General features: G+C 64.4%; 47 protein-coding genes and 3 pseudogenes (2 of these 50 running past the window's edge). 20 read left to right on the top strand and 30 right to left on the bottom strand.

The annotated features are described in order from the left end of the window. On the top strand, nt 1–938 hold the 3' portion of the coding sequence (locus ACV7JO_RS01465; protein WP_470354568.1) for an NRAMP family divalent metal transporter. 307 nt of this gene lie to the left of the window's left edge; 938 of the gene's 1245 nt are visible here — the last part of the coding sequence; its start codon lies off the left edge, out of view; the stop codon is at nt 936–938. Here ACV7JO_RS01465 and ACV7JO_RS01470 read toward each other — a convergent pair. The 3 genes from ACV7JO_RS01470 to ACV7JO_RS01480 are packed head-to-tail and all read right to left on the bottom strand — an operon-like array spanning nt 935 to nt 4352. Beyond that, nucleotides 935–1822: a polysaccharide deacetylase family protein gene (locus ACV7JO_RS01470; RefSeq protein WP_470354569.1), complete on the bottom strand. Its 888-nt coding sequence runs from the start codon at nt 1820–1822 to the stop codon at nt 935–937. The two genes, ACV7JO_RS01465 and ACV7JO_RS01470, sit on opposite strands and share 4 nt — an antisense overlap. A 2-nt stretch (nt 1823–1824) precedes the next feature. Further along, the gene (locus tag ACV7JO_RS01475; RefSeq protein ID WP_470354570.1) at nt 1825–3138 is read right to left on the bottom strand and encodes a nucleotide sugar dehydrogenase; all 1314 of its coding nucleotides are present in this window, start codon (nt 3136–3138) and stop codon (nt 1825–1827) included. Between the two features lie 5 nt (nt 3139–3143). Continuing rightward, nucleotides 3144–4352 (bottom strand): glycosyltransferase family 4 protein, encoded by a 1209-nt coding sequence (locus ACV7JO_RS01480; protein WP_470354571.1) that lies wholly within the window; start codon nt 4350–4352, stop codon nt 3144–3146. A 99-nt stretch (nt 4353–4451) separates the two neighbouring features. Here ACV7JO_RS01480 and ACV7JO_RS01485 point away from each other — a divergent pair, with 99 nt between their 5' ends. Further along, nucleotides 4452–6011 (top strand): alkaline phosphatase family protein, encoded by a 1560-nt coding sequence (locus tag ACV7JO_RS01485; protein ID WP_470354572.1) that lies wholly within the window; start codon nt 4452–4454, stop codon nt 6009–6011. A 25-nt stretch (nt 6012–6036) separates the two neighbouring features. Here ACV7JO_RS01485 and aglM read toward each other — a convergent pair whose 3' ends face one another. From aglM to ACV7JO_RS01500, 3 genes are all read right to left on the bottom strand, one after another. Further along, nucleotides 6037–7338 (bottom strand): UDP-glucose 6-dehydrogenase AglM, encoded by a 1302-nt coding sequence (gene aglM, locus ACV7JO_RS01490; protein ID WP_470354573.1) that lies wholly within the window; start codon nt 7336–7338, stop codon nt 6037–6039. An 89-nt stretch (nt 7339–7427) separates the two neighbouring features. Further along, entirely contained in the window at nt 7428–10040 is a 2613-nt protein-coding gene (locus ACV7JO_RS01495) for a heavy metal translocating P-type ATPase (protein WP_470354574.1), read from the bottom strand. A 105-nt stretch (nt 10041–10145) separates the two neighbouring features. Next, nucleotides 10146–10745 (bottom strand): AsnC family transcriptional regulator, encoded by a 600-nt coding sequence (locus ACV7JO_RS01500; RefSeq protein ID WP_470354575.1) that lies wholly within the window; start codon nt 10743–10745, stop codon nt 10146–10148. A gap of 130 nt (nt 10746–10875) precedes the next feature. On the opposite strand from ACV7JO_RS01500, the gene ACV7JO_RS01505 reads away from it, so the two are divergent. After that, a complete protein-coding gene (locus ACV7JO_RS01505; RefSeq protein WP_470354576.1) occupies nt 10876–11073 on the top strand; it encodes a heavy-metal-associated domain-containing protein in 198 nt (65 codons plus the stop codon). 22 nt (nt 11074–11095) lie between these two features. Here the strand turns inward: ACV7JO_RS01505 and ACV7JO_RS01510 are convergent, their stop codons facing one another. The 3 genes from ACV7JO_RS01510 to ACV7JO_RS01520 all read right to left on the bottom strand — a co-directional run bounded on the left by ACV7JO_RS01510 (nt 11096) and on the right by ACV7JO_RS01520 (nt 12459). After that, nucleotides 11096–11473, bottom strand: a complete 378-nt coding sequence (locus ACV7JO_RS01510) for a DUF7968 family protein (RefSeq protein WP_470354577.1) — start codon at nt 11471–11473, stop codon at nt 11096–11098. Between the two features lie 72 nt (nt 11474–11545). Further along, a complete protein-coding gene (trxA, locus tag ACV7JO_RS01515) occupies nt 11546–11902 on the bottom strand; it encodes a thioredoxin (RefSeq protein WP_470354578.1) in 357 nt (118 codons plus the stop codon). Between the two features lie 152 nt (nt 11903–12054). Beyond that, nucleotides 12055–12459: a helix-turn-helix domain-containing protein gene (locus tag ACV7JO_RS01520; protein ID WP_470354579.1), complete on the bottom strand. Its 405-nt coding sequence runs from the start codon at nt 12457–12459 to the stop codon at nt 12055–12057. A gap of 373 nt (nt 12460–12832) precedes the next feature. Between ACV7JO_RS01520 and ACV7JO_RS01525 the strand changes: the two genes are divergently transcribed. Genes ACV7JO_RS01525 through ACV7JO_RS01540 form a run of 4 tightly spaced genes read left to right on the top strand, consistent with a single transcriptional unit; the run spans nt 12833 to nt 16366 of the window. Beyond that, nucleotides 12833–13831: an NAD-dependent epimerase/dehydratase family protein gene (locus ACV7JO_RS01525; protein ID WP_470354580.1), complete on the top strand. Its 999-nt coding sequence runs from the start codon at nt 12833–12835 to the stop codon at nt 13829–13831. Nucleotides 13832–13838: 7 nt separating this feature from the next. Next, nucleotides 13839–14726, top strand: coding sequence for a UbiA family prenyltransferase (locus ACV7JO_RS01530; RefSeq protein WP_470354581.1), 888 nt, complete (start codon nt 13839–13841; stop codon nt 14724–14726). A 6-nt stretch (nt 14727–14732) separates the two neighbouring features. Further along, nucleotides 14733–15413: a PHP-associated domain-containing protein gene (locus ACV7JO_RS01535; RefSeq protein ID WP_470354582.1), complete on the top strand. Its 681-nt coding sequence runs from the start codon at nt 14733–14735 to the stop codon at nt 15411–15413. Next, a complete protein-coding gene (locus ACV7JO_RS01540; RefSeq protein ID WP_470354583.1) occupies nt 15410–16366 on the top strand; it encodes a lysylphosphatidylglycerol synthase transmembrane domain-containing protein in 957 nt (318 codons plus the stop codon). The genes ACV7JO_RS01535 and ACV7JO_RS01540 overlap by 4 nt, the downstream gene beginning before the upstream one ends. 16 nt (nt 16367–16382) lie before the next feature. On the opposite strand, the gene ACV7JO_RS01545 is transcribed toward ACV7JO_RS01540, so the two are convergent. After that, on the bottom strand, nt 16383–17426 hold the full coding sequence (locus ACV7JO_RS01545; RefSeq protein WP_470354584.1) for an NAD-dependent epimerase/dehydratase family protein: 1044 nt from the start codon (nt 17424–17426) through the stop codon (nt 16383–16385). A gap of 174 nt (nt 17427–17600) precedes the next feature. On the opposite strand from ACV7JO_RS01545, the gene ACV7JO_RS01550 reads away from it, so the two are divergent. Further along, the gene (locus tag ACV7JO_RS01550) at nt 17601–19247 is read left to right on the top strand and encodes a hypothetical protein (RefSeq protein ID WP_470354585.1); all 1647 of its coding nucleotides are present in this window, start codon (nt 17601–17603) and stop codon (nt 19245–19247) included. A 40-nt stretch (nt 19248–19287) separates the two neighbouring features. Here the strand turns inward: ACV7JO_RS01550 and ACV7JO_RS01555 are convergent, their stop codons facing one another. After that, complete coding sequence (locus ACV7JO_RS01555; protein WP_470354586.1) at nt 19288–20496, bottom strand: hypothetical protein; 1209 nt, start codon at nt 20494–20496, stop codon at nt 19288–19290. Nucleotides 20497–20554: 58 nt separating this feature from the next. Here ACV7JO_RS01555 and ACV7JO_RS01560 point away from each other — a divergent pair, with 58 nt between their 5' ends. The 3 genes from ACV7JO_RS01560 to ACV7JO_RS01570 all read left to right on the top strand — a co-directional run bounded on the left by ACV7JO_RS01560 (nt 20555) and on the right by ACV7JO_RS01570 (nt 23513). Beyond that, nucleotides 20555–21673 (top strand): DegT/DnrJ/EryC1/StrS family aminotransferase, encoded by a 1119-nt coding sequence (locus ACV7JO_RS01560; RefSeq protein WP_470354587.1) that lies wholly within the window; start codon nt 20555–20557, stop codon nt 21671–21673. 141 nt (nt 21674–21814) lie between these two features. Beyond that, a complete protein-coding gene (locus ACV7JO_RS01565; protein ID WP_470354588.1) occupies nt 21815–22861 on the top strand; it encodes a GNAT family N-acetyltransferase in 1047 nt (348 codons plus the stop codon). Continuing rightward, nucleotides 22854–23513, top strand: coding sequence for a hypothetical protein (locus tag ACV7JO_RS01570; protein ID WP_470354589.1), 660 nt, complete (start codon nt 22854–22856; stop codon nt 23511–23513). Before ACV7JO_RS01565 ends, ACV7JO_RS01570 begins: the two co-directional genes overlap by 8 nt. Here the strand turns inward: ACV7JO_RS01570 and ACV7JO_RS01575 are convergent, their stop codons facing one another. Then, nucleotides 23514–24659 (bottom strand): glycosyltransferase family 4 protein, encoded by a 1146-nt coding sequence (locus ACV7JO_RS01575; RefSeq protein WP_470354590.1) that lies wholly within the window; start codon nt 24657–24659, stop codon nt 23514–23516. It abuts the gene before it with no gap. Nucleotides 24660–24770: 111 nt separating this feature from the next. Here ACV7JO_RS01575 and ACV7JO_RS01580 point away from each other — a divergent pair, with 111 nt between their 5' ends. Beyond that, nucleotides 24771–25934, top strand: a complete 1164-nt coding sequence (locus ACV7JO_RS01580; RefSeq protein WP_470354591.1) for a sulfatase-like hydrolase/transferase — start codon at nt 24771–24773, stop codon at nt 25932–25934. Here the strand turns inward: ACV7JO_RS01580 and ACV7JO_RS01585 are convergent. From ACV7JO_RS01585 to ACV7JO_RS01600, 4 genes are all read right to left on the bottom strand, one after another. Beyond that, a complete protein-coding gene (locus tag ACV7JO_RS01585; RefSeq protein ID WP_470354592.1) occupies nt 25925–26773 on the bottom strand; it encodes a polysaccharide deacetylase family protein in 849 nt (282 codons plus the stop codon). The genes ACV7JO_RS01580 and ACV7JO_RS01585 overlap by 10 nt on opposite strands. A gap of 1 nt (nt 26774) precedes the next feature. Continuing rightward, nucleotides 26775–28100 carry a glycosyltransferase family 2 protein gene (locus ACV7JO_RS01590; RefSeq protein ID WP_470354593.1) on the bottom strand — a complete coding sequence of 442 codons (1326 nt, stop codon included), beginning with the start codon at nt 28098–28100 and terminating at the stop codon, nt 26775–26777. Nucleotides 28101–28201: 101 nt separating this feature from the next. Further along, nucleotides 28202–29209 carry a DUF1616 domain-containing protein gene (locus tag ACV7JO_RS01595; RefSeq protein ID WP_470354594.1) on the bottom strand — a complete coding sequence of 336 codons (1008 nt, stop codon included), beginning with the start codon at nt 29207–29209 and terminating at the stop codon, nt 28202–28204. An 83-nt stretch (nt 29210–29292) separates the two neighbouring features. Then, nucleotides 29293–30648 (bottom strand): Gfo/Idh/MocA family protein, encoded by a 1356-nt coding sequence (locus ACV7JO_RS01600; protein WP_470354595.1) that lies wholly within the window; start codon nt 30646–30648, stop codon nt 29293–29295. Between the two features lie 139 nt (nt 30649–30787). On the opposite strand from ACV7JO_RS01600, the gene ACV7JO_RS01605 reads away from it, so the two are divergent. Together ACV7JO_RS01605 and ACV7JO_RS01610 are read left to right on the top strand one after the other, a co-directional pair. Then, complete coding sequence (locus ACV7JO_RS01605; RefSeq protein ID WP_470354596.1) at nt 30788–31687, top strand: glycosyltransferase family 2 protein; 900 nt, start codon at nt 30788–30790, stop codon at nt 31685–31687. A 174-nt stretch (nt 31688–31861) separates the two neighbouring features. Then, the gene (locus ACV7JO_RS01610) at nt 31862–32758 is read left to right on the top strand and encodes a hypothetical protein (RefSeq protein ID WP_470354597.1); all 897 of its coding nucleotides are present in this window, start codon (nt 31862–31864) and stop codon (nt 32756–32758) included. A 1-nt stretch (nt 32759) separates the two neighbouring features. Here the strand turns inward: ACV7JO_RS01610 and ACV7JO_RS01615 are convergent, their stop codons facing one another. Beyond that, nucleotides 32760–34067, bottom strand: coding sequence for a sulfatase-like hydrolase/transferase (locus ACV7JO_RS01615; RefSeq protein ID WP_470354598.1), 1308 nt, complete (start codon nt 34065–34067; stop codon nt 32760–32762). Nucleotides 34068–34248: 181 nt separating this feature from the next. Here ACV7JO_RS01615 and ACV7JO_RS01620 point away from each other — a divergent pair, with 181 nt between their 5' ends. Beyond that, nucleotides 34249–35502 (top strand): capsular polysaccharide export protein, LipB/KpsS family, encoded by a 1254-nt coding sequence (locus tag ACV7JO_RS01620; RefSeq protein WP_470354599.1) that lies wholly within the window; start codon nt 34249–34251, stop codon nt 35500–35502. Here the strand turns inward: ACV7JO_RS01620 and ACV7JO_RS01625 are convergent. From ACV7JO_RS01625 to kdsB, 6 genes are read right to left on the bottom strand one after another with little or no spacing between them, the layout of a single operon-like run. Continuing rightward, a complete protein-coding gene (locus ACV7JO_RS01625; protein WP_470354600.1) occupies nt 35489–36997 on the bottom strand; it encodes an oligosaccharide flippase family protein in 1509 nt (502 codons plus the stop codon). The genes ACV7JO_RS01620 and ACV7JO_RS01625 overlap by 14 nt on opposite strands. Nucleotides 36998–37033: 36 nt before the next feature. Next, entirely contained in the window at nt 37034–38152 is a 1119-nt protein-coding gene (locus ACV7JO_RS01630; protein ID WP_470354601.1) for a glycosyltransferase, read from the bottom strand. Nucleotides 38153–38167: 15 nt separating this feature from the next. Next, a complete protein-coding gene (locus tag ACV7JO_RS01635) occupies nt 38168–39127 on the bottom strand; it encodes a hypothetical protein (RefSeq protein ID WP_470354602.1) in 960 nt (319 codons plus the stop codon). A gap of 45 nt (nt 39128–39172) precedes the next feature. Further along, nucleotides 39173–40126 (bottom strand): KpsF/GutQ family sugar-phosphate isomerase, encoded by a 954-nt coding sequence (locus ACV7JO_RS01640; RefSeq protein ID WP_470354603.1) that lies wholly within the window; start codon nt 40124–40126, stop codon nt 39173–39175. Beyond that, entirely contained in the window at nt 40119–40940 is an 822-nt protein-coding gene (kdsA, locus tag ACV7JO_RS01645) for a 3-deoxy-8-phosphooctulonate synthase (protein ID WP_470354604.1), read from the bottom strand. Before kdsA ends, ACV7JO_RS01640 begins: the two co-directional genes overlap by 8 nt. After that, nucleotides 40937–42112: a 3-deoxy-manno-octulosonate cytidylyltransferase gene (gene kdsB, locus ACV7JO_RS01650; RefSeq protein WP_470354605.1), complete on the bottom strand. Its 1176-nt coding sequence runs from the start codon at nt 42110–42112 to the stop codon at nt 40937–40939. The genes kdsA and kdsB overlap by 4 nt, the downstream gene beginning before the upstream one ends. Before the next feature lie 100 nt (nt 42113–42212). On the opposite strand from kdsB, the gene ACV7JO_RS01655 reads away from it, so the two are divergent. After that, nucleotides 42213–45209: a LamG-like jellyroll fold domain-containing protein gene (locus ACV7JO_RS01655; RefSeq protein ID WP_470354606.1), complete on the top strand. Its 2997-nt coding sequence runs from the start codon at nt 42213–42215 to the stop codon at nt 45207–45209. Nucleotides 45210–45272: 63 nt separating this feature from the next. Here the strand turns inward: ACV7JO_RS01655 and ACV7JO_RS01660 are convergent. The 5 genes and pseudogenes from ACV7JO_RS01660 to ACV7JO_RS01680 form a co-directional block, all read right to left on the bottom strand. Next, nucleotides 45273–45950, bottom strand: a pseudogene (locus ACV7JO_RS01660) (IS6 family transposase). Nucleotides 45951–46012: 62 nt separating this feature from the next. Beyond that, complete coding sequence (locus ACV7JO_RS01665; protein WP_470354607.1) at nt 46013–47797, bottom strand: hypothetical protein; 1785 nt, start codon at nt 47795–47797, stop codon at nt 46013–46015. A gap of 266 nt (nt 47798–48063) precedes the next feature. Then, nucleotides 48064–48618: pseudogene (locus ACV7JO_RS01670) on the bottom strand (IS6 family transposase); the annotation flags it as partial. 168 nt (nt 48619–48786) lie between these two features. After that, complete coding sequence (locus tag ACV7JO_RS01675) at nt 48787–49956, bottom strand: ISH3 family transposase (RefSeq protein ID WP_470353625.1); 1170 nt, start codon at nt 49954–49956, stop codon at nt 48787–48789. 42 nt (nt 49957–49998) lie between these two features. Further along, nucleotides 49999–50142, bottom strand: a pseudogene (locus ACV7JO_RS01680) (IS6 family transposase); the annotation flags it as partial. Between the two features lie 101 nt (nt 50143–50243). On the opposite strand from ACV7JO_RS01680, the gene ACV7JO_RS01685 reads away from it, so the two are divergent. Then, entirely contained in the window at nt 50244–51878 is a 1635-nt protein-coding gene (locus tag ACV7JO_RS01685; RefSeq protein ID WP_470354608.1) for a hypothetical protein, read from the top strand. Between the two features lie 109 nt (nt 51879–51987). Here ACV7JO_RS01685 and ACV7JO_RS01690 read toward each other — a convergent pair whose 3' ends face one another. Both ACV7JO_RS01690 and ACV7JO_RS01695 read right to left on the bottom strand, forming a co-directional pair. Beyond that, nucleotides 51988–53115: a glycosyltransferase gene (locus ACV7JO_RS01690; RefSeq protein ID WP_470354609.1), complete on the bottom strand. Its 1128-nt coding sequence runs from the start codon at nt 53113–53115 to the stop codon at nt 51988–51990. 188 nt (nt 53116–53303) lie between these two features. Then, nucleotides 53304–55382: a hypothetical protein gene (locus tag ACV7JO_RS01695; protein WP_470354610.1), complete on the bottom strand. Its 2079-nt coding sequence runs from the start codon at nt 55380–55382 to the stop codon at nt 53304–53306. 93 nt (nt 55383–55475) lie between these two features. Between ACV7JO_RS01695 and ACV7JO_RS01700 the strand changes: the two genes are divergently transcribed. From ACV7JO_RS01700 to ACV7JO_RS01710, 3 genes are all read left to right on the top strand, one after another. Next, a complete protein-coding gene (locus ACV7JO_RS01700; protein ID WP_470354611.1) occupies nt 55476–56891 on the top strand; it encodes a DUF58 domain-containing protein in 1416 nt (471 codons plus the stop codon). 93 nt (nt 56892–56984) lie between these two features. Beyond that, the gene (locus ACV7JO_RS01705) at nt 56985–57362 is read left to right on the top strand and encodes a DUF8163 family membrane protein (RefSeq protein WP_470354612.1); all 378 of its coding nucleotides are present in this window, start codon (nt 56985–56987) and stop codon (nt 57360–57362) included. Next, on the top strand, nt 57355–57671 hold the 5' end (the start) of the coding sequence (locus tag ACV7JO_RS01710; RefSeq protein WP_470354613.1) for a DUF7982 domain-containing protein. It continues 619 nt past the right edge of the window; the window shows 317 of its 936 coding nt (coding positions 1–317); the start codon lies at nt 57355–57357; the stop codon falls past the right edge of the window. The genes ACV7JO_RS01705 and ACV7JO_RS01710 overlap by 8 nt, the downstream gene beginning before the upstream one ends.

Here is a 57671-nt window from a genome sequence, read left to right on the forward strand (position 1 = left end):
CGTTCATCATGCAGTTCTGGGCCGTCGCGAACTACGCCGTCGCGGGGGCGGCGTTGACGTGGCTGACGCCGCTACAGAACGTCTATATCGGTATCGTCGTCGCCGGCGGACTCGGAATATCGCTCGTCCAACTCCGTCTGTACGACCGTATCGAGGGGGCGATTACCGCACTCATCCTCGTGGTGTTCGGGTCCTACGTCGTGTTGCTCCTCGGCATCGACCTCTCCGTCGACGCCGTCGTCGCGGGATTCGTTCCGGCGCTTCGCTCCGATTTCGGCTACCTCACGATGATAATCGCGCTGTTGGGGACGACGGTGTACTACCCCAACTTCTTCATCCAGTCCAGCATCAAGCCAACCAAGCAGTGGGACGAACTCCGCCCCTACCGGAAGGACAACGCGTTCGGTATCTCGACGACTGTCACGCTCAGTATCGCGGTGATGATCGTGGCCGCGATGACGCTCTCGTCGGGCGAATTGAGCCTGTCAGCGCCCGGCGAACCGCTCGTCCAGTCGGTCGGTGTGTGGGGACTGGTCGTGTTCGTCTTCGCGGTGCTTCTCGCGTCGTTTACCAGCGCGACGGGGACCCTCTTCGGGGCCGGCTTCATCGTCCCGCAGGCCCTCGGCCGCAAGACCGTCTTCGGCGACCGACCGTTCCGGTTGACCGTCATCGCCCTCATCGCGCTGTCACTCTGTCTCGCCGTCCCCATTCTGCACTTCACTGCCTTCACGCCGGTTCGACTGGCACTCACGATGCCGGCGGTCAACGGTGTCGTCGGCCTCCCGCTGACCGCGCTGGCGCTCTATCGCGCCAACCAGCGGTACTTCGACCTCGGCCGCTACGAGACGGCCGCCTTCCGTCTGGTCGTCCTCCTGATGTTGGGGAGTTCGCTGCTGACGGCCCGGAGTCTCGCACAGACCGTCATCTCGTTCGTCTAACGGCCGTCGAAGGTGGCTCTCTCGGCCACCGCTCCCATCGGCAGCGTCAGTACGGACCCGGCCGCGCGCATCTCTGTGACGTACGCGAGGAACTCGTCCAGCGTCGACAGAAGGCGCTCGCCCTCCGCGAGCGTGAAATCGGACGGGTGGAGCACGACGTGAAAGACGCGGCCGCGAGCGACTGCGTGTCGAACGCCGGCGACGAGACCCCAGTATTTCACCCGCTCCGGAAGCCGCCGCAGGTACCACGCTCGGCCGTTGTAGTGCCGTAGCGCGACGCTCCCGGGAACGTTCACGAGTCCGTCCTCCCGGCGTGGGAGAAACGCCGTCGGTGACGGGTCACTGCCCAGTAACGGCGGCCGGCCGCGGAAACACTCGAACCCCTCCCGCGCCAGTACGTCGAGCGCGGCGACCGAGTTCTGGGGGAACACGAACGACGTTATCGGCTCGTAGTCGGCCGCGAGCGACCGGAACAGTCTGAGGTCGCGCGCTATCTCCTCCCGGTTCGCGTTCCGATACACCAAGTGGCTCCCCGAATGTGACGCTATCTCGTGGTCGAGCGGCGACGCCGCGACCGCTTCGACGAACGCCGGGTCGTGCCACCAGTCTCGCTCCCACGGAATCGCACTGTCGCCGACGGCGGGCTCACAGCCCGGTGGCGGCGTATCCCTGCCGTCCTCGTGGAACAGTTGGCCCACGAGCGCCCACGTCACGGGGATTCCGTGGCGGTCGAACAGATCGAGCAACCGCCTGACGGCGTCCTTAGTGCCGTCTATCTGCGCTTCGACGGCCGTGTAGTCGCCCGAGTGGACGTTTCCCCACCCCAGTTCGGTGTCCAGCGATATCGTGACGACGCCGGTGTCGAAAGGCGCTGCGCGTTCCATTGTCACCAACAGAGCGAGTCGTACTCGGCGGGCCGGCGCTCGCCGTCGGCGAGCAGGCCGACGGGGTCCAACACCGGGACCTCCGCCTCGGCCAGCGCCCCGTAGGCACTGTCGTCGTTCCCGACGACGACGTAGTCGGCCCGCGACACCAACTCCTCGAGCGATTCGACCATGGTCCCCGCCAAGGCGGGGAACGTCGTCTCGACGAACCGTTCGTTGGTTCCGACGAGCGCGTCCGGGTCGACGTTCGGGTCGTAGGCGACCACGTCGTAGCCCGCCTCGTTCAGCCACTGCAACAGGGACACTGAGGGACTGTTGCGGAGGTCGTCGGTCCCGGATTTGAACGAGAGGCCGGCAATCCCGACGGTGTCCGGGTCCGACGCAGCGACGTGGTCCACGGCCGTTCGGGCGTGACGTTCGTTCGAGGGAAGTATCGACTCGACGAGCGGCAGGTCCTCGTCGACGAACGCCGAGAGCGCCCGGGTGTCCTTGGGCAGGCAGGACCCGCCGAACGCGAACCCCGGCGTGAGGTACCTCTCGGAGACGTTGAGCTTCCGGTCGTGACAGAACACGTCCATCACGGTTCGGCCGTCGACACCGTGCGCCCGGCAGACGCGACCGATTTCGTTAGCGAACGCGACCTTGGCCGCGTGGAAGGCGTTGCTGGCGTACTTCAGCACCTCCGCGGCCGCCGGCTCGACCGGGAATATCCTGTTCGGCGTCACGTCCAGTGGCTCGTAGACGGCGAGCAGTTCCTCGCGGGCCCGCTCGTGTCGGCTCCCGAGGACGACGAACGGCGGGTCGTGGAAGTCCGCGATGGCCGACCCCTCGCGGATGAACTCCGGGTTGACGACGACGCCGAACTCCGCGCCGGGGGTCCGTCCGGACGCGTCGGCGACGATGTCGGTCACGCCCGCCGTCGTCCCGGGCGGGACGGTGCTCCGGAGGGCGACGGTGTGGTACCCGCTTGCGTCGGCGAGGTGGGTCCCCAGTTCCTCGGCGACGGCGTGGACGCTCCCGAGGTCGACCGTGCCGTCGTCGGCGACCGGCGTGCCCACGCAGACGATGGAGATGTCGGCGTCGGCGACGGCCGCACCGGTGTCGGTCGTCGCGTCGAGACGGCCGATTGCCACCCCCTCCTCGACGAGGTCGTCCAGCCCCGGTTCGGCGACCGGCGACCGGCCCCCGTCTATCGCCGCGACCTTCTCGGGCTTGACGTCGACGCCGGTCACGCGGTAGCCGTTGGTCGCCAGACACGCGGCGGTGACTGTCCCGACGTATCCCAGTCCGTGGACCGCGATGTGTGTCCCGGCCATCTCCCTCACACTTCCGGAGTCGGTGATTTAGCCGTTACGCTCGCCACGGCGTCGGTGAACCCCGCCACCATCCGGTCGACGTTCACGCGCTCGTCGACTATCTCCCGGGACCGCTTTCCCAGTTCCGCCCGCCGGTCGGCGTCCGAATCGAGGACGCGCCGCAGTCCGGCGTCCAAGGCCGCCACGTCGTCGTCGGCTATCAGGTAGCCGTTCTCCCCGTCGTCGAGTAGGTCGGCCTCGGTCCCGTCGAGCGGCGTCGAGACGACGGGCAGTCCGAACGTCATCGCTTGCTGGACCGCCAGCCCGCCGTGGCCCGGCATGGCGAACACGTCGGCGAGGACCATGTGTCGGGCGAGCTCCTCGTCGGGTATCCGGCCGGTGAAGTGGACGTGGGGCACGTCGGCGGCGTACTCGCGCAGGTCGTCGGTCAGCGGCCCGTTCCCGGCGACGACGAGCGTCGTCTCGTACCCGCTTGCGAGCAGTCGCGCCTGCGCGTCGACGAGGTTGTCGACGTGCTTCTCGGCGGTGTGCGTCCCGACGAAAAAGAGCACGTCGCGCTCGGCGGCGGCGTAGCGCTCCCGCAGGTCGGCGGTGGCGTCGGGGGTGTCGCGGAACCGCCGCTCGTAGGCCCGCATCGAACTCGTGTCGACGGAGTTGTACGCGACGAACGTGTCGGCCTCGCTGACGCCGTAGGACTGGAAGTACTCGGCCGCGGCGGTGCTGTAACAGACGCAGGCGTCGCCGGCCCGGTACAGCGGCCCGCGAACCGCGTCGGCGACCCGGCGGACGGCCGTTCCGACCGCTCCGCCCTCGCGCTTCTGGCCGAGGCTCTTGCCCCACCAGACGAGCTTCGCGTCTCCGAAGAGGCGGAGGTACACCGCGAGGACGAGGACCGTCAGCAGGCTCGGCGACGCCGAGCAGACGAAGGCGTCGAACTCGTCGTCGCTCGCCCGCGACAGCAGCGAGCGGAACCAGACGAGTCGGAGCCCGGCGGCCGTGACGGTCCGGGTCGGTAACTCGACGCGGTCGAAGGCTTCGTCGCCGTCGAAATCTGTACTCCCTCGTGCCCCCTCGGTGGGGTCGGAGCCGTGAAAGACCGTCAGGTCGACGCCGTCGGCCGCCGCCAGTCGCTCGAAGACGGGGACGCGATAGCCGGGCACGACCCGCTGAACCAGCGCGACACGACACGACCGCGAATCGGCGTCACCTGTCATCGGTCGCCGTTCGCCCCCGAGGCATATGTGTCTGTCTCGTGTGCCGACGCCGGCCCGACGGACGAAAGGGTTAGGGTCGTCGGTTGGTTCCATCCGACAATGACCGACGTGGTGGTCGTCGGCGTCGACGGCGCGGGGTTCCAGCTGCTGGACCGGTGGCTCGACGACGGGACGCTCCCGACGCTCGCGCGCTTCGCCGAGGCGGGGCAGTCGACGCGACTCCGTAGCTCGCTCCCGCCGGTGACGTGCCCGGCGTGGCGGTGTTACTCGACCGGCGTCAATCCCGGGAAACACGGCGTGTTTTGGTGGGAGAACGTCGACCGCGACGCGGAGTCGTTCACCGTCCCCACCGCCGAGGACTTCGCCGCGCCCGACGTGTGGGAGTATCTCGGTGCCGAGGGCTACCGCAGTGCCGTCGTCAACATGCCGACGACGTACCCGCCCGCGGACATCGACGGGTGGATGGTCAGCGGCGGCGGCGGCGTCGACGGCAACGAGTACACGAGTCCGCCCGACCTGCAGGCGGAACTCGAAGCCCGGTTCGACTACGGCGTGTTCATCGACGGCGCCTCGCGCAACATCGGTGACGACCCCGACCGCGTCGAGGCGGTCCTCGACCTCGTCGACATGCGCTTCGACGTGGCCGAGTACCTCCGCTCGGAGTACGACCCCGCGTTCATCTCGCTCACTGTCTTCTACAGCAACGTCTTCCACCACTTCTTCTGGGATGACGACGTGACCAAGCGGCTCTGGCAGCACGTCGACCGCCGCCTCGGCGAGTTCGTCGACGACGAGAACGTGGTCGTGATGAGCGACCACGGCTCGAACCCGATTCACCACGTGTTCAACGTCAATACGTGGCTCGAACGCGAGGGGTATCTCGTCACCACCGAGGGCGTGAGCGACGGCCTGTACCGGGCCGGTCTCACCCGCGACCGCCTGACCGCCATCGCCGAGCGCCTCGGCCTGAAGAACGCGCTGAAGCGGGCGCTCCCCCGGAGCCTCGTCGGCCGGTTCCCGAACGCCGACGGGACCGTCACCGAGGGGGCCAAAGCAGAGAAAGTAGACTGGACCGCATCGACGGCGATGGCGAGCGGACAGGGGCCGGTGTACGTCCTCGCCGAGGACCCGGCCGACCGCGAGCGGATACGGGACGAACTCGCCGAGAAACTCGCGGCCGTCCGGACGCCCGACGGGTCCCCCATCGCGCGGGATGTCCTGACGGGCGCGCAGGCGTACGACGGTCCCTTCGTCGCCGACGGCCCGGACCTCGTGGTCGACCAAGCCGACAACGTCCAACTCGGTGGCGCTGTCGGTGCCGACGCCGTCTTCGAGACGCCCGGCGACTGGGTCGCCGAGAACCACCGCGACGGCGTGTTGTTCGCTCACGGCCCCGACGTCTCCGTCGACGACGCGCTCCCGGACCACGCCGACATCTACGACATCGCGCCGACGCTGTTGCACTGGTTCGACGTGGCCGTCCCCGAGGCACTCGACGGGCGCGTGCTGACCGAACTGTTCGCAGACGGGACCGACCCCGCCTCCCGCTCCGTCGAGTACACCGACGACACGCTCGGGAAGGACCCGCTCAGAGACGCCGACAGCGACCAACGGGCGATGCGGGACCGACTACAGGACCTCGGCTACCTCTCGGAGTGACCCGGCCGCCGGCTCTCGCCCCGCCTCACCACGTCAGCCCCTCGTAGGTGATGCCCTCGCGGCGCTCGATTACCCGCCGCCCGTCGACGACGACGGGGTCGGCCATCGCGTCGAACGCGTCGTCCAGCGCCGCGAACTCGTCCCAGTCCGTGACGACCACGGCCCCGTGGGCCCCTTCGAGCGCCGCGGCCGCCGAGTCGGCGTACTCGATGTCGGGGTAGCGTTCGCGCATGTTCGCGGCGGCGACGGGGTCGTAGGCGACGATTTCGGCCCCTCGCTCCAGCAGGCCCTCGATGACCGGGACCGCCCGCGTGTTCCGGATGTCGTCGGTGCCGGGCTTGAACGCCAGCCCCAGCACCGCGATTCGCTTGCCGGCCGCGTCGGCGTGGTCGTCGAGCAGCGAGAGGAGACGCTCGGGTTGCTTCTCGTTCAGCCGTAGCGTCGCCGAGAGCATCTCGGGCTCGTACTCCCGTTCGCGGGCGGCCGCGACTATCGCCTTCGTGTCTTTCGGAAAACACGATCCGCCGAAGCCGACGCCGCTCCGGAGGAACCGCTCGCCGATGCGGTCGTCCAGCCCGATGGCCTCCGCGACCTCGTAGGCGTCGACGCCGAACGCCTTGCAGACGTTCCCGATGTCGTTGATGAGGCTGACCTTGCTCGCGAGGAAGGTGTTGTTGGCGTACTTTATCATCTCGGCCTCGGCGATGCCGGTCTCGACGACGGGTACGTCGCCGTCGTCGGCCGCCCGTAGCGGGGCGTAGAGGTCGTGGAGCAGGTCGAGCGCGCGGTCGTCGTCGGTGCCGAAGACCAGCTTGTCGGGCTGGAGGAAGTCCTCGACGGCGGTCCCCTCCCGTTGGAACTCCGGGTTCGAGGCGACGAGGAAGTCCGTGCCGCGGTCGAGCCCCGCGTCGGCGATGCGGGGGGCCAGTCGCTCTTCGGTCGTCGTCGGGACCACCGTCGACTTCGTGACAACCGGGTGTGCGCTGCCGCGGTCCCCCGCGGCGAGGGCTTCGCCGACCGACTCCGCGCCCGCTTCCATGTACTGGAGGTCGATGCTGCCGTCCGCGTCGGCGGGCGTCGGCAGCGCGAGCATCGTGAGGTCCGTCTCCGGGACCACGCCGTAGTCCGTCGTCGCCCGCAGTCGGTCGCCGCCGTGGTCGGCGACCAGTTCGTCGAGTCCCGGCTCGTGGACGGGTGCCTCGCCGGCGTTGACGCGCTCGACGATAGCCTCGTCGATGTCGATGGTCGTCACCTCGTGGCCGAGGTCGGCGAGACAGGCCGCGACCGTGGTCCCGACGTAGCCGCTGCCGACGATGGAGACGTGCATTGCCGTGGCGTTGGCGAGGACGGTTCTTGAACCGTTCGGGTTCCGGGACGAGTCCGCCACGCGGCGGACGAGGGGAGCACCCGGGTCAGTTACCGACCCCGTCCGAGCAGTTCGTAGTCGTGGTCGGGGGTGTACCGGCGGAACAGCAGGCTGTTCGACAGCACCGACACGCTGGAGAAGGCCATCGCGCCGGCCGCCAGCACCGGCTGGAGCAGTCCCAGCGAGGCCAAGGGAATCATCGCGGTGTTGTAGCCGAGCGCCCACACGAGGTTCTGCTGTATCTTCGCGAGCGTCGCGTCCGAGATGCGAATAGCCTTCACCACGTCTACCGGGTCGTCGCGCATCAGGGTCACGTCGGCCGCCTCGATGGCGACGTCGGTGCCGGAGCCGATGGCGGTCCCGACGTACGCCACCGCGAGCGCGGGCGCGTCGTTGACCCCGTCACCGACCATCATCGCCTTCCGGCCGCCGTCCTGAATCGCCTCGACCGCGTCGGACTTGTCTTCGGGGAGGACCCCGGCCCGGACGTTCTCGGGGTCGATGCCGACCTGCTCGGCGACGGCGCGAGCGGTGCGCTCGTTGTCGCCGGTTATCATCATCACGTCGACACCGCGGTCCCGAAGTTGGCTCACGGCGTCTCGTGCGCTCTCTTTGACCGTGTCGGCGTCGGCGACGACGCCCACGAGGTCGCCCCGGTAGGCGACGAGCATCGCCGTCTTCCCCTCTCCTTCGAGGCGCTCCATCGTCTCCGCCGCGGGCGAGGGGTCGACGCCGTTGTCCCGCAGGAGCTTCCGGTTTCCGACCAGCACCTCGCCGCCGTCGACGGTCGCCTCGACGCCGTGGCCGGGGACGTTCTCGAAGTCCTCGGGGTCGGTCACGTCGATTCCCCGGTCCTCCGCGCCCGCGACGATGGCGCGGGCCAGCGGGTGTTCGCTCCCGCTCTCGGCGACGGCCGCGAGCCGAAGCACGTCCGTCTCGTCGAGGTCGCCCCGGGCGGTCAGCTGGCCGCCGTCGGCAGCCGGGTCCCCGGCCCCGTCAGCGCGTCGCGTCGCCGCGTCGTCGAACACGACCACGTCGGTCAGTTCCATCTCGCCTTCGGTGAGCGTCCCGGTCTTGTCGAAGACGACCGTGTCCACGTCCTTCGCGCGTTCGAGGATATCCCCGCCCTTGAACAGGACGCCGTTTTGCGCGCCGATGGTCGTCCCGACCATCGTGGCGGCGGGCGTCGCCAGCCCCAGCGCGCAGGGACACGCGATGAGGACCGACGAGGCGAACACGACGACGGCGAACTCGAAGACCGAGACGGTGCCGCCGGCGACCGCGGGGCCGCCCGCGAGGAGCCCCCACAGCGGGAGCCAGCCGACGAAGCCGGCCAGCGCCTCGGGGAAGAGGAACCAGACGACGCCCCACAGCGCGGCGTTGGCGATGACCGCGGGCACGAAGTACGCCGAGATGCGGTCGGCGAGGTTCTGGATGTCGGGCTGGCGCGACTGTGCCTCCTTGACGGTCTGGACGATCTGTTGGAGCGCCGTGTCCTCGCCGACCTTCGTCGCCTCGACGACGAGGACGCCGTTCTCGTTGATGGTCGAGCCGACCACCTCGTCGCCCTCGCGCTTCTCGACGGGGACGGACTCGCCGGTCACCATCGACTCGTCGACCGCCGACTGACCGTCGACGACGACGCCGTCGGTCGGAATCCGCTCGCCGGGCCGGACCTTCATCCGGTCGCCGACCGCGACATCTTCGAGCGGGATTTCCGCCTCGTTCCCCTCGTCGTCGACGACGGTCGCCGTCTCGGCTTCCATCTCCAGCAGCTTCCGGAGCGCCTCGCCGGCTTGGCCCTTCGAGCGGGCTTCGAGGTAGTTCCCCAGCGTGATGAACACGAGGATGAGCGCCGCCGTGTCGAAGTAGAGGCCGCCGGCGATAGCGCCCAGTAACACCGCCACGGAGTAGACGTACGCGGTGGTCGACCCGAGCGCGATGAGCACGTCCATGTTGGCGCGGCCGTTCCTGACGAGCGCCGTGTATGAGTTCCTGTAGAACGGCCGGCCCAGCACCAACTGGACGGGCGTCGCCAGTAGGAACTCGACCCAGCCGAACTCGACGCCAAACACCGTCTCCGGGAGGACGCCGCCCCCGAGCAGGAGCTTCTCGACGAGGAAAAGCAACAGCGGGGCCGACAGCGCCGCGCCGAACAGCGTCAGCCGCAACTGCCGGCCGACCTCCTCCCGTCGGGCGGCCTCACGAGTGTCACCGCCCGCTCCGTCCTCGCTGGCATCGTCCTCGCGGACGGGCGAGTAGCCAGCCGCTTCGATGGCGTCGTAGCAGTCCGCGAGGCTCGCCTCCGCCGGGTTGTACGTGACCTGTGCCTCGTCGGTGGCGAAGTTCACGTCCGCCGTGACGACGCCGGGGACCCCTTCGAGTGCGTCCTGTACCGTCTCCGAGCAGTTCGCACACGACATGTCGGTGATGGCGACCGTCGCCGAGTCGGTCACGGGCGAGTAGCCGGCGTCCTCGATGGCGTCGTAGACGTCCCCCAGCGAGACCGCGGCGGGGTCGTACGTCACCGACCCCTCGTCGGTGGCGAAGTTGATGTTCGCCTCCGAGACGCCGTCCAGCGAGCCGACCGCGTCGGCGATGGTCTGTGAGCAGTTAGCACAGCTCATGCCTCGGATGTCGATGTGGCTCTGCCGTTGACTCATTGACTAGTCGTACGGTCCCCTCGTTCAACCGCTTTCCCCTTTCGTCTGTTCAGTACGAGTGGCTCGTGACTTTCGATTGCAAAGCGATGCCGCGACGCCTTCGGGTCAGTCCGCGCCCTCCTGTAGCTGTTCGTACTTCTCCTCGAAGCGCGCCTCGCACGACGGGCAACAGAACTGGTACAGGTCCCCGTCGATGCGGGCCGCCGTGCCCTCGCTGTCGACCGTGTTCCCACACTGGGCGCAGGTGAGCGCGAACTCCGTGCCGCCGAAGTCGGGCGACCAGTCCGCGCCCGCCAGCAGCGTCACCTCGAAATCGGCGACCACGCCCTCGTCGAGGGTGTCGTCGAGCCAACTCGCAACGTCGTTGTCCGGGACTCTGGCGAAGACGACGAGGTCGGCCTCGGCCGTGGTGAACACGTGCTCGACCGCGCTCTCGTCGAGGAGGCGCTCCGTGACCGACGGGCCCTCGGGCCCGCTCGCGGCGACTTCCAGCGTTAGCAACACCGGAATGCCCGTCCGGAGCTGCGAGCGGTCCACGTCGAGCGTGAAGCGGTTGATGACGCCCGTCTCCTGTAGCCTCTCGACCCGGTCCGAGACGGCCGGTGCCGAGAGGCCGACGGCCTCCGCGATGTCGCTGTAGGGCCGTCGCGCGTCCGCCAGCAGTAGCTGTAGGATTTCGAGGTCGGTCTCGTCGAGGTCGCGCATGGTCGACCAACTCTCCCGGTCGACTAAAGCGCCACGGCGACGCGAGCTTCGAATCCAAAGCCCAGCGCTCTCCGCACCGAACGATTTGAGGGACAACCCGAATAAGCGAGGGAGCCGTACGTCCCCCCGTATGTCGACGACCATCACCGTCGAGGGAATGACCTGCGGCCACTGTGAGCAGACAGTCGAGGAAGCGCTGCGGGACGTGTCGGGCGTGAGCGACGCGACCGCCGACCGGGAGACCGAGCGGGCGAGCGTCGACGGGGACGCCGACGCCGGGGCCCTCGTCGAGGCCGTCGAGGACGCCGGCTACACCGCACGGGCCTGAACACGCCGGTCGCCCGCCGCCGTCAGTCAGTGCGCATCCCGTCTTCGACGACCGTTCTCCGCGCGACCACCTCGAAGCGCGTCTCGGACCCGATAGCCGTGCCGCCGTGGACTTCCTCGACCCGGAGGAGGACGTCCTCGGGGCTGGCACAGCCACAGTTGACGAACTCCGCCCACTCGTCGCCGACGGCGACGGGGCCGGCGTGGGCCCACCGGAGGTACCGCCGGTACGTACGTTCGGTCATGCTCTCCTGCAACCAGTCGCTGTCGGCGACCCACCAGTCGCCGGCTTCGTCGGGGTCCGTCTCCGGCGACCGGAACGAGACCACGACCCGGTCGGCTTGGTCCTCGACCGTCGACGGGTCGGTCGTGTTGACTTCGCGCTCTCCGGACGCGCCCATCGGTCACCGGCCTCCGTCGGGCGCTGTCAGCGACGGGCCAGCGGTCGCGTCGACGGTGTCACTCTCGGCCATCTACGCGGTGTAGGACTCGACGAGGCCCCGGAGCTGTTCCTCCGCTTGGACCCCGACGACCTCTCGGACCTGCTCGCCGTCGGCGAACAGGACCAGCGTCGGGACGCCGCGGACGCCGTAGGCGGCGGCGAGTTGCTGGTTGGCGTCGACGTCTACCTTCGCCACGGTCGCCTCGGTCTCCACGGCGAGCCGTTCGACGACCGGTTCGAGCATCTGGCAGGGGCCACACCAGTCGGCGTAGAAGTCCACGAGGACGACTCCGTCAGCCACCACCTCGTCTAGGTGGGCCTCGCCGTCGACGTGGAGCGGTTCGTCCGCGGACTCGGTACCGGCATCGGTCGCAGTCTCCGTTGTCATCACCGAGTCGTACGCGCCAGTTCCCGATAAGAGTTTTGGGAAGGTAGCACAAGACTATGCAACACGAGACCGAATCCGGCGTGCGGGCGTTGACGGGCGACCCAGCGCTCGGGACGCCGGCGGGGGACGCCACACCGGCCCGAAAAACGGTTCTAGCCCTCGACAGTGGGTGTCGAGGCGTCGGCCTGCTCGTACTTGTTCTCGAACTCCTGAATGAGTTGCCCCATCTTCGCGTACCAGTCGTTGAGCAGTCGCTGCATGTCGTCGGTGATCTGCGACGGGTCCGTCGGCGAGTAGACGTGGTAGTACCCCCCTTGGTCGTAGTTGACCTGGTCTTTCTCGATGAAGCCCGTTCGGAGCAACCGCTGGACGGCGCGATAGGCGGTCGAGCGCTCGCGGTCGATGGCCTCGGCGATCTCGTCGACGGTCAGCGGGTCGGCACTCCCGACGAGCGCCTGAAAGCACTCCCTGTCCAGTTCCTTGAGACCGTGAAAGCACTCCAGCAACCCCTCGCACTCCATGTCCTGCCGGAGCTGTTCCGACATCGAATCTGGCATCGTACTACGCCCCTCTAGGGGTTATGTGGTTGAAAGAATTGTGCAAAACTCGAACAACTGCATGCACACACCGGTCACGCTGCGCCCGCCGCGCCGGTCGTACGCGCTTGGCTCAGCCGGTAGCTCCGGACTATGCGCCGAGGGCCCGTCTGGAAGACGGCGTAAGGGCGGCTAGAGCGAAGGCGCGAACGCCGGAGACGGGGCCGACGCTACTCGATGCCGACGAGGAGGGCTGGTTCCCGATGGGAGGTCGGCGAGTGAGTACGGAGTTGGGCCGTTGGAGTGATTGAAGCGGTTTTCGGTAGCTCATCGTCTCTGATACTGTGCGACTCGGAAAGCCGCATTTATCTACTCGGGTCTGTATCTCGGAGACATGAGAGTACTGGTGACCGGGGCCCCCGGGTGGCTGGGGACCGAGGTAGTCAAGAAGTTGGACGGCGCGGGCCACGACATCCACTGCCTGACGCTGCCCGGCGAGGACACGTCAGAACTGGACCCGTACGACGTCGAGGAACACCCCGGCGACGTGCGAAAACCCGAGACGCTGCACGACGCCTTCGACGCGGGTATCGACGCTGTCATCCACGCGGCCGGTATCATTCACCCGCCGAAACTCCTCGGGGCGGACATGTTCTTCGAGATAAACGCCGACGGCACCCGCAACATGGTCGACGTGGCCCAGCAACACGGCGTCGACCACTTCGTCTACGTCTCCTCGAACGCCGCACAGGGGTTCAACGACTCCCCCAACGACCTCATGACCGAGGAGATGCCGTGTCGGCCCGAGAGCAACTACGGCGAGTCGAAGTACATCGCCGAGCAACACGTCCGGCGGTACCACCAAGAGCACGACCTCGACTACACCATCGTCCGGCCGTGCTGGTACTACGGGCCGCGCCAGCCCGACCGCATGAACCGCCTGATGAACATGATTCAGGACGGTCACCCCATCGTCTTCGGGAACGGGATGAACCTCCGGAGCATGACCTACGTCCCGAGCCTCGCCGAGGCGCTCTGTGACGTCATCCACCAGCCCGAGGTGTCGAAAGACGAGACCTACTGGATCGCCGACGAGCAGCCCTACACCACCAACTACGTCTACCGGACCATCGCCGACTTACTCGGCGTCGCCGATGACCTCCAGCCCATCTACGTCCCGAAGCCGATATCGCGGCTGATGGAGATAGCCGACGTGACGCTGGGGAACCTAGGCATCTACGAGCAGAACGTCCACGTCGCCGGCGAGATGTCCAGACACATCGCCTGTGACCCCTCGAAGGCGATGGACGAACTCGGCTGGGAGCCACCGACGGACCTCACCGAGGGGATGCGCGAGGGCGTCGAGTGGGCACAGGAACGGGACAAGGTCTGAGGTAGCGATGCTGTCCTCAGAAGTGGAATCGAGCGGGAACTCGACCGCCGTCGGCGTCGTGCGCGAGCTACGGCCCCACCAGTGGTACAAGCAACTCATCCTCTTGGTCCCGATCGTCTACGCGGGAGAGGCAACGTCACTGAGCGCGTGGGTGACGGTCGTCGCCGGCGCGCTCGTCTTCTCACTGGCGGCCGGCTGTGTCTACATCGTCAACGACATCCTCGACCGCGAGGAGGACCGCAACCACCCGGTGAAACAGCACCGGCCGATAGCCAGCGGCCAAGTCCCCGTCGCGGTCGGCGCGTTCGCCGCCGCGCTCGGGTTCGCCTTCGCGGGCGTCGCCGCGTACTACTTGGACACGCTCTTCGCGCTCGTCCTCGCGACGTACGTCCTCCAGAACTTCGCCTACAGCACCGTGTTGAAACACGTCTTCCTCATCGACATCTTCGTCGTCGGTGCCGGCTTCGTCCTCCGGGCGCTGGCGGGCGTCGTCTTACTCGGTGCCCCGCTGAGCCCGTGGCTCCTGTTGACGGTCTTTCTCGCCGCCTTCCTCCTCGCCAGCGGGAAGCGCCACGCCGAGATGGTCACCGCGGAGGACCGGGAGACGCGGGCGAGTCTCGACGGCTTCTCCGGGGACTTCTCGCTGCTCTTGCTGTTCGTGGCCGCCGCGACCCTGCTGGTCGTCTACTCGATGTACACCTTCTTCGCCCGGCAGACCGAGATGATGGTCACCGTCCCCTTCGCCTACTACGCCGTGCTCCGGTTCAACCACCTGACGCTCTCCCAACCGAGCGAGCAGGTCCACGAGCTGTTGTTCCACCGAGACATGCTCCTGAACTTCGTCGTCTGGGGCGTCGCCACGCTACTCATCCTGTACGTGAACCACCCGTTCTGAGCGCCAATGACACTCCGAATCGACCTACAGACGCACACGAACCGCTCCCGGCCCTGTGGCTGGATGGGGCCGTCGACGCTGGTCGAGCGAGCCCAGCGCGTCGGACTCGACGCCGTCGCGGTCACGGACCACAACACGATGGACGCCGTCGAAACCGCCCGCGAGGCCGCCGGTGAGGACCTCCTCGTCGTCCCGGCCGAGGAGGTCGACACGCCCGAGGGACAGATCATCGGGCTCTTCCTCGAGACCCCCATCGAGCCGTGGCAGCCGCCGGCGGCCGTCATCGACGAGATACACGGACAGGGCGGCCTCGCCCTCGCGCCCCACCCCTTCGACGCCATGCGGGAGGGGCTGTCGACGATAGCCGACCACGCCGGCGCGCTCGACGCCGTCGAGGTGCGCAACTCCCGCTGTGTCCGCGCCCGGTACAACGAGCGCGCCCGGGACTTCGCCGACGAGCACGGCCTGCCGGCGACGGGCGGGAGCGACGCGCACTTCGCCCGCGAGGTCGGCACGGCGTACACGGAGGTCGACGCCGGCGCGCCGGCCGACCGCGACGACGCGCTCGCGGCGGTCAGGGAGGCCATCCGCGACGGGCGGACGACGCCGCGTGGCGACACCGGCTCGGTCGCGGTCCACGCGGGAACGAAGGCCGTGAAACTGTACGACCGACTCCGCGACCGATGAATCTCAGACAGAACCTCTGGCAGTTCCTCGTGCTGGGGATGGCCGTCACGCTCGCGTTGAGCGTCTACGCCAACCTCGGCTCGCTGTTTCGCTCGCTCCGACTGTTCGAGTGGCGGCTGTTGCCCGTCGTGTTGGGGCTGACACTGGTCAATCAGTTGCTCCGGTTCCTCAAGTGGGAGTACCTCCTCCGGGAGGTCGACGTCGACCTCCCGCTCCGGACCAGCCTCCACATCTTCGGGAGCGGCCTCGTCATGATACTGACCCCCGGGAAACTCGGCGAGGTGTGGAAGGCGTGGCTCGTCAGAGACGCCGACGGGACGCCCGTCAGCACGACGATGCCGGTGGTGGCGACCGAACGGCTCACCGACCTCCTCGGCGTGCTGGCGTTTACGCTACTGGGCGTGCTCGCGTTCGACTACTCGCCCGTGGTCTTCGTGGCGCTGTTGGCGCTCGTTCTCGGCGGCATCGTCCTCCTCCAGCACGAACCGCTCTGTCTGTGGGTGCTCGACCGGGTCGAGACGCTCCCGCTGTTGGGCCGGCGGGCCGACGAGATGCGGGACCTGTACCGGAGTTCGCTGGACCTCCTCGCCCCCCGTCCGCTCACCGTGACCACCGGGCTCAGCGTCCTCTCGTGGGGGATGGAGTGTGCGGGACTGTGGGTCATCCTCCGTGGCTTCGGTGCCGACGTCTCGGCGCTCGTGGCCGCGTTCGTCTTCGCCCTATCGAGCATCCTCGGCGCGCTCAGCCTGATTCCCGGCGGACTCGGCGTGACCGACGGCTCCATGACGGGGCTGTTGCTCTTGTTCGACGTAGAGCGCGTGGTCGCGGTCAGTGCGACTATCATCGTCCGCGCGGCGACGCTGTGGTTCTCCGCCGGCGTCGCGTTGCTGGTGTACGCGCACTTCAGACACACGCGCTCGGTCGCCGTCGACGTACCGGAAGACGCCGGCTAGCGCGCGAGCGGCCGACTTACGAAACCTTCCGCAGCAGGCGGAGGACCTTCTGGGGCGGCGCGGTCCGGTGGACGCTCCCCTCCTCCTCGACCTCGGTGATGTCGTTGTGCTGGTACCAGTCGTAGGCCCGCTCGAACATGTCGTCGTTGCTGTCGGTGGGCTCCCAGCCGAGCAGTTCCTTCGCCTTGCTGTTGTCGAAGTAGTAGTCCTTGAACACCGTCTTGTAGTGCCACGGCGCGAGCGGCGAGAGGCGAAGCCGGTCCAGCGCCTGCAGCGTCAGCGACACCGGCCGCGCCGGGACCCACGTGATGGACGACCCGGAGTCGGCGTACTCGATGAGGTGTTCGAGGTCCCCGCCGAGGGTGTTGTAGTCGTCGTTGCCGATGTTGAACACCTCCCCGGAGACGCCGTCGGTCGTCGCCGCGAGGAACGACGCGTCGGCGATGTCCCGGCCGCTTATCAGCTGGAACTCGTTCGTCCCGTCGCCGAGCATGTAGACGCGCTTGTCGTTCTCGACCCAGTCGAAGAGGATCTGGTAGATGCCGGCCCGCCGCTCGTCGAGGACCGTCCGCGGGCGGACGATGTTGACCGGGAGCCCCTTCTCGGCGTACTGCTGGACGACGCGGTCGGCCTGTAGCTTCGATTGGCCGTACGCGCCGATGGGGCTGAGCGTCGTCTCTTCGGTGACCGGCATCTCTGAGAGGTCGTAGACGGCGCTCGAGGAGACGTGACAGACGCCCTCGACGCCGGCGTCGAGGGCGGCCTGCATCACGTTCCGCGTCCCGCCGACGTTCACGTCCCGGAACTCCGACCCCGCCTTCGTCAGCGGGACGAGCGCGACGTTGTGGTGGACGTAGTCCACGTCGGCCAGTGCTTCCGTGAGCCGGTCTTGGTCCCGCACGTCGCCCTCGACGTACTCGACTCGCTCGACGAGGTCGGTGCCCGGGATTTCCGGCGGTGTCACGTCGTAGACGACTACGTCTTCGCCTTGGTCGAGGAGGTACTCCGCGGTGTGGCTCCCGACGAATCCGGAGCCGCCCGTGATGAGATGGGTCGCCATGCTCCGGAGTTAACCACGGGCAGACAATTAGGTTGTCATCTCGAACCGTCCGGCACTCCGCCTCTCGGGGAACACTCGCCGAGAGTACCGCTCGGGACGGCCCTCGCACGATTTGCCGTCGGGCTCGGGATCTGTTACGACAAGAATAAGAGCAAACGCAATAACGGACCTCTAATGAGAGAGCGTTTCGGCTCTGTCGACCGGTATGACGTGCTGGCTCTCGTAGCGCTCAGCGTACTGTTTCTGGCTATCTCCAGATTCTTCTTCTGGTTCACTCTGGACGACGCTTGGATAACGCTTCGCTACTCCCGACACCTAGCAGAGGGCGCTGGACCGGTGTGGAACGTCGGGACTGACCCGGTTGAGGGGTATACGTCGTTCCTCTGGGTCGTCATCGGCGCTATTCCGTTCCTGCTGGAAGTGCCGGTATTGCCGACGGTCAAGTCGGTCGGCATCGGCGCGACGCTGGCGTCCGTCCTGTTGCTGTACGGCTATGGCCGATACCGCGGCGTCAACCGACTGCTACTCGTCGTCGGTTGCAGTCAGCTAGCGCTGAGTCCGCCGATAGCGGTACTGAGTGGGATGGGGATGGAAACAACCCTCGCGATGTTGCTGGTGTTGATATCAACGATTGCTGCAATCGAGGTCGCTACGACCTACAGGACCAGTACCGCGGTTCTCCTACAGGTTAGTCTGTTCCTCGGGATGCTCACTCGTCCGGACTTGGTTGTCTTTTCGGTCGCGCTCGAAGTCGGGCTGGCTGCCCTACTGTATCGCGAACGCCGGACCGGCGAACTGAAGCGTCTCATCGTTTGGGGCGTCGCGCTGGTGTTCGTCCCGGGAGTAGTGTACATGACGTCCCGCGCCCTCTTCTTTGGACATCTGTTCCCGAATCCGTTCTATATCAAATCCGGCGGACTATTTTCCCCGGGCGGCGCGTTCTTCATGTTCCAATTCGTGATGGTCATCGTCGGGCCGCTACTCTTCGTGACGCTGTTCGGCCTGAGCTCACTGTCCAACTCCGACTCGATACATCAACGGATAGCTACGTTCGGTCCTGTCGTCCTCGCTGACGTAGCCTTCTTGGCGATGTGGATATTCATCAAACCGTTGCAAGGGGGACTCTGGCGCTTCGAGGTTCCGGCGTTTGCCAGTATCTTGCTCCTTTTGATTCTCTTGCTGGACGACGTTCAGTGGTCTTCAGCGATCGACTTCGCTCCCATCGATTCAACGGTTCGCGTAGTTGCGATCGCATTGTTGGTCAGTGGTCTGATAGTCTATCCGCTGTCGATGTCGATGGAGTCACGCGGGTTCGCTCTCTCTAAAACACACGGTGATACGGCTGTCGTAGGCCAGCAGCTCAACGACTTCGAGGACGAGAACTACCGGATGTTCGTGACCGAATCAGGTGCACTACCGTACTACTCCGACTGGCACGCGGTCGACGAGTGGGGACTGAACAGCGAGCACATCGCCCACGAGGGGTTGACCGAAGAGTACCTGCGGGAGTACGACCCCGACCTGATTCAAATGAACGTGTGGAACCGGCCGGGTATCATCGAACAGAAATCACAGCCCGTAGCATCACTTATAAACGATAGCACGTACCGGTTGGTTGCCGTCATTTATCGACAAAACAGTGACAGAACGAACATCCGTAACGCGTACAGCGTTTACTTTGTGGATTCGGAGAGCGACGGATACCGCGATATCTCGTGTACGCTCATGACCACCGACCTCAAGCAGGCCGACTCGGCAGTGGTCACCGCACAATCGCGTGTCAGTCTGCAGACCACCAACCTGACCGAGGCCAGTTGCTAGGCTATCCAGTGTTGTACGGGCCGCTCAGTCCCTCTGGCTCTTACGAGAGGGTGACGCCCCCGACTGAGAGCGTGTCCGTACCGACTGGTTCGTACTTACACCGAGCCATCGGAACAGCCGTATCGCTCATGTTGAACGTGCATAGCTCGTCGGCAGTGAGGGTCCGTGTGGCGTAATCTTCCCACGACCCACCGGTGTGGACTTGAACGGTGAGCCGTCCGCCGGCGTCCGATTTCACCATGAACGTCTTCCTGTCGTAGCCCCAGACCGGAACCGGGTGGCTGCGTACCTCTCCGTCTACTGTCTGTCCCCGCCACGTCGTCTCTGACCTGTCGTTGTACAGTTGGAACCGCCTCGGCGGCAGTCGCTGGCCGTCCCACATCGCGAACCCGCGTTCCTCGCTCCGCAGTGGGAGCGTGTACTCCTCCTCGTTGTGTGATATCGCTGCTGTGTGGAAGACGAACTCTTCGCTAATCGACTCGTCATGTGCCCTGATTGCGTAGGGAACCGTGTTGTCGTACTTCGGGAGGTCACCGGCGTTTGGGATGCCGGTGAGGATGACTGCCCGGATACGGTCCTCGATGGTCAGCATCGCGCCCCCGGCGTACCGGTGGATTCGGTACATGTGCTGTTCCGTGTCGAAGTCTTCCGGCAGCAGGTCCGTCACGAACACGGCGGTCCCCGTTGCTCTCGTATGAACGACGAATCGCGCTCGGGTCTGTTTCGCCGAGGGGCTCGTCGGCGTTTCGAGCGCGATTCGACCGGCCGGCGCGTGGTGGCCGGTATCCAACCCCACTCGCCAAGCGTGGTCTTCGACCAGTTCCGGGAGCCTGATTCCGAACCCCAAGACCGGGTACGACTTGGCGATTCTCGAGTTTATGATTCCCACGTCGTACGCGTACGGCCGGGTGTCCGCTCGTACCTCGATACCGTCCTCGGTCCACACGTCGGAGACCGGCAACCGCTCGTCACCGTTGATGCGGATGAACAGTTCGTCGAGCGGTCTGGCCGTGCGTTGGACCACGTCGATGGAGTCCGGCGTGGGGCCGGAGACGCTTTCCGGGGGCGAGGGCGTCTCCGTTTGCCTGTCGGTGTCGGTCTCGTCGCTTGTCGCACTGAGACCCGAGCATCCCGACAGGAGAGCCGCCGAGGCCAAGAACGCACGCCGTTTCATTGCTGTAAGGTACGAGGGGTACCACGACAAATGATTCTTGTGGTGGCCGCCGTCCCCGACCGATCCCCGCGGCACGTCCCGCACCGTCGCGGATACGAACAGTTATCTTCGTCTCGAACGGACCGCACGGTGGATGCTGACGTCGACGGAAGGTCTCCCCCTCGGATGGCGTGACATCGTGGCTCCGCCGGACACTTCCCAAACGTACGCGGACCTCCTCGCCGACAGGACGGACTTTTCCCGAATCCTCCCCGTCCAGAGCTGTCGCGCGGCGCTCGTGTTCGCGCTTCGCCGGGCCGGGGTCGGCCCAACCGACGAGATACTGATTCCGGGGTACACCTGCTACGCGGTCGAGAGCGCGGCCGAAACCGTCGGGACACCGGTGTACGTCGACGTGACGGAGAACTTCGAAATCGACCTCGCGGAGGCGAGGGAAGCGGTCACCGACCGGACCGCTGCAATCGTTCCGGTCCACCCCTACGGGCGTCCCTGCGATATGGCCGCCGTCGCGGCGTTCGCCGACGAACACGGCCTCGCCGTCGTCGAAGACGCCGCGCAGGCACTCGGGGCGCTCGTTCGCTCGGGGAGCGTCGCCGCGCACAGCGATTACTGTGTCACCAGCCTCCGATTTTTCAAGGAGGTCACCGCGTTCAAGGGCGGTCTCGTGTTTGGGGACGACTTGCCGACGCCGGAGCGAAGCCACCGACCGCGGGGTCGGCGAGCGAAACTCCTCGGAATCTGGGGAGTCGACCGTGCTTTGAACGCGCTTCCCGGACGCGTGTACGAACCGCTGCGCCGCCGCGTGCTCGATCCTCTCTCGCGGGACGCTTCGACCGGCGTTCCCGAACCCACGCCGACGACGCTCCCGGAGTGGGACGATCGCCTCCTGACCGCGCAACTCGCCGAACTCCCGAGTCGTATCGAAACGCGGCGCCGCAACGCCGAGATATACGACAGACTCCTCCCGGCGGAAGTGGTGCGGCCCACGGCTACCGACGACCACAGCTACTTCCGCTATCCGATTCTCGTGGACGAGGGGCAGCGAGCGGCGCTCTGTCGTGCGCTCAGACGACGCGGGGTCGGCTGCTCGCCGATGTACTCCTACACTATCGCTCCCGACGGGACCTGCCCGACCGCGGAGTCACTGGCTGCCCGCGTGCTGAACCTGCCCGTCCACGCGGGGCTGTCCGCGCCGACGATTCGACGTATTTCGGACGCAGTCACGGACGAGATACGGGCGGAAAGCGGGTGACCGGTGCGGTATCCTCCTCTGAGTATCCCGTCCGGCTGTACCGAAACGGAGCGCCTACCGGACGCCGATGTCGGTCCTCGGGCCTCGCGTCCCCCGACGGAAAAATGCGAATTTAAGTCGGTGACTCGTATTGGTGCGGGTATGTCTGCGAGTGCGGAGCCGGCCGACGTGGAGGTCTACGCCGGGACACTTCCCGACGAGTGGGACGATATCGTCCGGCGTCACGACGAGGCGACGGCGTTCCACACGCGCGCTTGGAAGAGGGCCGTCGACTCGGCGTTCGGGTACGAACCGGCCTACGCCGTCGTCTCGGACCTTTCCTCGGACGCGGTCCTCGGCGTCTTCCCGTCGTTTCGGACCAGCGAGACTGTCGGCGCGAGTCTCACGAACCCATTTTGCGAGTACGGCTACCCGCTCGTCACTGCCGAGGGCGACCACCGACGAGTGCTGGCGACGATAGCGACGCTCCCGGGCAACTTCGATGCCGTCGTCTGCAAAGACCGGCGCGGGACGGGCGTTCGCGGATACTACCCCGATTTCGGGGCCGTCGAGACGGGCGTGACGTTCAGAGTTCCCACCGCGATGCCGTTTGACGCGCTCTGGGAGAACGGGTTCAACCGTGACCTGCGGTCGAACGTCCGGACCGCTCGGGACCACGGCCTCTCGGTGATCGAGACGGACGACACCGACGCGTACTACGCTCTGTACCGGCAGACGATGCGTCGGCTCGGAAGTCCGACGTTCCCGCGCTCGTTTTTCGACCGGCTCAAGGACGCGTTCGGGACGGACTGCCGAATCCTGCTGGTCGACGAGGACGAGCCGAAAGCCGGGCTACTCGTCCTCGACTTCGGCGGCGAGCGGTACATCCTGAGCAACGCTTCGGACCCGGACCACTGGGACAAGCGACCCAACGAACTGCTGTACGCGACAGTCATCGAACGCGCCTGCGAGAGCGAGTTCGGGGTCGTCGACTTCGGCCGGACGGAGCCCGACTCCCCGCTCTACGAGTTCAAACAGAAGTTCGGGGGACGCGAGGTCGAACTCGCGAGTTTCGTCACGCCGCCCCGATACGTCTCCAGAGCGTCCATCTCCGGGTACAAGCGGCTCGAACCGATCACCAAGCGGTTCGGTGCGGTCCTGACACATCCGCGAATCGGACCAGCGCTCAAGGAGTGGGTCCATGAGTAACGTCGGCCTCCTGCTGGCCGCGGGGACCGCGCTCCTCGCGCTCGTCACGAACGTCTACTGGGTCCGCCGCCTGCGCACGACCCGCCGCGGTCTCGAAGCGGCCCGCGAGTGGGATGAGACGCCACCGGAGCGCCACGCCGCCGACGAGGCGCAAGGCGATGAACGGGCGCTCCTCTACGACGCCGCCGACCGTGCCGGCGTCGACCCGGAGACGGTCCCAGACGAAATCGACCGCCTGCAGACCCAACTCGACGAGCAGGACGCGACGGTAGCGGGGCTTCGAGAGCAGTGGGCTGAATCGTGGTGGCGAGCGTTCAGGCGGGACCCTCCGAGCAGCGACCCCCACGCCGTCACCATCGAACTCCCGGACGCGACGGCCGAGACCGCTCGAAGCATCGCCCGGGAGGCGCTCGACAGTGACCAGACCGTCGCTATCGTCACGGCACTCTCTGACGGCGCGTTCGCCGTCGGCGTGGGCGAAGCCGCCGCGGCGGAACACCCCGCGTCCGAGGTCGCACGGCGCGTCGTCGCGGAACTCGACCACGGTGGACAGAGCGGAACGGACCGGCTCGCCTCCGGCGGTGGGGCGGACGGCGAGGAGATAGCGGCGGCGGCACGGGCCGTCGCCGACGACCTTGACACGGAACCGTAGTCACGCGGCGTCTGACAGCACTCGCCGGTACACCGCGACGTTCTCGGCGACTATTTCGGACCACGCGAAGCGCTCGTCGACGAGCGCACGTCCCGCGTCGCGCTGTGTCCGGTGCCACTCCTCGTCGGTGGCGAGTCGCCGAACGCCGTCTGCGAGCTGTTCCGGCGAGCCGGGGTCCACGACGACTCCCGCGTCTTCCCCGGCCAGTACTCGACCGACGCCCGACCCGCTCGTGACGACGGTCGGCACCCCCATCGACATGGCTTCGAGCACTACCATCCCGAAGCTCTCCGTTATGGTCGGCGACGGGAGGACGAACACGTCGGCAGCGGCGTATGACCGACGCAGTTCCTCGTCGCTCACGAACCCGGGAAAGACGACCGAGTCCGCGATACCGAGGTCGTCTACGAGCGACGTTATCCGCTCTTTCTCCGCGCCCTCCCCGACGAGGACGAGGCGAACGTCGGTATCCGCGACGACGCGCTCGAACGCGCGGACGAGGTCGTCGAGGCCCTTGTACCGACGGAACGCGCCGGCGTACAGCACCGTCGTCTCGGAGTCGTCGGTCTCGAACGGCGGAGGGCCGTCGGTCGCGTCCGGGTCGAACCACTCGGTGTCGACACCGATGGGAACCACATCGATTTTGTCTTCGTACCGCTGATAGAGCGGTATCTCGTCGACGATGTTCCGGTTCGAGACCAGAATTCGGTCGGCGTATCGCAGCGTCCCCCGGAGGAGCGTGCGGTTGTAGACCTGCCCGATGGCACCGACGAGATTGTCCCACGACATCTCGAACGCCCCGTGGCAGGTGACGACGTGTGGAATCGAGTGCAACTCAGATAGCACAGCAGCGACTTCCGGATACAGCGGCAACGGGTAGTTCGAGTGGACGATGTCCGGCTGGAACTCCCGAATCGACCGTTCGAGCGCGAGCGGGAATCCCGGTGCCAGCGGTGCCGGACCGACCTCGAACGACTGGCTCCGCGTAACCGGGACCGTCTCCGTGTCCGCCTCGCCGCCGGTCGTGGTCGTCACGACTCGACACTGGTGCCCCTCTGCTTCCAGTTGCGTAGCGAGATTGTGGACGTAGTACGGCCCCCCGCCCTTGACCGGCAGGAACGTCCCAATCACGTGGAGTATCCGCATCTACCAGAGATTCAGATACGGACTGGTAAGGTCTTTTGATGTGCGTTGCGTCCCGGCGGCGGGCTACGGGAAAACAAAGAACGTATCTATCGTCTGGTGAGAGATGCGTGTATGTCTTCGGTACGGAACGTGGTCGTCTACATGTCCGACGGCGTCCGCTGGGACTCGCTGCCGGACGAGGTCAGTGAGATGGGGCTCACTTGTCGAACTGTCGCGGCCTCGACGCACACGCCGACCGCCATCGCCTCGATGCTGACCGGTCGCTACCTCCCGACACACGGTATCCGCGGTTTTACCGACCGACTCGGCGAGGATCAGTGGACGATTCTCGACGCGTTTCCGAACGCGGGACTGAGCGATTCGCAGGGGAACTTCAACAACGAGATATACCGTTTCCTGCTCGACCGGTACGACTCGGTCTCGCTGGCCGACATCGAGGAACCGTTCGGGTGGTTCATGCGAGACGCCGGCGGTCACGCGCCGTACAACGGCTTCGACGAGACGCTTCAGACCGAGGAGTCGGTCGATTCGTACCTCGCGGAGAACGCCGGCGACGACGACCAGATGCGACGGGACTACGAGGCCGGCATCGAGTCGTCGGTCGAGCGGTTCCATCGCTTCGTCCTCGACCCGCTCCGCGAGCGCGGTATCTTGGACGAGACGCTCGTGTTGTTCGCTTCCGACCACGGACAGATGCTCGGCGAGTACGGCCACGTCGGCGAGTCCTACCCCGCCTGCCCGGAGATTGCCTACGTTCCGACCGTGTTTGTCCACCCGGACCTCAACGACGAGACCCACGACGGTCTCTTTCGCCACGTCGACATCCCAGCGACCATCGGCGGGCTCCTCGACAGCGATGTCGACATCGCAGCCACGGCGGGGACGGACGCTATTGGGGCCGAGGAGAGCCCCACGTACGGGCTGAACTTCTACGACAGACCCTACCCGTCGCTGGTCGGGAACTTCAGTTACAGCGTCGAGAGCGTCTGGGACGAGGACGGTGGCTACTCCTTTGTCACGTCCGACGCGTGGTCGAACCTGAAACTGCTCGCCGGGCTTCTGATGATGATTCCCGCCGGGAAACAGATCCGCCGCAGTCACCGCTTCGAGGGGTTCAAACTGCTGTTCGAGCGCGAGCAGACGTGGCTCGACCCCGGGTTCTCGATGGACGAGGCCAGACAGCGCCTCGACGACGTCGAGCGGGCCTACGAGTCCGACGGCCTCGATATGGACGCCGAGACGAAAGAGAACCTACAGGACTTGGGCTATCTCTGACCGTCGACCGGTTCGCCTTCGAGCGCCTCCCAGACTTCTGTGAGCGTCCCGAACGCGTACCCCTGCTCACGACACGCCGCGAGCACTCGGTCCAACAGCTCTAACCCGTCGTCGTTTCGTCGGTACAGGTACTGATATCGGCGCGGCAGGTGTCGAACCGTCGACGGCGTCACGAGGTCGTGCATGTGGATGTTGAACACGACCGTCGAGGGCGGTCGATTCAGGAGCGCGTAGGTGAACGGACGGCCCAGAACGCGACAGTACGACAGCGCCGTCGGGACGCGTATCAGGTCCGAGTAGACGGTAAACGGGACCTCGAAAAGGTCGTGTTCCGTGAAGTACTGCGGGACCGTCGCGGCCCGAGCGTTGTTGAAGTGGCCGGGGCGCCACGACGGAAACTGACTGGCGTCGAACCGATACCCCTGTTCGGCGAGCACGCGGTAGTCCTCCGGGCGGACGTTGCCGTTCGGAAACCGGTAGCCGTTCGGTGCGGACTCGAAATAGTCGCGGTATCGCTGCGTGCTAGTGACGATTTCGTCTCGAACCGACGTTTCGGTCCGCGGTTTGTGCGTGTGCGAGTGGGGGTAGAACCGCGTCTCGACGCTACTCGACCGGAGCAGCTCGACTGCCTCGGGGCGCTGTTCGAGTAGTTCCGTCTGGACGAAACACGTGACTGGGACCCCATGGCGTTCGAGACACGCGACCAATTCGTCCGTGTGTTCGACCGCCTCGTACGTATTCTGGGATAGTGCCGTCCCGAAGTCACACTCGAAATCGAGCGTCAGATAGAACGCATCCGAGGCTGGCCACGCCAACTCGCTGGCGTCTGTCGAAGACATGCTACTGTTGCTGCCCCTCGATGTGATATTGGTTCAGCGAGTGCAAAACGACGGAGGTGAAACAGGCGAACACGCCGACGAGGACGAACGCGGTCGAGACGACGGCGATTCCCAACGGGAACGTCCCGCTGTTGATGTAGTTGACGACGGTCCAGTACGTGAACCCAAACCCGATGACGATACTCGTCAGTCCGGGGAGTCCGACGGCCGTAATCGGGCGGTCCCGCTCGATTGTCCTGAGGATGTTGTGCAGAAGCGAGAAACCGTGCGTGACCGGGTGGATGCTGTTGGCGTCCTCGACGTCGTAGCTCACATTCGTCCCAACCTCGGCGATGTCGTAGCCGCGGTCTCTCGCGTGGTGGAGGATGTCGGTACTCGCGGACATCCCCTCCCCCACGGTATCGTCTCCCGCCAAGGTCGAAATCGCCTCCCGCTCGTAGGACCGGAACCCGCTCTGTGTATCCCGGATTCGGGACTCGTCGCCGTTGCTGCCGAGGCTGATGTTCGTCAGCCGGTTCACCACCCAGAGACCGGCCCGGCGGTACGTCGGGATGTCGGTGTCGGAGTCGTCCGTGAACCGACTACCGATCACTATCTCGGCGTCGCGTTCGGCGTGTGTCTCGACGAGTTGCGGGATGTCCGAGGGGTCATGTTGGCCGTCGGCGTCCATCACGATGAGGTGCTGTACGTGCAGTCGGTCGGCCTCGGTAAACGCCGTCTTCAGCGCCGCACCGTACCCGCGGTTCACGTCGTGTTCGACGACCAGCGCGCCGGCTTGGTCGGCCAGCGCCGCTGTCTCGTCGTCGCTCCCGTCGTCGACGACGAGGACCTCGTCCGCGTACTGGCGTGCCGCCGAGACGACTTCCTGTATCGTCCCGGCCTCGTTGTACGCCGGGATACCGACGACGGTACGGCCGGCGTCCTCGTCGGTTTTGGCGGCCTGTGGAACCGCCTCGACACCGTACTGCCCGTCTTTGAGCGCTTCCCAACTCGCCTCGTAGTCTATCCGTTCACACGCCTCGGACTGGAAGACGATACCGCCGAACGAGCGCGCTCTCGCTGCCGCCGCAAGTTCGTGCCGGAGCGACTGGACATCCGGCCGTTCTTCGGAGGGATCGATGACTGTCGCCCCCGCCTGTCTGGCGAGTTCCAGTGCGTCGAGATCGGGGTCGCCCCTGTGTCCGACGAACGCCTCGTGGCCGTGTTGTTGGGCACGGAGTACGGTCCGCGCGACGCTATCCGCGTTGCCTTCCATCGCAACGATACCGACAGCCAGTTCTTCGTGACGCGGCGTGGCGTCGTATCGCTCGTCGAGGCGTTCCGTCATATGTCTGTCCCCTGACTATTCGGTGGCTGTCCCGGCCAACCGACGTTCGAGCGATACATTGCGGAAAAACAGTCATATAGTTTACGATTGTCCACACTCACTCACGCTCCAGTGACGTTCAGCCAGAGGTGCAACTCGTCGTCGGCGTTCGCCATTGTCGTCTCCGCCGGCGGGTCGCCGTGGTACAGCAGGTACACGAGGCGGGTCTGGTCGCCGGGCGTCGACGGTGTGACCGAGTGCGAGCGCGTCCACGTGTCCCCCACCGAGACGGTCGCGTCGAACCGGTGTAACCGCTCCGCCGACAGCAGTGTGGCGTTCGCGTCACGGCCGCTCAACCGCTGTAGCTCGACGACAACGGTGTAGTCGACGGATTGGCCCTCGCGGTTCGTGAGCGCGACTACTAGCTGCTCCGACTGACCGACCGTGAGGTTCTGGGAGTATTCGTCCATGAGCTGTTCCCCGTCATCCGTCTCGCTGAGGAGATAGAACTCCGTGAACTGCTCGCCGTCCGCCGGTACTGCGATGCCGTAGGTCAGTGCCGCGACGACGCAGATGACGCTGACGGCGAGGGCGACGTTTGCGAGGCGCTCCGGGCTCGTCGTCGCGTCGCGCTGACGTGGGAACAGCGACGACCGGACGGCGACGAAGGGGTTCCGGTACCGGTCCCCAGCGGGCAGCGACCGCTGTCGGAGGTACGCGGCGACGAGACAGCCGATAGTGAGCGCGTCCAGCAGGACGACGGTGCTGGCGACGCTGAACTGGAGGCCCGCCGAACTGATGAGTAGTCCGACAAGCGGGAGGAACGCGATGCTAGTCCCGAACGCGAAGACGAGACGTTCGACCGGTTCGAGGCCGCTCCCCGCGTCGAGGAGGTTCCCTGTCGTCTCTCCGTCGCTGGTCCGTCCCGGAAACAGCGCAGCCGCGAACGCGTATCCGGGGACGAACAGCGCGAACCCCAGTCCGAAGACTGTCTGTAGCGATGTCCCAGCTATTGGTGGGACGTACACGGCACCGTTCGCCGCGAGGGCGAACAGCACCACGGCCCAGAGGTCGCCGGAGACGTTCCGGGCCCAACTGGGAAGCAACAAGCCCACCCGCTCCGTGTCCATCGCCAGACTGTTCCGGCCGCGAGATAAAAAGGAGCGCGGTTCGTCCCGTCCTGCTCGTCGGCGGAGCGTCTCGGAGACGGGACCTATTCGCTGACGGCGGGGTTTCGGAGCAGTTCGCTCTGTCGCTCGCGTTGCCAGTCCCCACGGGTGAAATCCGGGAACTCGACGGGCGTGCCACCGCCCTTGACGGACTGTGCCGACAGCGGACTGACGACCGACCACGTCGCCGCGTCGTAGACGTCCATGTCGAGCGGACGGCCGTTGTTCAACGCGTCGAAGAGACGGTACATCTCAAGGAAGTCGATGCCGCCGTGGCCGCCGTATTCCTCGGCGACCGACCGCATCTCGGTCCACAGCGCGTGGCTGTACTCCTCGTAGTAGGCTTGGTACCCGTCCGAACCGAGCCAGTCGTGGGTGTCGTTTTCGCCTTTCACCGAGAGTTTGCTCGGGAATCCGCGGTGGTACGCCTGCGTCCCGGCGAGCGTGTTCAGGCGGCTGTACGGGCGGTGCGTGACGACGTCATGCTGGAGATTGATGAGCCGCCCTTTCTTCGTTTTGATAAGCGACATGTTCATGTCGCCGTGGACGAAGTCGTCGCTCCCGTAGAACGGGTTCGACTCGCTCACCGTCTCGGCGTGTTGCGTGAGCGACGTCTCCGGGCTACTCATACTGATGATGTAGTCGAACTGGTCGCCCCTGAGGATGTCCATGTACATCGCGACCGGGCCGAGACCGTGTGTCGGGTACAGGTTCCCCCGCCTGTCGACGTGGTTCTTGAGCCGCCACCACCTGTAGTGATAGCCGCTGAACAGGTTGTCGATGATGTTGTGGAGATAGCCCGCTTCGGCGAACGTCAACTCCCCGAAGACGCCGTCGTCGACCATGTTCAACAGCCAGAGCTCTTCCTCACCGTACACGACGTTTTCCAGCATCATGCAGTGTCGCTGGGTCTCCTCGGCCGTCTCGACGAGGTCCCAGCACTCCTCGACTGTGGTGGCGGCCGGGACTTCGACCGCGACGTGGTGCCCTTCCTCCATGGCCCGGACGCACATCGGCGCGTGGGTCTTCCAATCGGTGAAGACGAAGACGAGGTCCAAGTCCTCGCGTGCCACCAACTCCCGCCACGACCCTTCACCGACGTATGTGTCCGGGTCTTGGCCGTTGTTCGAGAAGTACGAGTGGACCGCTTCGACGCGTTCGGGACGGAGGTCACAGATCGCGTCGACCACGCCCTTGTCGGGGTACATCGCTTGGATGAGCCGCGTCAGTCTCGTTCCACGATTGCCCAGCCCGATAATGCCGACGCGGACCGGCTTGATGGGGTCGTCGGCCAGTCCCATCACCGATTCCCGTTCGGTGTTGTCTACCGACCCCGGCGCGGCACACCCGGCCAGCGCGGACCCGGCGACGACGCCCTTGACGTAATCCCGCCGTTTCATTGTCGCTCTCAAACGGATGGGGAAACTTAACGATGCTCCTCCGCGCTCCCCGGTACGCCCTCGGCCACGCTCGATACTTGGGGAGACCTATCATCTGTCGGTTCGACACATTTAGTAGAGCGTGTCGGGACTTCACCCTATGGCCGATGTCGCGCTCGGTGTCAAGGTTCTCTCCCGGACCGACAAACTGGAGTCGCTTCTCGAATCCATCGACGGCACCGATATCGAAACGGCGTACGTCGCCGACGGGGGCGAACTGACGGAGGCCAAGGAGGCGCTCTACGCCCGCGAGTTCACATTCGACCTGACTATCCTCGACTTGGAGTACGACTCCGGACTGGCCTACGGCCGCAACCGAATCGTCGACGAACTCACCGAGGACTTCCTCCTGTTGGTCGACAGCGACATGACCGTCCCGGCGAACTACCCCCTCCTCCGCGAGCAACTCGAAGCCAGACCGGACCTCGGTGGCGTCTGCGGAATGCTACTCGAAGACGGCCGTATCCGGGTCAAGTGTCAGGACCTCTATGAAGACGGTGACCGCTGCGTTTGGGAGGTCCGCGAGACCAAGACTGTCCAGTCCGTCGCGGACGCACCGCTCGTCGAGTTCGACCTGATCGAGAACGCGGGGATGTTCAAGCGCGACTGTCTCGAAGACCAACGGTGGGACTCGCAGTTCAAAATACAGTGGGAACACGAGGACTTCTACCTGAGCCACAGTCGGAACACGGAGTGGTCGTTCGGTCTGTGTCCGCAGGTCTACTTCAGACACTTCCCGGGTGGTGACCGGAACTATCAGGAGATGCGGGCCGGTCAGGACCGCATCGACACGGCCCGCGAACAGTTCTTGGAGAAGTGGGACCTCGAAGCGGTCGAAAAGCAACCCGAGAACTGGATCGACACGTACGGGCACGGGTATCCGAAACCCCCACTCACCGAGCAGGCCCGCAACGTGTACGACGAGCACGGTGCGGTCGAACTGCTGACTCGTAGCGTCTTGTACACAAAGCGCGGACTCTGGTCGGCGATTCGGGGCTGACCCGTCCGACGACGCACCCTCGCGGACGGCTAAACGGACGTAGACGGCTTCTGTGGCCACCTCGTACACGGTACTGTGTAGTGGTGTATCCGCTCACGTGTCCACGTCCCGGTCAGGAATCACCCAACACTTTATACCGTACTTCGTAAACGAATTCAGTACGACGACCCGCTTATGTACTCTATAGCACAGTTGAGTCGCGGGCTGAAAGACCCCGAACTCGTCGCCGAAGAGGGACTCCGCCTCCTCCGGTCTGGGTATACGTGGTATCAGCGTGGGGTCCGTGGCCGGACCGGCATCCAAGTCATGGAGGAAGATTGGGACACGCTTCTGATTCTCGACGGCTGCCGGTACGACCTGTTCGAGAACCACCACAACCTCAAGGGAACACTCGAGTCCCGTATCTCCGCCGGGTCGAGCACCAAAGAGTTCCTCTTCAAGAACTTCGAAGACCGGACCTGTCCTGATACGGTCTACGTCTCTGCGAACCCGCAACTGGAGCGGTGGAATATGTGCCACCGCTTCCATGACACGCTGAAGCTGTGGGAGTCCGACTGGGACGATGAGCACGACACCGTGCTCCCGGACCGCGTCGCGGAACGAGCGCTCGAAGCAAACAAGCGGTACCCCAACAAGCGTCTCATCGTCCACTTCATCCAGCCTCACTACCCGTTCGTCGGCGAAACCGGCGCAGGCATCGAACAGGAGGGGCTCGGCGACGACGAATACGACAAGATCTGGATGCAACTGAAAAACGGGACCGTCGACTTGGAGACGATCTGGAAAGCATATCGTGAGAATCTCCAGCTTAGCTTACCCCACGTTTCGGAATTGCTCTCGGAACTCGACGGGAAGACCGTCGTGACTTCCGACCACGGGAACGCGACCGGTAGATTGGGAGCGTACGGCCACCCTCCCGGGACGTACCTCCAGTCGCTCGTCCGGGTTCCGTGGCTCGTCGCCGACACTGACGACCGACGGATAGTCGAGGCCGGAGGGACCCAAGACGCGACAGCCGACGACGGGTCCGCGGACGTGAAAGAGCGCCTCGAACACCTCGGGTACCGATAACCTACAGATAGCCGAGGTCCTCCAACCGCTTTTGCATCTCGCCTTCTTCCTCAGCCGAGTACGCGCCGGTGCTGTCCTCGCCGTCGGTGATAATCTCGTCAAGTCGCCGTTCGAGTCGGTCGGCCGTCTCCGACTCTTTCTCGACTATATTGGTCCGCTCCTCCGGGTCCTCCGTGAGGTCGAACAATTGTCGCAGGTTCCGCTCGCGGCCGCGGACGAACTTGTACCCTTCGTAGCGGATGCCGTCGAGCCAGTTCGACTCCGACCGCAGTACTTCACCACACGCCCGGAGGTACGCAGGTCGATGCTCTATCTCGTCCGTCAGCAGCGACTGCCCCTCCACCGAGGGGGGTTCCAGTCCAGCGGCCGACGCCAGCGTCGGGAAGATGTCGACATGTCTGACCTGCTCGTCAACGACCTGTCCTGCGCCGATGTTCCCACCCAACAACGCGAACGGGACATTGACGAGGAAGTCGTAGACGTGGTAGCCGTGCCCGATGTACTTGAGTCCGGTCGGACACGGTGATGGGACGTAGGTCCGGAGAGCGTTGTGGACGTTTTCCGTTTCGATACCTGACGGCCGACACACGTTATCGAACAGCCACGTCCGAGCGTCACGAAGCGATTTCGACGGTCGGGGATACCGCGGACTGTTCGACAGCAACGCTAACTGCTGCCGTCTCGACCCCGTCGAGATACTCTCGCCGTGGTCACCGGTGAGTGCAACGACTGTCTCGTCCGTGTCCACGACATCCAGCAACTCTTCGAGTCGCTCCGCCAGCCCGCGAACGCTGGCCCGGTATGGGAGTTCGTCGTCGCCAACGTCTGGCGGCAAGTCCTTCCCGACGTGAACCTCCCAGAGGTGGAGGTAGGTGAACCATGGACCGCTCTGCTCGCCGAGCGACGTTTTGAACTCGTCCCACCAGTCCGTGTAGACCGTCCGTTCCGGTTCCCGGTAGTCGAATTGGTCGAAGCCAGTGTCGAGGCCGGTCTCCTCGGTTATCGGTCCGCACGTGTGTGCAACAGTCGTGTACCCCGCCGATTGGAAGTATTCCGCCAACGTCTCGACATCGTCTTTGAGCTTGAAGTCGGTCAGCGATTGGATACCGTGTTCGAAGGGATACTCCCCGGTCATCAGACTGGCTACCGCGGGCGACGTGGTGGACGCGGTGGATATCATCTCCGGAAAGCACGTCCCTTCCTCCCGAAACGTAGTGAAGAGATCGATGTCGCGTCCGAACTGACCCAGCGAGAAGTCACTCCGCAGACAGTCGACACAGATGAACAAGACGTTCTTTGGGGTACCCATACTGACTACAGTCCCGAGCACGTTTGAGTGCTTTTCTCTTTCCGCATCCTCCTCACAGTGAACGGAACCCGAGGAAAAGTCGACAGCGAGGTACTATGTCGGTCCCCGGTTGGCACTCCCACGGCGGCACCCGTCCCGCGATACATAGCTTTCATGTGGCAACCCCGCGCTGACGTTCAACATGAACGTCGCGCTCGCGGACATCCGACACCCCTCTCTGAGTTCTCTGTGGTACAATCTGGCCGCCAACCTCCGCGAGAACGGCCACTCGGTCTACGTCTTCGAGCCGCGCCGGTACTTCGTGCGGTTTCTCGACAAGCACGGCGCGGAAACGAACGTCGTCCGGTTCGATGACGGTGACCGACGCTCGCTCCCCGATCGGTCCGACAGCTACGTGACACAGTTCAACCGCGACCACCTCGGCCGAGACGAGGCGGCCATCGAACGGGAATACGGCGGGTACGTGGCCGCGTTGGACCGGTTCGATATCGACCTCGCGGTGTTCTGGAACGAAGTCGACGTCGGCGTCTCGGCCGCGGCCGAGCGCGATATCCCGCGGCTCCACATGGAGAACGGCTACCTCCCCGACACCATTCAGGTGGACGAGCAGGGCGTGAACTGCCGGTCGACCGTCGCCGACCTGACGTACGACGAGGTCGTCGATATCGCCCCCGTCTGGGGCGACACCGACGGCATCAACACGCGGGTACACCCGACGAGCGACATGACGCTCGCCGACCGGGGTCGATGCATGCTCTACTCCCCGGTCGACCCGACCGCGTGGCAGCACACGAAGAACACGATAGCGGACCTGCTGACGGCCGTCCGTCGTCAGCAGACGGTTCCCGGGGACGACACCCTCCCGGACGACCCGTACCTCTTCGTCCCGTTTCAGGTCGAGTCGGACACGCAGGTCACGTACAACGCCGAGTACGTCGACACGATGGCCGATTTCCTCCGGCTCGCCACGAGGGCGCGGGACGACGTCGCCCCCGGTCTCGACATCGTCGTCAAAGAACACCCCTCGGATGTCGGGAAGGTCAGGCACCGTTCGCTCCGACAGGCCTACCCCGATGTGACGTGGCTCAAGGACTACCCGATAGACGAGGTCATCGACAACGCGGCGGTCACGATGACGATAAACAGCAGCGTCGGGTTTCAGGCCCTCGCCGCGGAGCAACCGGTCGTCACGCTCGGTCGAGCGCTGTATAACAACCACCCCCACGTGTCCCACGCGCCCGCTCCCGATGAGGTACCGGCCGCGCTTGACGCGGCGACGACGGCAGACATCGCCTCCGAACGGATCGACAGGTACGTCTCCGCGGTCCGCGAGAACGTCTTCGTCGACGGCGGTACTCGGGGGTTCACCGAACGGACGCTCGCACGACTGGTCGGCGCCGCTCAGCGCGCGGCCACCGAGGCTACGTCGGCATAGAGACCCCGACCCGGTCCGCGAACTCCGCGAGGACCTCCCGGTCGTGTGCGGTCACTCCGCCCAGCAGGTACAGTACGCCCAGATACGTCACGAGGACGCCCACCGGCAGACTGACTGCCAGTATGAGAGTCCCCTCCAACAACCTCGTCAACAGGAGAGCAGTCCCCGTCGCGGGCACGCCGGCCAACAGCACCGGGACGTACGTCCGAGTGTACGGGTGAATCCCCCTGATGATTCGGATTTCGGCGAGCGCCAGTCCGCCCCCTATCGCCATGCTCGCAGCCGTTCCGACGGCTGCACCGACGATGCCGAGCCACGGTACCAAGACGACGTTGAGAACCGCGTTTGTCACGACGGTGACGACGGTGTTGATCGAGACGAGTCGGGTTCGTCCCGTCCCCTCGAGAATCACACCCGTCGGGCCGGCCGCAGTGTTCAGTAGGACCCCGAGCCCGATGACCGAGACGACGGTCGCCGCCGTGGTGTACTGCGCCGAAAAGAACAGCGTGAGGTACGGCCGTGGGACCGCGATGAGCGTTATTGCGGCCGGAATCGTACACAGCAACACCCACCGGGTCACGAGGCTGTACTGCCGGCGGAGGGCCTGCGTGTCTCCCCGCACTTCGGCCACCATCGGCTTCAGTATCGGGAGCATAGAGGAGACGAAGATGAGGAGCGTGTTCCCGAGTACGAAGCCAACTCTGTACACCGCGACGTCCGCGGAGGCGAGGAAGTACCCGATGACGAAATAGTCGATGTGACCGATGACGGCTTGCAGGGTTCCGGCGAAGGCCAGCGGTAGCGCGTACGTCAATAGGCCTCGACTGTCCGGCCCGGCCCGGGTCGTCTCCGGGAGACCGACCCACTCGATACCGCGGTACACCAACAGGAACATCAACGCGAGGACGCCGGTGACCGCTATCAGGTGGCCGGCGACGAGGGCGCGAAGTTCCCACCCGACGTAGAGAAGCGACCCGACGGCACCGATTCGCAGGAGCGGGTACGCGACGTTCTGTGTGACGACGACGTATCGGAGGTCTTTGATGCTCTTGAACACGGCGACCACCGAACTCATCGTCCCCTCAGCCAACAACAGTAGCGCCAACAGCGGGAACACGCCCACGAGCCTCGGCTGACTGAACAGCGTGGCCAGCTGCTCCCGGGCGATCACGATACCGACGGCACCGACGATCAGACTGAGAAGCGAGATGCCGCCGGCCTTGAGCAACACGTTCCGCGCGCCCTCGTAGTCGCCGTCCTGCAACAACTGCGGGACGAAGTAGTCGATAGATTGGTCCAGACTCAGGTTAGCGACCTCTTTGACGAACAGGACAATAGAGAGCCCGAGCGTGTAGATGCCGAACGTGGACTGTGTCGTCAGGCGGGTCACCATCGCCAGAAAGACGAGGCCGAGCCCTTTCCCGATGAACCGCCCGAGAAGCTTGATGCTCCCTTGGGACGCCAAGAGGTAGGCCTCGGAACGCTCCTCACCCATGCGTTGTTGCATCCTCTACCGGAGGAACGGTTAACACTATCGAGAGACGGCGGCGTTCCCACCGCACGAACCGGTCACCCGTCGGTAACACTCGACGTGGTGCTCGGCGACGTGTGCGGCCGTGTTCACGTCCCGAAACGACCGCATTTCGTCTCTCAGCGCTGTCCGCCGCTCCTTGTCGGTGAGCAGTTCCCTGACGGTCCCGCCGAACGCCTCGGTGTCGGACGGGTCGGCCGTGGCGACGCAGTCCCACTGGGCGGCCAACTCCTCGAAGTACGAGCAGTCGCTGGCGACGACGACACATCCGTAGGCGACACACCAGTTGAAGATGCCGCTCTGGCCGACCCTGTTGACGAAGTAGCCGTCGTCCGGTTCGAGGTACGGCAGCGCGACGATGTCCGCCGCCGCGAACGCCGCGTGGAACCGCCGGTCGTCGAGGCGACCAGTGATACTCACGTTGTCCGGCGCGCTAGCCTGTAGCGACGCTGTGTAGTCCTCGTCACCCGGCCCGCCCGCGAGGAGGAACTCGGTTTCCGGGGCCTGTTCCGCGACGGTGACGGTGACGTGACACCCCTTCCGCGGGAGGAGATACCCCGGTTCGACGACGAGCGTGTCCGTCGGCGCGTAGCCGAACTCGCTTTTCGCCGATTCTCGGTCGATGTCGCGGGTCGCGTCGGTCGGCACCCCGTGCGGGATTCGTTCCACGTCGTTCGGGGCTATCCACCCCTCGAAACGCCGCTGGACCCCGTCCGAGAGGAACACGAGCGTCGTCGCCGTCGCGACCAGCAGCGTGTTGAGCGCCGTGAGGTAGGTCCCCGCGAGCGGCGGCGCGTCGTCGGTGACGAGGTCCGCGTTGAGCGCTTCGTGGACCGTCACCACGACCGGGAACCCGCGCACCTTTGCGACCAGAAACAGCGCCGGAAAGAACAGCCAACTCATGAGGCTCAGCGGTCCGAACAGGCCGTACTCGTGTTGGATGTGTGCAACGTCCGGGTCGGCGCGGAGGAGCCGCCAGACCGGGCGGAGATAGGTCACCGGGTTCGCGCTCTCGGGATCGTACGTGACCGGCTGTACGCTACAGCCGTCCATGTCGGACAGAAACTCGTCGGCGTACGTACCGATGCCGTTGGACCCGTCGCCCGGTGGAGTGACCATCGCGACCCGCATCTGCTACGTCTTGTACCCGAGCGAACGGAGGCGTTCGTCTATCGTGTCCCTCTCGGCGGCAGACTCGCTGTCGGTCACTCGGCTCGTCGCGTCGGTTATCTCGCGCCGGCTCCCCGGTTCCAGTTCACACCACGGAACGTCGACGAGCGCCGGAATCCGGACGCCGGTTCCGTGACCGAATATCCGGGACGGAAACGGACTGGCTCGCTCACCGAACGCGTTGCCGTGGTCGGACGTGAGAACCGACTTTCCACCCATCTCGTCGGCCAAATCGGTGGCGACGGGCAACACCCGAAGGAGATTACTGCGGTACGCCTCCCAGACCGTCTCGTGATCGACTTCGCCCCGCTTGAGCTGTTCCCAGACGAATCGCTCGTCCGGGACCGATTCTCCCATCGCACGGTTGCGCGCGATAGTGTACCCCGAGTCGTCGTTGAGGCGCTTCTCACCGATAAACGGGTGATGTGGCTGCATGAAGTGGACGATAAAGCGCTTGTCGGGGTACCGCTCTAACAGCGACAGCGTCCGCTCCATCATCGTCTCCGGTTCGACCGTTTCGAGGTCGTCGTTCCACCCGTCGCGCCAGACGTGCTCTACGTGTGCGAACTCGCAGTCGATCGTCGTCTCGACGAACGGGTTCGCGGTCACGTACACCGTGTCCGGATAGGCGTCCTCGGTGAAGTTCTCGGCCAGAAACTCCGGGGACCCTGTCCCCCGGGACTCCACTCGCCGGAGCGTTCCCTCATCGGGCAGCCGCGGGGACGCCGCCTCCTCGAAGAGGTCGTAGCGGCAGCCGTCGAGGATGAGGAGGTTGTCCCAGTCGGCCTCCATCACGTACATGCCGTCGTTGGTACCGAACGTCTCGTGGTACCCACCGGCGACGAACGAGTTGAACAGCCGTCCCCACCACTCCTGCCGTCGCCAGTTGTCCCGCACAGCTCGGATAGCGTAGGGGATGTCCATGGGGTCAGTATCCGAAGGAGCGATAAAAAACGCGTGTTTCCGCCCTCATTTGAGCCCTTCTTGGAGGATATCGTGCATGTGGACGACGCCGCTGAAGCCGCCGTCTTCGTCGACCACGACGACCTGCGTGATGTTGTTGTCCTCGAGGACGTTGAGGGCCTTTATGGCCGAGGCGTCCGGACGGACCGTCACCGGGTCCGCCGTCATCACCTCGCTCGCGGTCCGGTCGTGAAGGTCGGTCCCGGACTCGATGAGCCGCCGGATGTCGCCGTCGGTGACGACACCGACCAACTCGCCGTCGTCGACGACCGTCGCGATGCCTTTCCCGCCGCGACTCATCTTGACCGTCGCCAGCGCCACTGTCTCCTCGGGGGAGACAGGCGGGACGTCCGTGTACATGATGTCGTCGACGGTCAACAGGAGCTGTTTCCCGATAGTCCCCGCCGGATGGTAGTGTGCGAAGTCGTTCTGGTCGAAGTCCTTCAGTTCCATCAGCGCGTTCCCGATTGCGTCACCGACGACGAGCGTCACCGTCGCACTGGCCATGGGAACGAGTTCGACTACCGACCCCTCGGCTTCGACGCGCGTGTCGATGTGGTGGTCCGCGTACGTCGCCAGTTTGGACCCCGAGTCGCTGGTGATTGCGATGCTCATCGGGTCGACGTGTTCCATCGCGGACACTAGCTCGACCATCTCGTCCGTGTTTCCGCTGTTGGATATCAACACGATGGTATCGTCTCCTCTGAGGGAACCGATGTCCCCGTGGAGCGCTTCGCCGGGATGCAGGAAAAACGAGGGAACGCCGATACTCGAGAACGTCGACGACATCTTCTCGGCGATGTCGCCCGACTTGCCCATCCCCGAGAAGACGACCCGCCCCTCGCGCTCGTGAATCTCCTCGGCCGTCCGCCGTATCTCCCGTATCGTCGCCTCGTTTCGCAGCGACTGGATGGCGTTGGCCTGTCGCTCGAACGTCTCCGCGATGATGTCGTCAGTCATCCTTGACTACGCGGTCGATCGCCAGCAGTCGGTCGATGTGTTCCCGGAACTGCTGGAGACTGAGTTGGGTCGCGGCGTCGCACTTCGCCTCCGATGGCTGGTGATGGACTTCGGCGAAGACGCCGGCGACGCCGACCGCGAGGGCGGCGCGTGCCAACGGGAGCGCGAAGCGCCTGTCGCCGCCGGTCGCGTCGCCTTTCGCGCCCGGCCGCTGAACCGAGTGTGTCGCGTCGAGGACGACGGGGTTCCCGATGTCTTTCATCATTTCGAGGTTCCGCATGTCGACGACGAGGTTGTTGTACCCGAACATCGACCCCCGCTCACACAGCATGACTTTCTCGTTGCCCGTCGACTCAACCTTCCGGACGACGTTGGTCATCTCCTCGGCCGACAGGAACTGCCCTTTCTTCACGTGGAGGGGCTTCCCGGTCTCGCCCGCCGCGACGACCAAGTCTGTCTGCCGGGACAGAAACGCCGGTATCTGAAGGACGTCGACGACCTCGCCGGCCCGAGTCGCTTGTTCGGGCGAGTGAACGTCGGTCAGTACCGGCAGTCCGAAGTCTTCCTTGATACCCTCCAGAATTTCCAGTCCGCGTTCGATACCCGGGCCGCGGTACGAGTCGATAGACGACCGATTGGCCTTGTCGTAGGAGGACTTGAATATCAGGTCAACCCCGCGGTCGTCACAGATCTGCTTGAGTTCCCTCGCCATCCGGCGTGCGTGGTCCTCGGACTCGATGACACACGGACCGGCGATCAGAAAGAGCGGCGCGTCGTTCCCGACGTCGAAGTCGTCGATGTTGATGGTCATCATTCGCTGTTCCTGAGTATCTCTTCGACAGTGGCTATATCGTCTTTTATGTTAACCTCTTTGCTGTCGTAATCGACCGTGACCGTCTGTATCGGAACGCCGTTCTCGAGCAGTCGCAGTTGTTCGAGGTCCTCCGTCGACTCCAGCGCCGACTCCATCTCGACGTACCGCTGGAGCAGTCCGGTGTCGAACGCGTAGAGGCCGATGTGTTTGAACGTGTTCTCGACGCTCCCGTCGGAGGGAATCCGCGACCGTGAGAAGTACAGGGCCCGTCCCTCGTCGTCGACCACGACTTTGACGGTGTTGGGGTCGTCCAGTTCCGCCTCCTCGGCGACCGGCGTTATCGGCGTACACATACGGACATCCGGCGCTGTCACGCCGCGGACGGCGCTGTCGATGACCGACGGGTCGATGAGTGGTTCATCGCCCTGCACGTTCACCGTTACGTCGAAGTCGCGCTCCGCGGCGACCGCTGCGACTCGCTCGGTTCCGCTGCCGTGGTCGCTCGATGTCATCGCTGCGTTCCCGCCGAAGGACTCGACGCACTCGACGATGCGCTCGTCGTCGGTCGCGACGACGAGTTCGTCCAGTTCGGTTGCCTGCGACGCGCGTTCGTACACTCGCTGTACCATCGGCTTTCCCGCGATGTCAACGAGAGGCTTCCCCGGCAAGCGGGTCGACCCGTACCGCGCCGGGATGACGCCCAAGACCCCCGTTTCGGCGCGCTCGAACCGTCCGAGGAGTTCTCGGAGGACGCCGTCGCCGCCGGCCCGGTCGGTGACGATATCGGCCTCGGCCCGTGCCTCGGGTGCGCCGTCGGCCGGCGCTGCGCTCAACCCGACCACCGACATGGCTTCCGCGTCGCTCCTGTCGTCGCCGACGTAACACGTCTCGTCGGGGTCAACGTCGAGTTCGGACATGACCTCACGGACTCTCTGTGGCTTGTCTGTCACCCCTTGGTGGACGTGTTCGATGCCCAGTTCGGCAGCTCGGTGGGCCACGATGTCCGACTCCCGCCCCGTCACGATGGCGACGTGGGTCTCCCCGTTCGCCCACGCGGCGAGACTCGCGCCGTCTTTCACGTCGAAGGACTTGTACAGTTCACCGCTGCCCGAGATGTTTATCCGACCGTCGGTCAGCACCCCGTCGACGTCGGTGACAACGAGACGAATCACGGACTCGTACTACACCGACGACCCACTATAATACTGCGGGGACGGCCGCGTCGGTGCCAGTGACGATGCATTTAATACCGTCACCCCCGCCCCGACAGACATGGATGACGTTCGGGAGACCGTCACCGCCCTCCTGTCGGAGAAACCCGAACTCGAAAGCGCGATACGCGATGTCTTGGAAGTCGACCGGACACAGCAAACGTGGGATTTCGACGATATCGGCGTCGACTCCGGAACCTTCGGTGAACTCGTTTCCAGCGGCGTCGTCGCGGAGGCCGAGACCGGCTACCGGGTCTCGGACCGGGAGGCAGTGCTGGCTGCCTTGGACGGCGACCAGCCGACCGATACCGGTTCCCACCGGTCGTTCGACCTCCGCACGACGCTTGCTCGCTCTGTCCCACCGGTCGCGCGCACCGAGTTACTGGCGCTTTCCGGGCTCCTCGTTTTCGTCTTTCTGGTCCGTACCGTGACGATGTACCCGGCGGTGTTCCGGAACGGCAATATCGTCCTCGCCGGGAACGACCCGTACTTCTACCGGTACTGGCTCGATACCCTCGCCGGGGGCCAACTGTCCCCGTTCAGCGTCGCCGACCTCTCGGCACTTCCCGACGGCGTCGCCAACCACGACGTGTTGCTCGTCGTCTCGCTGTGGGCCATCGGCACTGTCCTCGGCGGGACACAGGGCGCAATGGGTGCCGTTCTCGCGTGGTACCCCGTCTGTGCCGGCGTCGCTACCGCCGCGGTCGTCTATCTCGTCGCCCGCAACGTCACCGGTGACCGACGAGTCGCGATAGCGTCGGTCGCGCTTCTCTCGGTGATTCCGACCCACGCTTTTCGGACGGCCCTCGGGTTCGGCGACCACTCCGCGCTCGGCTACCTCTGGCTCGCGGTCACCGTCCTCGGTATCACGCTGCTCGCGGACACCGAACCGCCAGAACGGATTCGAGCGGCGGTCGACGCGAAAGTGGTCGGCTACGGAGCGGTTCTGGTCCTCGGGGTCGTCGGCTCCATTCTGTCGTGGCGGGGCTCACCTCTCCTCGTCGCACCGCTCGGACTGTACGTCCTCCTCCGTGTCGCGGGCGGCGTCGCGAACGAGAGGGGAACCGTTCGCAGCACGGTCCCGTTTCTGTTCGCCTTCGGGGTGTCGGCGGCGATCACGCTCCTGATACATGTCCTCTTGGGGTGGTTACCGCTGTACCGGGCGATAGCCCCGCTCTTCGTTTTCACCGGCAGCGTCTTCGTCGTCGGACTCGGGGCGCTCGCTCGCCGCTACGACCGCTCCTCGGCGGTCGTCTTCGCCGGGTCCGGGGCCGCGGGCCTGCTGACGCTCGTCATTTTCCAGCGTTACTTCCCCGACCTCTGGAACACCGTTCTCCGCTTCGTCGGGTACTTTCAGCGCTACGGAGCCAGCAACGTCGCCGAGACGACATCGCTGTTCGGCTCCGACATCGGGAGCGTCTTCGGACCGCTGCTCATCATCGGGTTCCCGATACTCCTCGCGCTTCCAGTGATGGCTCGGACGTCGGTGACCGCCTACCGAACACACGACCCGGCGTGGTTGGCGCTCGGTGCCTACGCGTGGTACTTTCTCCTCTTCTCGGTCCTCCAGATACGGTTCGCCGCGCACCTCTCGGTCGTGCTGTCAGTGTTCGCCGGCGCCGGGTTCGTCGCGCTCGCTGACCGCTTGGATATCACGGCCCCGCTCGACTTGTTCGGCGACGAGGGTCCCACGACGGCCGAACTACGCCTCCCGGACCGGTCGACGGCGCTATCGGCCGTCTTCCTGTTCCTCTTGGTTTCGAGCTTCGGGTTCGTGCAGACGCCGGTCAAGATGAGCCAGATAGCGACCGACGAGTCGACCTATCAGACCGCCACGTGGATCGACGAGTACGCCGAGACACAGAACGTTACGTATCCGGAGAACTACGTGTTCAGTTCGTGGGGGCAAAACCGAGTCTACAACTACTTCGTCAGCGGCGAGTCCCAGAACTACAACTATGCGCGGAACTACTACGGTCGCTTCGCCGCGTCGTCGGACCCCACCGACTGGTATCGCCGAATCTCACACCGGGTCCGGTTCGTCGTCGTCGACAGCGCTGGTGACGACTACCCGGACTCGTCCACACAGGTCCGACTAGGTCAGCACTACGGGAGTGCGACGGCGGCCACCGACGGGGTCTCCCACTACCGGGCCCTCTACGCTGGGCAGGAACAGACGGTGTTCTCTCTCGTACCCGGGGCCGTCGTCACCGGGTCGGGACCGGCCAACGAGACGGTCCGCGTTCGGACGAACGTCTCGATAGAGGGTGCCGACTTCGAGTACACTCGCACGGCGACGACGACGATGAACGGCCGCTACGCCGTCACCGTTCCCTACACCGGCCGGTACGGGGACACGGTCGCCACCGAGTCCGACGTCGTTGACGGCGAATTCGTCGCCGAACGCCGGCCGACCGCGTACTGGTCGTTCGACGAGGGGCGTGGCGACGTTCTGTTCGACGAACGCGGCGGGAACCACGGACGCGTTCACGGCGCGTCGTGGACCGACGGGGTTTCGGGCCGCGCGCTGGCCTTCGACGGTGACGAGTACGTCCGTGTCGAGAACTCCAGTCGGTTGAACCCGGACACTGGCGACGGTATGACGCTCTCTGTCTGGGTCCGGACGCGCCCGTCCGTCGACTACGTCAACAACACCGCGTTCCCGCGAATCGTCTCCAAGGCCGAACGCTCGCCGTTCCGCGAGACCGACGGCTATCAGATAGCTATGGCGAACGGACGCGCGACCGGAATGGTTGGTAACGGCTCTTCGGTTATCAGAGCCAACGGCCCCCGTATCGACGATGGCGAGTGGCATCAGTTGGTTCTCGTTGCGAACCGGACGCACCTCCGGTTCTACGTCGATGGCGCAGTCGCCGGGCAGCGCCGCCGTGGCACGTTGCCGAACAGTGACGAACCGCTCGTCGTCGGTGGTGTGGCCGACCAGACCGCACGGTTCCGAGGGACGATTGACGAGGTTCGTTACCGACCGACAACGGTCACTAACGAGACAGTGCGGGGATGGTACAACGAGTCGATGGCTACTGAAGCGGCGGGGTAGCGAAAGCCGCGTTTCAACAGACATTTAGTATAAAATTTGTATCATTATACCACAAGAGACTATCTAGTTCTGAATGACCTCCGTTGGCGTTTTGCCGTTGAGCGCTTGGTTGGGCCGTTCGTGGTTATAGTGGTGTCTGAAGCATTGTAGCCACTGTTTCGCGCTGGATTGACTGCCCCGTCAGAAGGTGTGAGAGCGGTCGATTCGCATGGTTACAGTCTGAAACCACTTTTCGATGTGGTTTCGGATTCGATGGTCGAGCCGACCGTTCAAACCGTGACGTAAGAGGGCAGCAAATACCCATTAACGTCGACGAGAAACACTACATCGGCAACATCGTGTTTCTGCGTGAGCCGATGAAGGAACGCTACCGCGGGGTCAGTCCCGCGGCGGCTGAACACGTCAACTTCGAGCAGCAACTTTGACTCGGTGTCGACAGCGGCGTACAACCGCTTCTTTTCGCCGTCAACCTCAACTTGTTTCTCGTCGACCGCAACCCGCGACGGCACTGCCATCGGCGGGTCGCTCTGTGCTTCAGAACGTATGTACCCAGTTCCAGACCGCTCCGTGAGAACGGTCGATACCCAACAGATCTAAGATAGCGACCGTCTCCCTGATCGATAGTCCCGCCGAATGGAGACGGACTCCAAATCGTCGGACGGGTGTCGGGGTGCGCTCGTTCTCCCAAACGTCTCGACTGTCCTCCTCTAACGTTTATCTGAGCAGGTCTGCGAGTTCCATGAACAGTTCTCGCTACACTCTGCTCTCTTCTCAATCCTTCAACTAGACCGTGCCTATCACAGCTATACGTAGTACACGTTGAAGCCACCGTTCGAGTACACTTGGCTGTGCTCTCTATGTAGGTACTCGAAGTCATCGTCTGACAGCCAGTAACCGTTCCCGATCTCGGTGAGTCGGTACCGGTCTGCCTCCGACACTGGCACCAGTCTCGATCCGTCCGAATCGTTCTGTAGACTTTGATTAGCGAAATGCTGCGGGACAGTCGGGACCTCGTTGTTGACCTTTTGGTCGCTGCTAAATTTCCCATAAATCGCGTGTTGGTACCTATAGACTCTGTTTCGGACCCCAGTGAACTCCGTGTCGCCGTTTACGTGTTTGAACACAGTCTCGTACCCTTGGTACGACGATTCTGTCACATGCTGCGAGTCCTTGTAGATATACGGCGAAGGGTGGAAACTCAGTGCCGATACGAGGAGTAAGACGACGACGATACCGCTCAACGACGGTCGACCGATATTTGGCCGCGTGCAGTCGACGATTCGGTCGAGGGCAACAGCGCCGAGTATTGTAGTAAACACCATCACTGCCCCTTGGAATCGGAACCACACTTTCCCGATGGCTACCCACAGGACGAAGTACCCTACCACCACGAAGAAGCCGATCACGACCGGATCGAACCGTCGAGCGTCTAGCCCTATATCTATCCCGAACGTCTCAGCGTCGGGAAGCCGGTCACTTCTCGAAAGGAGATACACCACAATCAGCAGTCCACCGAAGATCACGAACATGAAGTCTGTCGAGAATTCGCGTAGAAACAGATTCACGACCGTCGCCGCTCCCCTGTTCCCGCCACTGGCACTGGCAGAGGAAGCACTTGATATGCCTTGGAACACTAACTGCTCTATAACGTACACCAGATTATAGAGAACACCGATGAGACGTCCTTGGAACGCTACTTTGTTTGCCGACCAAAGGAAGAATGCGGCCACGGGAAAGAGCGTCGTCAAGTAGATCGGTCGTCGAGACCGCCACGCGAGTACGATTGTCGCCGTCAACAGGAACGCGGTGAGAGTAGTGAACTGCCGTGGGTGAAACAGGAGCGATGCGACGAGGACCAGTCCTACAGCGATTTTCAGAGCGCTGGCCCGCGTGTCGAACAACTTGAACGCCAGCCACAACACGAACGGAGAGAACAGGACGGCAACGCTGGAGGCGTGTGGAAAGAGGTGTGTCCCAAAGTGGTTAACGGGCAGCACAAGGCCGGCAGAGACTACCGCAATCGGAAACGCCTGTGACGACCTCAACAATTGTTTCAGGAGCAACGCCATCGACAACACGTACAGAACCGTGATGAAGAAGACAGTGAGCAGTTGCGCACGCCTGAGTGGAAAACCAGTAAGTTGCGTGAGAAAGACTGAGATGGCATGCATTCCCGGATATGGATAACTCGGCGACGCGTACCTCAGTCCTCCCTGCAAGAGGGCTCTCGCGTACCCTAAGTGAGATAGCCCATCGCTCGCGCCAACGTAGAAATACGACCTGAGAAGCGGTAATCCCGCAACAACTGCGACGAGCAGCCCAAGAAGCAGGCCCGACAGATATCTGACTTTTCCGTCTGTATACACGGTGACAACAGCGCTGAAGGCAAGGAGTCCAAGTATCGCATACAGGGAAGACTGTGGTATCGACCAAACGAAGCCGGGTTGGTATCCTCGCGTCGGCGTTATGGAAAACGAGACGATGAGCACAGAAAGTCCGAGGTATGCCCCGGCCAAGAGCAACTTCTGTCCTATCGGCGTCCGGTGGCATACGACGAGTTCATGTAGTGACGGTGTCCGGACGCTCATAACTCCATTTAGAACTATCCTACTACACGCATATTATTAACCCCACCGGACTGGCCCGACAGAAGGTCGTACTTGCGTTGCGTAGGTGTCGATACCGACTACCAGAGAACGATAACCCGACATACTTCCCAATTTGACTGTCTGTAGCGATTGTCACGAGTACAATCTGGTTCGTGACTTCCCAGTTCAATTTATTTCATTGTCTTACTCCCAAGTCGGGTCCGGTCACCTGACATGCGTTTCAAGAATGGATCTCAGGGTAGTGTTTAGTTAGCAGCATTGTGCCAGACGGCGAAGGTTCGCAACCATGTTTCAGCTGTCTCTGGGTCAACGTGACTAAAACAGTTTGAAAAAGAGGATGTCCGTCGTTTTACTTCTCGAAAAACACGTTCGACAGTATTCCGATTTCCATGGAGTTCGTATCTGAAATCGAGGCCGTGTCGTTGCAGGGCTGTTTTGAGCCAGTCCGCATCATCGACAAGAAACACGGCGTCGTCGACATCGTGTTTCTCACGAAGTTCTCCGAGAAAGATTTCCGTCAAAGCAGTTGTGTACGTGGCAAAAAGCCGTATATGGAGAAATTTGTTTGTGGCAGGATCGATAGCGGCGTACAGCCAGTATTGCTGATCATTGATGCGAATCACGCTCTCGTCAAGCGCGACCTGATTCGGAGCTTCATCGCCGTCTGGCTGTAAATCAGCCTTCTGTACCCAATCGTGGACGGCCTTTCGAGACCGTTTGACACCCAACTTACCAAGAACAGAGATTGTATTCGAAAGTGATAGTCCAGCCACGTGCATCTGAATACCGAGCTTCAGTACCTCACAAAGCATCACCAGTTAGCCTGACCTAAGTCACCTGTTCTGTCGTGATGAGTCGTCGATAGCGGTTGAACAACACTACTCGGAGACGGAGCTGTCGCTGTCGGCGGCGGTCAGCCGCCGACGCGACAGCGTAGCCACTCACAAGGCGGCGATCCTGGTAAGTGACTACCGATGAAACCGGTCGTCAGGTGGCCGGTTTGCGGGGACGGTCCGACGCACCGCGAGGGCCGTCCACGCGGCCCGGCGAACCATATTCACGAACTCCTTGTACGGCCACCACCAGAGGCGACGCCCACCTCGGCGGGGCGTCGCCACGTATTCGTAGTGGAGATACCGCCAGACGTTCTGCAACAGCAGACTCACCACGACGTACATCAGTCTCACCGTTGCGTCTCGTGTCGTTGTCGTCGCTATCGCTTGCTCGGACAAGCGATAGCTCGACTCGATACCGAAGCGTTTCGAGTAGTGGTATCGAGCGTCGCGTGGAGTCTCGATGAACGGCGCGTCAGCGGCGTAGCCGTGACGCGCCACGCCGTTCTCGTCATACCGTCCATTCAGGTACGTACAGTCGATGTAGACGGGAAACTCGACGGTCCAGCTATGACCGTCGAGTTTCCCTGTCAGGTCGTGTTGAATGACGCGGCTCCAGCCTTCCGAGAGTTCCTGCTGAATCGCCTCACCCCACCGGATGATCGGGACCACGTAGGCGTAGTTATGCGCCTGAAGCAGCGTGAGACACTTGCTGTCGTAGAATCCGCGATCGAGGTAGACGGCCTTGACCTCGGTGTCAAGGCCGTCAAGCACACCGAGGAACTCAGCGAGGACGCTGCTGGCGGTGTCGCCGTCTTCGAGACGGCGCACCGCCAGCGTGTAGCGTTTGTTCTTCACACGCGCGTAGAGTGTCGCGTACGCGTGGAACGCGGTGGTTCCCCGCTTCGCTTCCGAGTGGTAGAGGCCGTCTGTGTCGGCTTCGTCACCGTAGTAGGGCCGCAGGTGGAGGTCTGCGCAGACCTCCACCTGCTCGGGGAGCAGTTCGACGACATCCTGCCGAAGGAGTGTGTTAGCGACTCGTTCGAGCCGTTCCGGCTCGAACTTCGTCCGCAGGTGGTAGAGGATCGTGTTCGCCGATGGCGAGTCTTCACTGGAGTTGCACAGCGTGGAGATCGAGGTCCCGTCGGCGGTCGCGCCGACGAGGACCTCGTAGATGTCCTCGGGATCGATTTCAGCGTTATTCGCCAGGGTGAGAGAAACTTCCTCGTCAAGCCGGTTGACGAGGAAGTTAAGAAGTTGGTCTTCGTGGATTTCACTGTCCGCTTGCTTTGCTTGCTTGGACACAACTCAGCAAGCGGACTCCTTCAACTTGCGAGCTTTGTGAGGTACTGAGATTGTATTCGAAAGTGATAGTCCAGCCACGTGCATCTGAATACCGAGCTTCATCGCTCGCTCGGGTGTCCGCTCGCGCTCCACAAAGTCCAAATCTATCCAGTCGCTACTACCGCTGAGGCGGACGATTTCTGGCATAGAGCACCAAGAAATTCGCCCGCCTCACTTTTCACGCTTAACTAAACACCGTCGATCTCAGAAGGCAAACTATTTTATTGCCACAATAAACTCCCACTTCTATGAACATACGGCGAGAGGTTGACCGGTACGATATCGCTATTCTATCTGTTCTAACACTTGTGTTCCTTGATCTATCGAAAAATTACTTCTGGTTTACACTTGATGACGCCTTCATAACACTCCGATATTCGAAACGTCTCGCTGAGGGATCGGGACTCGTCTGGAATATCGGAACTGACCCGGTAGAGGGATACACTTCTTTTCTGTGGGTCATAGTCGGAGCACTCCCCCGTTTACTTGGGCTCTCGAGCGTTCGTTTTGTAAAAGTAGTCGGCATAGTCGCGACTATCCTGTCTTTTGGCATCCTCTATCTCTATCTAAGGTCACACAGCCACCGTAAGTGGATTTTGCTAATTGGATGTGCACAGCTGGCCGTTAGTCCCGGAATCGCTGTTTTGAGTGTTCAAGGTATGGAGACCTCTACAGCGATGCTATTGGTGCTAATTAGTTCTATCTGCACCTTGGAGATCTTACGACAGTACCGCCGAATGTGGGCCGTCGGACTCAACGTCTCACTTCTCCTTGCGATGCTTTCGCGTCCCGATTTAGTCGTCTTCGCGATAGTACTAGAGGCCAGTCTCTTGGTTCGGTTATACACCCAAGATCGACTCTCTGACTTGTTCAGCTTGGTTCAGTGGGGTGTGGTGCTGACATTCATCCCGAGTATCGCGTACATGCTCGGTCGAATAACGTACTTCGGTTATTTCTTTCCGAACCCGTTCTACGTGAAGACTGGAAACGACCTCATATCGATATACGGGACCGCTAGGCTGTTCGAATTTGTCGTCCTTGTCTCGGGTCCACTTCTCTTCCTCGCACTGTTTTGTCGGATGAGCACCGATAATCGTCAGGGTCCGCTCGACATATCACCTGTAGCGCTCGCCGTAGCCGCTTTCTTGATGGTATGGGTGTTCATCAACCCGCTGCAGGGGTTCCTGTGGCGGTTTCAAACCCCCGTGTTTGCGACGCTAATACTGTCTACCCTCATCGTTATCGAACAGACTGACTGGCAGGTATCACTGCCCTCTCCCACGAGCTTCTCGATCCGTCTTGTAGTGTCGATTCTTCTTATCTCTAGTCTCGTCGCGTACCCCCTCTTTACACACGCGACGGCTAAATCTAGCATCTCGAAGCGTCCACCGGGTGACCGGGTCGTCATGGGACAGGCACTCGGGTCGATCGAACAAAACGACTACAGCATGTTTGTCACGGAGTCCGGCGCGCTCGCTTACTACTCTGACTGGACCGTCGTCGACGAGTGGGGGTTAAATAGTGAACATATCGCACACAACGGCCTCCGTGAGTCGTACTTAGAGGAATACGACCCGAACGTGATTCAGTTGCTCGTGGCTGGTCGGCCCGGGATGCTCGAAGACAAGTCGTACCCGACCGCACAGTACCTCAACAGTAGTTCTTACCGGCTCGCGGCGGTAGTCTACAGACAGGGTGTCGACGGCTCGAACCTACAGAGAGACAGGTATCATGTTTATTTCGTCGACTCCCAGACTGACGGGTACGAAAACATCGTGTGCACCATGATTACGCAGGATATCGAGTACGGCGAAAGGTCGGTTATCACCTCTCAGGCGGAGATAGATATTCAGACGTCGAATATGACTAGGTCGAACTGCTGAACGGTGTCGAACTGGTTGATGAGGTACATTCTTTCGCCGGTTCCTAATCACCGGCTCGTCGTATCACGTGTCTTGCCGCATCTCTGTGGAGCCAATACCACGGTGCCACTCAAGCAAGCGCCGCCAATAGACGCTCGTAGTCGTCAACGACCGCTTCGGGGGTGAAGTCCTCGGCACGCTCAAGTAGAGCTTCCGTCTCTACCGGTTTGTCGAGGGTCTTAGAGATGGCGACGGCAAGTTCGTCGGGGTGTCCCGGCTTGATAAGTGGACCGTACTGTCCCTCGCAGAGAATCTCCGCGGGCCCGTGTGGGCAGTCCGTTGCGACGACTGGACAGCCACAGGCCATCGCTTCGATGAGGACGGTTGGCAATCCCTCCGTTACCGATGAGAGTACGAACACCGATGCGTTCGCCATATATCGGTGTGGATTATCTACGAATCCCGGCAGCCAGATGTCGTTCTCGACGCCGAGGTCGTCTGCCAGCGATTGTATCTGTTCGCGGTCGGGTCCTTCTCCGAGGATAACTAAGCGAGTGTTTCGCTTTTCGCGGATAGTCGCAAACGCTTCTACCAACGTCGGAAAGTCTTTTGCTGGTGCTAACCGCCCCACTCCAAGTATGACCTCGGTGTCTGGGTCAGTGAACCAGTCGTGGGTGACAGTGATACTCGCGTTCTGCCGAACCCGATCAGTCACGATTGGATTGTATATCTGATTGATTTGCTCGCTGGGGAGACGCATCTTCTCGGACAACTCACGACCGACTCCCTTTGAAACAGGGATGACACGATCCGCTGCTCTGTACGCTACTGAAGCGATTATCTGCGTCGTACGCTCTTTCAAGTACTTGCTTGATCCGACTGGTGCTGTCGGTGCCAATCCGTTCTCTCTGAGCACGACTCTCGTATCGGTCCGGGCTATTGTCCGAGCCAAGACACACAGGAGGTTGATATGTGAGTTAGTCGAGACTACTGCATACGGACGGTTATCCCGGAGATAGCTGACTAATTGGGGCAACCGTGACAGTTCGCTGCTTGACGAACTGTCCTCCTCACGTGCAATAATTGTGACTGCCGACGGCACATCGCTCCGTAGTGGTCCTTGTTCGTCCGCGACCAGAAGCTCCACATCATACCCTCTGTCAGCTAACTCGGCCACGAGATTGATACTGACGCGTTCGATACCTCCAACCTGAAACGAATTGAGAACGAACGTAATCGGACGGTCAGATGGGATCATAGCGATAGGTTCTGGATCGGACTACTCACGCACGAGCCATCGAACGGCTTCTCTCCAGTACTGGCCCATGTTATATAAACGGCCCGCTCTTTCTGGTTGTTCGGCATGTCGTTCCACTCAAATGAACACCCTACGCTCACGGCGGGTCAACGCTCGACGAAAACGCTGTAGACCTTCATTGGTCGCAGTCACTCGACCTCCGCGAACCGCTCGGCCGACTCGAGAATCCCCCGAACGTCGTCCGACGAGACCGCACCCGACGCCGACGCGAACCGGGCCCGCTCGTACAGTTCCGTCGCCTGCCGGAGCGCCCGCATCGCCGACTCGTCACCGTCGGCGTGTGCCCGACAGCGGTCGTAGAACTCCCACGGCGTCGCTCCGGCGGTCTGTCCCACGCGCGCTGCGAGCCGTTGGCGCAGCGCCGCGTAGCCCAGTCTCGCCGCTCGCTCGCGCTGGCCGTCCGCGAGCGCCTCACGGGCGGTCTCGAGCAGCGCCTCCGAGGCGACACCGTCGGTACGCTCCTCCAGCGAGGGGCTTTCGACTTCCGGGGAACCACCCACGGACGCCCCACCACGCGTCGACAACACCCGACGGCCGCCGACCACGAGGCCGGCGGCGAGCAACAGGACCGCGAGTCCGCCGCCGGCCCACAGCCCCAGCGGGACGGTGCTGAACCGTACCCCATCGCTCGCCGTGGCTGCCCGCAGATTCGTCGCCTCGCCGCGGTAGCCGAACCCGACGTCCACCGACAGCGTCGTCTGGAACGGGCCGGCGGTGCCGACGCCGGCGGGCAGCGAGAGCGTCCCCTCGAACCCGCCGTCGGGGCCCGTCGACACGGTGCCCAGCGTCGTCCCGTTGGCGGTGACCGTCACCTGCTGGTCCCGGACCGCCGCGCCGTCGGCGGTGACCAGCGCCCCGCTGACGCGAATCGTCCGGTCGCCGGCGGCGGTAGCAGCGCCCGACAGCGTCGTCGCGGTCTCGGTCACCGTCACCGGCGTCGTCGCGTTGACTGACAGGAGCGCCCGACCGTCGAGGGGGATGACCACCCGGACGGTCCGGTCCCCGTCGGCGACCGACGCCGGCAGTGAGACGGTCGTGCGGTACCGGCCGTCGGCGTCGGTCGCGTTGCGGGCCAGCGGCTGGCCGTCGACGAACACCAGATACGAGGCGTTCCCCACGCCGGCCTGCCCGCCGACGCGGCCCGACACCGAGAGGGTCTCGTTGTACGCGACCGGCGTCGTCGCGTCGACGGACACCGAGGGCTGGACGCGCTCGATTTCGACGGGGACGGTTCGGGCCGACGAGAGGTACCGCGAGTCGTTGTCGGGACGGTACCGAACCGTCACCTCGCTGGCGTTGGCGGGAATCGTCGCCGGCCGGTACCGGAGCGTGAACCGGCCGTCGCCGTCGGTCCGCGTCCGGAGCGTCTGGTTCCCGACGCCGAACCGGACCGCACGGTCCGCGAGCGGCCGCCCGTCGGCGGTCGCCAGTCGCCCGTCGACGACCAGCGGGTCGGTGAACGACGCCGCCGGGCCGTCGCTCGTCACGGACAGGCGCGTCGCGGTGAACTGCTCGGCCCGGACTCCCTGTTGGGTCTCGTTGACCGCGGCGACGGAGGCGTTGACCTCGGCCAGCGCCACCGTGGCGTTGCTCTCGGTCGCGTTCGCCAGTCGGCGCTGTGAGGCCACCAAGGCGGCGTGGCGCTCGTCGATGCGGGTCCACGTCCGCTCCAGCCGTCGCGCGGTCCCGAGTTCCTCGACCGGCAGTCCGGCGGGCGAGGTCGCCATCCGGAGGCGCTGCTGGTACGTTATCGACCCGTTTTCGAGCCCGCGGTACCACTCGTAGGCCCGCCAATACTGGCTGATGGCGTCGGCGAGGGCGACTTGGTCCGCACGCACCTGTCGGAACGCGCGGGCCTTCTCGACCTGTCCGGTGTCCTCGGCGACCTCGGCGTAGCGGTCCAGCAGCGCCTCGTACTGCGAGCCGTTGAGCGACTCGCGGGCCTGCTGGGCCTGCTCGCGGCTGATGTTGAGCGACCCGCTCCGGGCGCGCTCGGCCAGCCTGTCGGCCATGCGGCGCTCGACCGCGCTCAGGTCCGACTGGTCCGAGACGGTCGCGGGGTCGGTGTGTGTGCCGTCGTCGGCGACGCTCCCGACCGCGGCCCCGGGCGCGACGGCACCGACGACCGTCCCGGCGACCAACACGAGGACCGTCGCGCCCACGAGCGCGAGGACGGCCAGCCGCCCGCGGTCGGTGTCGCTTGTCACGCGACGTGGTTGGGTCGTGGCGGTATATACGCTCTTCCGTTCGCCGAACGCAGACCGCTACCTTCAACTGCGCCATCCCCGTCTCCCGAAGCGATGCGAGTGACGCGGCGGTTCCGGGCGCTCGCGGCGGCCGCGCTCGCCCTCGCCCTGCTTGCGCCCCTGTTCGAGCGCCCGCTCCTGCTCGCCGGCGCGGTCGGCGTCGGCGCGGTCCTGCTCGCCCGACAGTACGTCTTTTTCCGGCAGGTTCGGCGTCTCGACGCGGGCCTCACCGTCGACCTGTCGGTCCCACAGCAGTACGTCCGCGAGGACGAGGCGGTGCCGGTGACGCTCCGGGCGGCCGCCGTCGAGACGCCGCTCGCCGTCACCGTGACGGCCGCCGTCCCCGCGAGCGCTGACGGGCCGGCGACCGCACAGCGCCGCGTCGAACTCACCGACGCCGACCCCGCCGCGACCACCTTCGACGTCGCGTGGCCCGTCGTCGGCACGTCGGCGTTCGACCCGCCGACGGTCGCGGTCACCGACCGCTACGGGCTGTTCGCCGAGCGGTTCCGGCGCGGGCCCGAACCGAGCGTGACGGTCGAACCGCGCCGCGCCAGCACGCTCCACGTCGGGCAGGGCGGCGAGCAGGCCGTCGCCACCTTCGGCGAGCACGCCACGGGCGAACTCGGCGAGGGGCTGGACCCGGCCGAACTCCGGCAGTACGTCGCCGGCGACTCGGCCGACGACATCGACTGGAAGGCGACGGCGCGACTGGGCGAGCCATACGTCCGGGAACACGAGGTCGAGACCGACCGGCAGACGGTCCTGCTGGTCGACCACCGCGAGCGCTTCGGCGAGGGCGCGCCCGGCGAGACGAAACTCGACTACCTGCGGGAGGTGGCGCTGGCCTTCGCCGCCCAAGCCAACGACTTCGGCGACCCGATAGGGCTCTACGCCGTCGACGACGCGGGACTGACGGCGGGGTTCGAGCCGTCGATGGACGCCGGCCGCTACCGGACGATACAGGACGCGCTGTACGACCTGCGAGCCGGGAGCGCGGGCGACAGCGTCGAGCGCCGGCCGACGGCGCGGGGCCCCGGGGACGCCAGCCGCGCGAGTAACGCGCTCGCGGCCGCGGACGCCGAGTTCGGCCGGACGCTCGTTCCATTCTTCCGCGAGACCGGGGGGTACGTCCAGCGCATCGAGGGCGACCCGCTGTTCAAGACCGTCGAGACCCGCCTCGCGCGGCTGGGGGGCACGTCGTGGACGCTCGTGTTCACCGACGACCGCGACCGGACGGCGCTGCGGGAGACGGTCAAGTTGGCCCAGCGCGACGGCGACCACGTCGTCGTCTTCCTCGCGCCCGACGCCCTGTTCGAACCCGGCGGCTTGGCCGACCTCGACCGTGCCTACGAGCGCTACGTCGACTTCGAGGAGTACCGGAAGGAACTGGCGGCGCTGGACCGTGTCACCGTCTTCGAAGTCGGCCCCGGCGACCGGCTCGACGCTGTCCTCTCGACGGCCCGGTGAAGGTGGGCGCGTCGGTATCTCGGGGTCGGTCTGTGATGGCGTCCCGGCACCGAACCCAAAGACGTAACACCCAGACCGACACCACATCGAACGATGGCACCGACGACAGAGACCGGCGTGGTCGCCGGTCTCACCCCGCCCGTCCTCGCGGTGGGTGCGGTCGCCGCCGTCCACGTCGGCGCGCTGGCCGTCCTGCCCGCGGCCCCGCCACTGCGGACGGCACTCGCCGTCGAGGCCGCTGCCCTCGCTCTCGTGCTCGCGCTCACCGCGCTCGGCGACGGCATCGCTCGGTCCCTGCCGGTCACGGCCGCCGCCTACGCCCTCGCCGTGGTCCCGGTGTGGGCCGCCCTCGCCCTCGGCGCGGACCTACTGGTCGTCTCGCTCGGGAGCGTCGCCGCGCTGGCGCTGCTGGGCTACGGGCTACACCGCTACGAACTGGTCGCGCTCGGGTTGGTGACCGCCGATGAGTAGCGGCGGTCCCGGCGCGGTGACCGACGGCCCGGCCACGGAGGCGGACCCGAGCGCCGACCCCAACGCGTCCGGGGACGACGGCGCGGACGCGCTCGACGAGGCCGACCCCGAGGAGCTCCGGACCCGGCTCGAACTCCTCTCCGAGGAGAACCGGCGGCTCCGCGAGGAGTACGCCCGCGCGAGACGGAGCCGCTACCGACGGACGGCGTTCTCGCTCGCGGGGTTGGGCGTCGTCGCCGCCGTCGGCGGCGTCCTCTTCCCGGACGCCCGGACGGTCCTGTTCGCGCTCGCCGGCACGGGCGCGTTCCT

The organism is Haloarcula sp. MBLA0138 (genome assembly GCF_055632455.1).

What these genes read in the sequence shown, in the direction of transcription:
- ACV7JO_RS01470 (WP_470354569.1), bottom strand. Translation starts at nt 1,822, where the DNA reads ATGGAACGCGCAGCGCCTTTCGACACCGGCGTCGTCACGATATCGCTG.
- ACV7JO_RS01475 (WP_470354570.1), bottom strand. Translation starts at nt 3,138, where the DNA reads ATGGCCGGGACACACATCGCGGTCCACGGACTGGGATACGTCGGGACA.
- ACV7JO_RS01480 (WP_470354571.1), bottom strand. Translation starts at nt 4,352, where the DNA reads ATGACAGGTGACGCCGATTCGCGGTCGTGTCGTGTCGCGCTGGTTCAG.
- ACV7JO_RS01485 (WP_470354572.1), top strand. Translation starts at nt 4,452, where the DNA reads ATGACCGACGTGGTGGTCGTCGGCGTCGACGGCGCGGGGTTCCAGCTG.
- aglM (WP_470354573.1), bottom strand. Translation starts at nt 7,338, where the DNA reads ATGCACGTCTCCATCGTCGGCAGCGGCTACGTCGGGACCACGGTCGCG.
- ACV7JO_RS01495 (WP_470354574.1), bottom strand. Translation starts at nt 10,040, where the DNA reads ATGAGTCAACGGCAGAGCCACATCGACATCCGAGGCATGAGCTGTGCT.
- ACV7JO_RS01500 (WP_470354575.1), bottom strand. Translation starts at nt 10,745, where the DNA reads ATGCGCGACCTCGACGAGACCGACCTCGAAATCCTACAGCTACTGCTG.
- ACV7JO_RS01505 (WP_470354576.1), top strand. Translation starts at nt 10,876, where the DNA reads ATGTCGACGACCATCACCGTCGAGGGAATGACCTGCGGCCACTGTGAG.
- ACV7JO_RS01510 (WP_470354577.1), bottom strand. Translation starts at nt 11,473, where the DNA reads ATGGGCGCGTCCGGAGAGCGCGAAGTCAACACGACCGACCCGTCGACG.
- trxA (WP_470354578.1), bottom strand. Translation starts at nt 11,902, where the DNA reads ATGACAACGGAGACTGCGACCGATGCCGGTACCGAGTCCGCGGACGAA.
- ACV7JO_RS01520 (WP_470354579.1), bottom strand. Translation starts at nt 12,459, where the DNA reads ATGCCAGATTCGATGTCGGAACAGCTCCGGCAGGACATGGAGTGCGAG.
- ACV7JO_RS01525 (WP_470354580.1), top strand. Translation starts at nt 12,833, where the DNA reads ATGAGAGTACTGGTGACCGGGGCCCCCGGGTGGCTGGGGACCGAGGTA.
- ACV7JO_RS01530 (WP_470354581.1), top strand. Translation starts at nt 13,839, where the DNA reads ATGCTGTCCTCAGAAGTGGAATCGAGCGGGAACTCGACCGCCGTCGGC.
- ACV7JO_RS01535 (WP_470354582.1), top strand. Translation starts at nt 14,733, where the DNA reads ATGACACTCCGAATCGACCTACAGACGCACACGAACCGCTCCCGGCCC.
- ACV7JO_RS01540 (WP_470354583.1), top strand. Translation starts at nt 15,410, where the DNA reads ATGAATCTCAGACAGAACCTCTGGCAGTTCCTCGTGCTGGGGATGGCC.
- ACV7JO_RS01545 (WP_470354584.1), bottom strand. Translation starts at nt 17,426, where the DNA reads ATGGCGACCCATCTCATCACGGGCGGCTCCGGATTCGTCGGGAGCCAC.
- ACV7JO_RS01550 (WP_470354585.1), top strand. Translation starts at nt 17,601, where the DNA reads ATGAGAGAGCGTTTCGGCTCTGTCGACCGGTATGACGTGCTGGCTCTC.
- ACV7JO_RS01560 (WP_470354587.1), top strand. Translation starts at nt 20,555, where the DNA reads ATGCTGACGTCGACGGAAGGTCTCCCCCTCGGATGGCGTGACATCGTG.
- ACV7JO_RS01565 (WP_470354588.1), top strand. Translation starts at nt 21,815, where the DNA reads ATGTCTGCGAGTGCGGAGCCGGCCGACGTGGAGGTCTACGCCGGGACA.
- ACV7JO_RS01570 (WP_470354589.1), top strand. Translation starts at nt 22,854, where the DNA reads ATGAGTAACGTCGGCCTCCTGCTGGCCGCGGGGACCGCGCTCCTCGCG.
- ACV7JO_RS01575 (WP_470354590.1), bottom strand. Translation starts at nt 24,659, where the DNA reads ATGCGGATACTCCACGTGATTGGGACGTTCCTGCCGGTCAAGGGCGGG.
- ACV7JO_RS01580 (WP_470354591.1), top strand. Translation starts at nt 24,771, where the DNA reads ATGTCTTCGGTACGGAACGTGGTCGTCTACATGTCCGACGGCGTCCGC.
- ACV7JO_RS01585 (WP_470354592.1), bottom strand. Translation starts at nt 26,773, where the DNA reads ATGTCTTCGACAGACGCCAGCGAGTTGGCGTGGCCAGCCTCGGATGCG.
- ACV7JO_RS01590 (WP_470354593.1), bottom strand. Translation starts at nt 28,100, where the DNA reads ATGACGGAACGCCTCGACGAGCGATACGACGCCACGCCGCGTCACGAA.
- ACV7JO_RS01595 (WP_470354594.1), bottom strand. Translation starts at nt 29,209, where the DNA reads ATGGACACGGAGCGGGTGGGCTTGTTGCTTCCCAGTTGGGCCCGGAAC.
- ACV7JO_RS01600 (WP_470354595.1), bottom strand. Translation starts at nt 30,648, where the DNA reads ATGAAACGGCGGGATTACGTCAAGGGCGTCGTCGCCGGGTCCGCGCTG.
- ACV7JO_RS01605 (WP_470354596.1), top strand. Translation starts at nt 30,788, where the DNA reads ATGGCCGATGTCGCGCTCGGTGTCAAGGTTCTCTCCCGGACCGACAAA.
- ACV7JO_RS01610 (WP_470354597.1), top strand. Translation starts at nt 31,862, where the DNA reads ATGTACTCTATAGCACAGTTGAGTCGCGGGCTGAAAGACCCCGAACTC.
- ACV7JO_RS01615 (WP_470354598.1), bottom strand. Translation starts at nt 34,067, where the DNA reads ATGGGTACCCCAAAGAACGTCTTGTTCATCTGTGTCGACTGTCTGCGG.
- ACV7JO_RS01620 (WP_470354599.1), top strand. Translation starts at nt 34,249, where the DNA reads ATGAACGTCGCGCTCGCGGACATCCGACACCCCTCTCTGAGTTCTCTG.
- ACV7JO_RS01625 (WP_470354600.1), bottom strand. Translation starts at nt 36,997, where the DNA reads ATGGGTGAGGAGCGTTCCGAGGCCTACCTCTTGGCGTCCCAAGGGAGC.
- ACV7JO_RS01630 (WP_470354601.1), bottom strand. Translation starts at nt 38,152, where the DNA reads ATGGTCACTCCACCGGGCGACGGGTCCAACGGCATCGGTACGTACGCC.
- ACV7JO_RS01635 (WP_470354602.1), bottom strand. Translation starts at nt 39,127, where the DNA reads ATGGACATCCCCTACGCTATCCGAGCTGTGCGGGACAACTGGCGACGG.
- ACV7JO_RS01640 (WP_470354603.1), bottom strand. Translation starts at nt 40,126, where the DNA reads ATGACTGACGACATCATCGCGGAGACGTTCGAGCGACAGGCCAACGCC.
- kdsA (WP_470354604.1), bottom strand. Translation starts at nt 40,940, where the DNA reads ATGATGACCATCAACATCGACGACTTCGACGTCGGGAACGACGCGCCG.
- ACV7JO_RS01655 (WP_470354606.1), top strand. Translation starts at nt 42,213, where the DNA reads ATGGATGACGTTCGGGAGACCGTCACCGCCCTCCTGTCGGAGAAACCC.
- ACV7JO_RS01665 (WP_470354607.1), bottom strand. Translation starts at nt 47,797, where the DNA reads ATGAGCGTCCGGACACCGTCACTACATGAACTCGTCGTATGCCACCGG.
- ACV7JO_RS01685 (WP_470354608.1), top strand. Translation starts at nt 50,244, where the DNA reads ATGAACATACGGCGAGAGGTTGACCGGTACGATATCGCTATTCTATCT.
- ACV7JO_RS01690 (WP_470354609.1), bottom strand. Translation starts at nt 53,115, where the DNA reads ATGATCCCATCTGACCGTCCGATTACGTTCGTTCTCAATTCGTTTCAG.
- ACV7JO_RS01700 (WP_470354611.1), top strand. Translation starts at nt 55,476, where the DNA reads ATGCGAGTGACGCGGCGGTTCCGGGCGCTCGCGGCGGCCGCGCTCGCC.
- ACV7JO_RS01705 (WP_470354612.1), top strand. Translation starts at nt 56,985, where the DNA reads ATGGCACCGACGACAGAGACCGGCGTGGTCGCCGGTCTCACCCCGCCC.